Raw genomic sequence first — 47,343 nt, 5'->3', positions numbered from 1 at the left:
CCGCACCTGGCCCTGGGCCGACGCGTTCACCCTCGCCTGGAGGCGCACCACCGAACTTCCTGCCTGTACCTGACGGCCGGTCACCACCCCGACAGCACCGGAGAGGAGAGGACCGCAGCACCCTCGGGCCCGTGGAACCCGACGCCCCGCGGCGTCACGCGACGACCCGTCCCTACACGGCAAGGGACATAACGGGCAGCCAGCCGCACACAGCGACGCCGTCACACCGCTGAAGAATCGAGGCCAATCAGTGAGCTTCCTCCGGATCGGCACGACGTGCCTCACTCAATCCAGCGACGCAGCAGGGGCAGCACGATATCGGGAATGGCGGACTTGACCATGCAGTCGGAAGCTCCCGACTCGATCGCCATCTCCCGATTGCTCTTCATCGCCGTGGCGGTCACCGCGATGATCGCTAGTCCGGCGAACGCAGGCATGTCACGGATCGCTGTGATTGTTGCCAAGCCGTCCGCACCGGGTGTCACGATGTCGATCAGGGCGACCGCCACGTCGTCTTGTTGCTGCAGAACTTCGATGGCCTCGCGACCGTTCTCGGCGTACAGCACGTTCAGTCCGCACTGTTCCAGGACAGCGGTGATCGAAAAGAGGTGGCGAATGTCGTCGTCGACGATCAGCACTTTCTCACCGCCGAATGGGATATCCGAGCGGGGCCTTTTCCCTGCAGGCTGCTCTAGATTGCCCCATCGATCAGGCCCGGAGGCGTCGGGGCCACGTGGCGGGAAGAGTGCGGATACATCGTCGTGAGCCTCTGCCAGGGCGAACGTGCGCGGTGGCAGTTTACTCGGGCGTAGCGGCAGGTAGATGGTGAAGCTGGAACCGCGTCCCGGTTCGCTCTGTGCATGGATCTCACCGCCGAGCAGCCGCACGACCTCCCGTGCGATAGATAGGCCCAGGCCCGTACCGCCGTACGTTCGGCTGATCATGTCGTCCGCCTGCGTGAACGCTTCAAAGATCACCGGCAGTTTGTCGGCCGCGATCCCGATGCCGGTGTCGGTCACGGAGAAGGCGACCAGTTCGCCATCGGGGCGTGAGAGAGAACCGGCCTCCAGTAGCTGTTCCCGTATGGCCATCGGGATATCTGGGCCGGCGGGCAGGACGGCCAGTTCCACCGATCCGGACTCGGTGAACTTCACCGCGTTGAAGAGCAGCTCGCGTACTGCCTGCAGCAGCCGCTGCTCATCGATGAGAAGTGTGTCAGGAAGGACGGACGCGACGCGCACGGTGAAGGCAAGCTTCTTCTCTGTCGTGAGTGGTCGGAACGTGGCCTCAAGGCTGTGGGCGAGCTGTGCAAGCGGCGCGCTTGTGGCCGTAACGTCCATCTTGCCTGATTCGGCCATCGAAAGGTCGAGGACGTCTTTGATCAGCTGAAGGATATCTCTGCCGGTGGAGAGGATCGTCTGGGCGAACTCGAGCTGCTTCTGCGAGAGGTTTCCCTCTGAATCTTCGGTGAGTAACTTAGCCAGAAGCAAGAGGGAGTTGAGGGGGGTCCGTAATTTGTGCGACATATTGGCGATGAACTCGGACTTAAAGCGCATAGAGACAGCTAGCTGCTCGGCGCGCTCCTCCAGGACCTCACGCGCCATCTCGATTTCAGTGTACTTTACCTCGATGTCGCGGTTTCGCTGCGCTAAAATTTCGGCCTGTTCCTCCAGTTTGACATTGGATTCATGTAGGTACCTCTGTCGCACCTCCAGTTCGGCCGATCGTTCACGAAGTTGCTCGGTCAGTTCCTGGGATTCGCTCAGCAGTTGTTGGGTCTTCTGCTGTTCGAGAATGACTACGCTACTGAGCTCGATGAGATCGGCGACGTCGTGAGGGATATCAGGTTGGCGTTCATCCAGCCATCGCTGTGCCTCGGCTACTCGGGTGGCGGACAGCACGTCTCCGTCTCGGGCACGTTCTTCCATCATTGTCAGCCATTGCTGGAAGTCCGCGTCTTCTTCGACCCATGCGGACAGCCTGCTCCACTCGCGGATCAGGGCCTCGTGGGCGATTTCAGCCGTCCCGGGGCCATCGGATCCCAGGATGACCAGACGGCGGTCTGGGTCCGCGAGCAGTTGGGCGATGTACCAGTCATTTCCGAGATAGGAACGGTCTGCTGTAACGCGGACGGCGCTGGAGGATCCGCCACGGGCGCGGATCATGGAAAGGAGTGCGCGTCGGATGCGTGGTTCGTCCAAGCGGAGTTGGTGTCGTAGCCAGTGGTAGGCCTTCTCTGCATGCTGGTTCAGTGCTCCGGATACGCCTCCGAGGCCGTGATAGCTGTCGAAGGTGATCTGGCGTTCCCGCTGCAAGGGCCACAGCTCGGTCAGGGTGAACTCCAGCAGTGGCAGGCTTCCCGCTGCCTTGCTGGCTTCGGAAGCGATCTCTTCGGCCAGCCCTGGGCTGAAGACCACGCCGGCAAGCTGCGCAGGCTCCACGATCACGCGCGTCAGTGCGGCCTCGTCCAGCGGAGAGACGTTCAACTGTCGGTCCTGCAGCCGGGGGCCAATATGGGGCAGTTCCAGCAAATCGGGAAGGAAATCGGCGCGCAGTGTGCAGACCAGACGGACGTTCGCATCCTGCACCGTGTCCGGGGGCGGGAACAGATGCTGCAGGAATCCCAGCGCCTTCTCCGTGTCCGGACTCGCGCTCAACACTTCCTCGAACTGATCCCCGATGAGAGCCAGACGCTTGCCCGTCAGCAGCGCAACCCGCGAAGCCACCGGCCAGAAGCCGTCTTTCCGCAGGACCTGGGCACGGTGGTCCAGCTGCTCAAGAGAATGGTTTGCTCCAGGATGCTCAAGATCCAGCAGGGCACGGGCAACCGACTCGTACGGGGTTACCCCCGGTCGGAAGGAGGCCACGCTCCACCCGTCGGCCGAGAGCGCGGGCTGCAGACCTGCCGCAACAAGGGAGGACTTGCCTACCCCGGAAGGACCCGTGACCACAACGAGTGGCTGCCCCTTGACCATGTCCCGGAGCCGTTTGACCTCACGCTCACGCCCCACGAACACGCCGGCCTGAGCGTCCGCGGCCGTGAACGCCTGAAGTCCTCGGTACGGACAAGGCGGCAGCACCAACCGGCCCAGAGCCTCGGGCCATACCGCCGCCACTTCCGACAGCGGTACCGCATAGGCATCTTGCGCCACGCCTCCCCTGCTGGCGATTGCGAGCATTCCCACTGCTGCGTCGCCCCAGCGATCCGTCGCCACGACCGGCGAGCCGCTGTACCCGGGCTGAGCTCGCAAAGCTGCCTCGGCACGGGCGTCGAGCTGGATCAAGCCACCGCCAACCGATCCCCGAATGGAGCAAGTGGCCCAAGCACCCTTGTCTCTTCGATCGGGGGTGCTCGGATAGCCGAACACCGACACCTGCGCGTCGGGGGCCTGGCCTATGCGCGCGTCGACCAATCGCGCTGCCCCCGCGCCGACCGGCAGCGTGTCTCCGCCGACAACCACCAAACCCGCTACATCACGTCCGGAGGTGCCTGATCCTTCAGGCGGATCCCATGCCGCCACCCGGCAGTTGCGCAGCGGTGCGCCGTCAATGTCGCCGAGAAGCACGAACTCGACCTGAACGCGTGCGCCGTCGTGAGGGCGTTCACGGTGGTGCTTCTCGCGGCCGAGCGCCGCGTTGACGACGTGCGCGCACGTGACAATGTACCGGTCTCCCACAACGAACCCGAGGCCGATAGGAGCCCCCGAGGCTGGTGACCGGATCGCTACGATGAAACCCTCCCGCCGGGCATGCACCTGGATCAGGAGTTCTTCCAAACCACCCGGACGGCGAAGTTCACCTCTGTTGTTCCCTTGGCGATGATCACGCCGCTTTCGCCGCCGATCTTCAGCCCGAACTGGATTTCCATCTCATCCGGCTTGAGTTCTCGGACCGTCTCGGAGACCTGCGACAAAGCTGGCCTCACACGGTCCAGCGCTTCGCGGAGCGACGTTTGGGCGCGTACCACCAGGCCATCGTCCGCTGCAAGTTCCAGATCCGAGCCCCCCAAGCCGGGCTCACTCTCGAAGACGGCAGTGGCTTCGCCATCACCGTCCACCGCCATCATGACGAGCTCCGCCACAGTGCCCCCTAGCGCCCCGTCGGCCCCAAGCCGTGGGGCCGGCAACGATTCTTCTCATCCTGTGCTACCGGACACTGACGTCGCAGGGAAATCCAAGAGAGAACCGGACAGTATCGAGCCACTGTCATGCCAAGAGGCACATAGCTGACGGCGCGGAACCCGCAGCATCTGTGTCCGCGAGTAGGGTCGGCGTGGGAGCCGGGGGTGGCTCCGCCGCCCGCCTCTTGTACCTCCCGCTGTCTCCCCTTGCCCTACTTCATAAAGACTGGGAGCCGGCGGAGTGCGTCCCACTGGGCGCGGGGAGGCCGACGCCCGGTGGGGACCGGAGTTATTCGCTGAGCAGCTGGTGGGGAAGGCGGCGTCGGCCGGGCCGGAACCTCCCACTGCTCGTGTTCGCTGCGCGTCTTCGCCTCCCGGACGGACGTACTGTCTCCTACGGCGGCACTACCTGCGGGGTGCCCGCCCCTGGCGTGGTCTGTGCGGAGACGGCCCGAGTTCGCCGCTCTGCAAAAGCAGGTCCGGGCGGCTTTGGAGAGGAAGCCTCGCAAGGAGCCCGACCTTGCTCGTCGCGACGGGCGATCGCTGTGCAACGGCCGCGCCGCTCCGCACTGAGCCCTCCAACTGCTTCCGATCTTTCCTGAAAGGCATACTGCTGATGATGACGACAACCACCCAGCGACTTCTCGACCTCGCCGCGGCCGCACCGGCCAGCCACAGCGAGGACCTCTTGCTGCTCCTGCGCGAAGCGAGCGAGCTGTACCAGCAGGGTTTCGCCAGCCTGCGCCACGCGGTGGCGGCACGCTTCGCCGGACTGCCCGGCGAAGACCTGGCGGCTGCCGCGACTGCAGCCGGCATGCCGTGCGACGCGTCCCAGGACCGCGACGAGCTGCTCCTGCTGCTCGCCCTGACCGAGTGGGAGATGACCCCGGCGGCCCTGGCCTACACGGAGATGGCCGAGGACGCGGCCCGCCGCGGTGTGTGCCTGATCCCGGAGGTATGACCTCGTAGTTCTTGCGCCGCCCGGGAAAACCTGGGCAGCGTACTGGACCCCCACCCCAAACTCCTGCCATTATGTGAGTTGCGAGCCGGGCAGGCCGGCTCACTTCTGACAGGACGGACATCTCCGCCATGACCTCGCGCCGTGAGCCTCGCCTGGCCGACGCTGCCGAGATCGCGGCTGAGCAGGGCCTGACGCCCGCACGGATCAGCGGCCTCTACAACGAGCGCGCCGAAAACGCGGTCGGCGTGCCATTCCCTGAAATCGCGGACATGCGCGGCCGTGCCCGCCTGTGGGACCACGCGGCGGTCACCGAGTGGTTCGCCAACCGCTCACAGGCGCGGCTTCGCGGGCACACACCGCCTGCCCGTGACCCCGAGGAGCTGCTGAACGGGGCGGAGGCCGCGAGGTTCCTGGGCTACAAGAACCCCAACCAGGTCACCACCTTCGTCCGCGACCACCCCGGGTACTTCCCCGACCCGGACGTCGTCGAAGAGATGGGAACCGCCGACAACCCCTACCGCCGGCAGCTGTGGCGCGTGCAGACCTTGCTGGACTGGATGGCCACCCGGCCCGGCCGCGGCAAGCACGCAGGCGCCAAGCGTGCGGCCCCCACGCTGCCCGACGTACCTGTCGACGGTGACCCTGACGAACTCCTGGGAGCGACGCAGGCAGCCGCACTGCTGAAGTTCAAGAGCATCAACTCCTTCTCCAGCAGCCTCTCCCAGGGCAACCTGCCCTTGCTGGAAACGCCTGATGCGGTCACGGAGAAGGGCGGGCGCCGGCGGTGGACACGCCGGCGGATCCTCGAGCAGGCCGCCCAGCGCAGTTCCGGGAGATAGGAAGCCGGCGGTGGGCATCGCCCACCGCCCCACAGACGCGGCATCCGGTTACGGGTCGTTGGTCCCTTGCGGGCCGGATGTCGCCCGATGGCCGGCATGGCGTGGCTCGCCACCACGCCCCGCAGCAGCCTCGGCTGCTGCGGACCGGCCATCGCCGCGCCTCTCCGCCTGTCTCCACCTGTGTCCTGGCGTGCGGGCGCGGCCCACGGTCGGGGTACGAGGGTCGACCACGGCGCAGACCGCGAGGCCGTTTCGAGTTCGTGACCATGGTCGGGGCCGCGTGGTCGGGGGTCTGGTCGGGGCCCACGGTTTTCCTCAGCAGTACGGAACTTCTGACGGAGACCGTCACGGCCCGCGGAGAGGAACACTGCATGACCAGCGCCGCACGTCCGGCGACGAGATTGGCCCCAAGCCCCGCTGAGCCCCTGGCCCACCAGGTGCTGGCCGCGCTCGCCCAGCACCGCATCGCCACCACCAGCCAGTTGCGCCGCATGCTGCGACCGGACGGCACGCGGCAGGTGATGTCCCGCGTCCTGAACAGACTGCGCTCCGACGGCTTCGTCGACTGCACGGTCCTGCCGGACGCGAACCGTTCACGTACCAACGCCTGGTACCTCACGCAGGAAGGGGCGCGCCTGACCCGGGACCTGCCCGTCCTGCGCGGCCGTCCTCCCTACCCCATCACCTCGACCACCGCCGCATCCCTGAAGACCCCTCACACCCTCGCCGTCGTACGCGCCCATCTGGCTTTCGCCGAAGACGCCCGTCGGCTCGGGCACGAGCACGGCCCCTGGGACTGGACCCCGGAAGTGTCCCACTCGATCGGCGAGGGCGAGCGGGTCGTCGCCGATGCCCTCATGTACTACACCGCCGCCGAGAGCGAACGCCGGCGAAAGCTGCACGCGTTCGTGGAAGTCGATCGCAGCACCATGAGCAGCGGGCGGCTGGCCGCGAAACTGATCGAGTACGCCCGCCTGTTCCAGTACGAGGCCCAGCCCGTCGGTCGACGCAGGCAGGCCGACCAAGGTCCTGCCTGGCTCCGCTGGTATCCGGTCTTTCCCCGCGTGCTCTTCGTACTCACTGGTGCTTCCCGAGCCAGACTCGAGAATCGCGTGAGCGATCTCCAGGCGATGACTGCCCAGCACCCCCTCGTAGCGGCCCTCGCCCGCGAAGTCCGGCTCGCAGCCGCCGTACTGGAAGACCTTGAACAACACGGTCCCACCCAGGCCATGTGGGTGCCTCTCGCCGGCGGAAGGCCACGCCCATGGACGGACCTGTGAGTCCCCCCGTCCTGCCCGCCGAGCGCACCGAAACCGATCCTGATGCGGCCCTCATTCAGCAGGCCATGGATGCTGTTGCCTCTCGTGTCGAGAGCCTGGAGGCCGAGGCCGACCAGTTGCGTCACCGTCTGGCAGAAGAGTCGGAGATCGAAGCGACGCGGCAGCGGGCGTCGAGCATGCCGATGCCGACCGTCGGGCGGCTCTGCGACGCGAGGAAGTGCTCGACATCGTCGCGCGCGCAGAAGCCGGCAGGGAGATTCGAAGGACTCTGAGGCCCTGCGGCAGCTGGCCTCGAACACCGGCTTCCACCCGATGCTGCTCTCGGCGGCAATCGACGTGAACAACATCCAGCAGAGGCGGGCGATCCAAAAGCTCAGAAGCGCTCTCGGAGATCTGGCGGGCCGCCAGATCGTGCTGTTCGGGATGGCGTTCAAGCCGGGCACCGACGACATGCGCGAGGCGCCGTCGACGGTGCTGGCCGCGCGGCTGCTCGCCGAGGGTGCCAGCGTGCGGTGCTGGGACCCGCTGGCCCGGCCCGCCGAGGCGGCACCGTGGCGGTATGCGAGCCCAGAGGAGGCGCTGGACGGTGCGGATGCCGCGGTCGTGGTCACGGAGTGGTCGCAGCTACTGAGCTCGGCATTTCAGGGTGACGATTCGTCGGGTTCTCCGCAGGCCGACCGAGGCTGGCCTCTGCGCCGTCTTGGCTCCTCGTTGGGGTCGGCCTCTCCTTCGGCCCGCCGCGTCGTTCTGCGCGGAGGGGTCAGCCGGACCGAAAGAGTCTGCGCCCGTCGGAGGAGCTCGGCTAACGTGACGTGCATGGAATGCTTCGCCTCCGGGCGCACCCGCCACTGAGGGCTCACTCGCCGCCGACATCCGGCGCGAGCGAGCCCGTCGATGGCTTTCCTCCGGTTATCGACTCCTCAGCGAGAGGCGCATTCTGTGATCATCCGTGCCTGCGAGCCGCGTGACCTTCCGCGGCTGACCGAGCTCACCATCGAGACGTTCGGGCCGTTCTACGAGGACTCCTTCCGGCCCCTGGTCGGCGACGTCATTTTCACGCGGCAGCACGGCCAGTGGCGCGAGGACTACCAAACCCTCCTCGCCACACTGCACGACCCGGAGCACAACAAGCACGTTGCCGTCGCGGACATCGACGGGGTGATCGCTGGCTACGTGGGATGGGAGATCGACCTCTCACGCGAGCACGGGTGCATCAGCATCCTGGCCGTCGACGCGCACCACCGCCGCGACCATCTGGGCACCGAGCTGTGCGAACACACCTTCAGCCATATGCGTGCCCAGGGAGCGGTGTACGTCGAAATCGGAACAGGCGGCGACGAGTTCCACGTCCAGGCCAGAGCGTTGTACGAAAGCCTCGGTTGCATCAAGCTGCCTGCGGCTGTCTACTTCCGCGAGCTGTAGCCCCGAGCATCCAGGGCCACCCACAAGTCCGCCTGGCGATGCAGGGCCCGGCCGTGAGCGATGGCTCGACCAGGGTCATCCGCTCCAGGGGACGCGCGCGAGGACGAGCCCGCGGACCTCGGCGGCTCCGGACGCCCGGAGCCGGAGCGCGACGTGCTGGAGCTGGGACCCGCTGGTGAAGACATCGTCGACCAGCAGGATCGTGGCCCCCTTGATGTCGCCCGTGTCGCCGGTCCACGTCAGCGCGGCTGCGTGCGCGGCCGCGGCCGTGCGCTTGTCGTCCAGGCTCTTGTTGGCCGAGCGGGGCGTCTCGGTCTCCTTGATCAGGCGGTGCGCGTCCGGTGGACTGAGCGGGAGGGCGTGGGTGACGTCCTCGGTGTAGGCGGCATTCATGATCGCCTCGATGTGCTGGATCGGCTGGCGACCGGCAGCGGTCGGGTTGCCGACGACGTGGTCGACGCCCTCCATCTGCTCGGGGTGGCTCTCCATCCAGCCGACCAGCAGCCTGCCGAAGATCATCGCCCAGCCGTGCGCCCCGTCGTACTTGAGTCGGTGGATCTTGTCGCGGAGGGCTCCGGAGTACACGGCCACCGCGTCGACGCGGGAGAACCCCCGCTGGGAGACCGGCAGCGCACAGAGCCGGTTGCCGCACGGTCTGCCGGGCGCGACGGCCTGGGAGCAGACCGAGCAGTGGCTGTCGGAGACGGGCTGCAGGGTGCGCCCAGCGCAGTCGGAGCACAGGCGTGCGGTGCCGGTGACGACGTAAGCGCACACCGGGCACTCGGGAAAGCCTGCCGGTTCGGGCAGACCTGTCGTCACAGGCCGGCCAAGGCGAGCTGCTGTCGCTGCTGGCCGGCGCGCTAAATGTCGGCGGCACGTGCAAGGCGTTCGGTGATGTCGCTGGACTGGGTGACCAGGATCGCCCGGTCCTCGTCGACCATCTTCTTGGCCCAGGGCTGGGCGTCGGCGAGGGACCTGATCAGGAAAACGAGCTTGCCGTGCTCGGCGGCCAGACGTGCCTGCATCTTGGCGCCGGAGGTGCTGGAGGCTTCGATCACGACGCTGCCCAGCGTGGTGCCGGAGGTGACGACGTTGCGGCGCGGGAACGTGTACTTCGCCGGGGGGCTGGTCGGCCAGAACTGGCTCACCAGCGCGCCGCCGGAGGCGAGGATGGCCTTGGCGAGCGGCCGGTTCTCGGCCGGGTAGATGGGCGCAGCAATGCCGGTGCCCATGACGGCGAAGGTGCGGCCCCCGGCAGTGAGGGTGGCTTGGTGGGCGGCGGCGTCGATGCCCTTGGCGAGTCCGCTGGCGATCACGACGTCGTGTTCGACGAGCTCGCGGGCCATCCGGGCGGCCCGCCTCAGTCCGTCCTCGGAGGCCTGGCGGGTGCCGACGACAGCAATGGAGCGGGCGTCGCACGGGTCAAGCTCGCCGCGGTAGAAGAGGAACGGCGGGAGGTTGCCGATCATGCGCAGGTTCGCCGGGTAGTCCGCGTCGAGGACAGTGACCAGACGGGCGCCCGCCTTCCCGGCCGCGGCCAGCTCGTCGTCGACGCGTGCGCGGGCGTCGTCGAGACCGGCGGTCAGGCCCTGCTGCAGCAGGGGCCGGTTCTTGGCGGCGGCGCCGGAGTCCTCGCGCAGCTGCCCGTCCATGAGCACGGCCAGGCCCTCGGGGCTCTGGGCGCTGCGTGCCAGCAGGCTCCAGTCGAGGGTGGAGCTGCCGATGCGCAGCGCGCACAGCGTCAGCAGATCGTGCTGGTCGGCCGTGATATCGAGGTTCATCAGGGTGTCCTTCTACTCGCGGCCCCAGGATGTTCGAAGGATGAAGCGGTGTACTCGGGCCACCCCCATCATGGCGTACACGGGCCGCGTAGGGGCAGGAAGGGGTGCGGGAGGACCGGAAACGCCGGATAAGGCGCTGGCTCAGTCGACGTTCTGCGCGGCGGCAACGAAGTGGGCCACGGTGGTCGTCAAGGAGCCCTCCGGGCCCGGGCCCGCGGTTCCGGCGACGGCTATCTTCGTCGAGAGCTTGTGCGCTAATCCCGCAGAGGTTCAGGGGTGCTGTGCGAGGCATCGCGGGCAGTGGAAGGCCCCGCCCATCCGCCACGGGGGGGGAGCGGACAGACGGGGCCGGTCTCGAGGCCGTCAGAGGGTGACGCGCCAGTCGCCGCGGGCCAGCCGGGTACGTCCGTCCGGCGTGATCAGGACCCGGGCACCGCGCACCGGCAGTTCGCCGTGCTCCAGCCAGTACGACCGGATGCCGTCCAGAACGTCCCAGAGCCGTTGCGGACCGCTCTGATGGACCAGTGGTGCCGCCGTGCCGCGCGCAACCGCCCGCGCCCACGACCCGTCGGGGTGTGCCATCCACGCCGTGCGCGTGCCGTTGGCGTCTTGCGAGTAGCCGGTCTGTACCCCGGGCGCGAGCAGTTCCAGCATGCTCGCCACGTCCCAGGCCTCGCCGACGTCGAGCACAGGGAACTGGCCCTCGGTCACCGCCTCGCCCTCGCCGGTCTTCGCCGCCTCCAGCAGTCCGTCCGGGAGGGGAGCGTAGTCGTCGCCGGTGCGCGTGGGCATGAACCCGGCCCGCTCCCAGGCGATACGCCCGTACGCCGTGCCGTCGAACCGCTTGACCGCTTCGATGATGAGCGAGGTGCCGGCGATGGTTGCCACCAGACGGCCGCCCGTCCGCAGTGCGCCCAGCCAGCTGGGCGGTACCGGCCGTACGCCGACCGTCGCCATGATCCGATCGTACTCGCCGTCGATCGGCCCGGTCGCGTCGACAGCGGCCAGTGTCGGCTTCAGCCCCAGGGATCCGAGGCGATCGCGCGCCGCATCAATCAGGTACGGGTCGACGTCCAGGCTGGTGACCCGGTTCTCGCCGAGGCGCTTGGCCGCGAGAGCAGTGCCGTACCCGGAGCCCGTGCCGACTTCCAGCAGGTCCTGGCCGTCCTGGAGACGGCCGTGCTGGAACATCTGAACGACGAGGCTCGGGAGGGTCGCCGACGACGTCGGCCGGCCTTCCGGATGGTCGTCCGGCCCGGCGTGATCGGCGTGCAGCGGTCCAACGCGTGTGATCAGCGACCGGTCGCGGTAGGCGCCATGGAGCCAGGCCTCATTGTCGGGGCGCGGCGCGCACAGCGTCCACGTACCGTCCTGGCGCTCCCACCAGCGCGGGACGAAGACGTGTCGCGGGGTGTTCGCGACCAGAGGCCGCCAGCGGGAGCCGTCGTCTGTCGCCTCGTCGGCGAGGTGTGCCGCGTGGGTGTTCCAGATCATGCCGTCGTCTCCAGCACGGGAGCAGGTGCGTAGAACGAAGGCTCGCACGCTTCGGTGTTGGCCGGGTCGCAGTCGCCGGAGTCGTCGGGCGGGCAGGCTGCCCGGGGCATCGGGATGGTGCTGGTCAGCTGCTGCCAGCGGTCGCTGCTCAGGATGTCGGCGAGGGGCTGCTCACGGACGTTGGCGGCGACGAGGAAGCGGGACAGGATGCAGCCGGAGACCTGGCCGTTGGGGTCGATGGAGACGCGGTGGCGGAAGCAACGGCCGCACAGCTCGGAAGTGCTCGGGACGGCGGTGTCCGATTCAGCGGCGCGGCCGACCTTGCGGACGCGGTCCACCTGGATGCGGGTCACGCCGAGCTGCCGCAGCTCCTCCTGCGCCTCGGCGACGCGCTGTCCATCAAGGACGTCGACGATGCCGACGCGCAGTGGGATGCCGCGGCGCAGGGCCTCGGTGATGTTGCCGCGGGTGCGCTGGTGACTGCCGGTACCGTTGGTGATCCGCTCGTGCTCCTCGGCCCGGTCGCTGTAGTAGCTGGTGGCCAGGCACACGCCGGGCTTCTCGAACACCCTCCACAGGCCAGGCCGGACGTGGGTGAGGTTGGAGTACACCTCCACCCGGAGGCCGGTGTCCAGGGCGTGGTCGATGTACTGCGGCAGGTACGGCGCCAGCGTGGGCTCGCCACCGATGAACTGCACGGCGGGAATGCCGAGTTCAGCGATGTCACTGATGACTTGGGTCCAGTCGTCGCGCGTCATGGCGCCGGGGCTGGCCTTCGGCCCGGAGGCGGTGCAGCAGTGACTGCACGTCAGCTGGCAGCGGCCAGTGATCTCGAGTTCGACGGAGAGGATCGCGCTGGCGGGTAAGTCCTTCATCTGCGGCTCAGCGGCTGTGACCATGGGCATCTCCTGACTGATGCAACGGGATGGAACCCGCCCCGAGGCTCGACCTGTCCAGGGTTGGGGCCCGGGGGCGGGAGTCGTGTGGACTCCACCCGCCGTGTCTTGCGGAGCACGGCGGGAGAGGCGATCTGGGGCTGCAACCCTGACCCTGCGGTCGCCTGGGGCCTCTCCGAGGCGGGGCTCGTCAGCGTCGCCGGATCGTATTGGCGCAGCTGGCGTGGATGCGGCCAGCCTGCTTCGCCCTACCGGAGGGGCTGATCTGGTCGTACGGCACGGATTCGTCGCCGTCCTGGATCGGCTTGTCGCATGCCAGGCACATCACGACGCCGCACAGGATGTCGTAGTGGTCGCACAGCGCCATGACCGACCGGGCCAGTCGCGTCACCCGCTCCACTTCGCCGCGCAGGCCCGGACGTTCAATCAGGTCGAGCCGCCGGCGGGCCTCCCCGACCCCGGCCAGGGCCGCCATGGCAGGCGCGTCGGTGGCGGCCGTCCGTCCCGTGAGCTGTTCGATCTGCGGGATCAGCTGCCACAGGAAGCGGAAGAACTGCTGCGCATCGCGCTGCACGTATTCGTATCGCGGCAGGGCCACCGACACGTCGCCGAGGAAACGGCTGGCAGCGGCTCTCATACCGGCCGTGTCCAACTGCCTATTGGAGTCCAGGGTATTGCTCACCGTGCTGCCGCCTTTCCGGGCGTGCAGCGCGGGCTCTCGCACCGCGGGTACGCGTTCACCTGAGGCAGGGCCTGGCGGCCGTGGTCGGTGCAGGCAACGGTGCCGCGGTCTTCGCTGATCAGTCCGTACCGATCGACCCGGTACACGCGGATCGTCATCTTGACGCTGGGCTTTCTCGGAGCTGTAGCGTTCGTCATGTCGACGCTCCCTCTGGTGTTTGAGCGTTGACCACTCCCGGGGCCGTTCGGGCGGTCGCCGGGTTTGATCTGTCACGGATCCAGCGTCGTCCCATCGATGCAACTCAGGGATGACCAGTGGGGGTTACCGAGGCGATAATACACTCGTTCTCGGTTCGGTACGGCGCGACGATGCGCATACGATCTCTCCGGAAGTTGGCCCCATGGACGCCACCACCCCCGGCCCGCTCGCCCCCGAGGTTCTCGACAGAGACGATCTGAAGCGAGCCCTGGCAGAGCACGACTTCGCCGCAGCTTTCTCGCTCATCAAGAAGTGGGGCGGCCTGTCCCAGAACCGAATCGCGTCGGCCTGCCAGCTCACTCCCGGCAAGGTCTCGACCATCATCAGCGGCCAGCAGCAGGTCACCAGCTTCGACGTGATCTGCCGCATCGCTGACGGCTTACGCATCCCCGGCCGCATGGTGGGCGTCGCCGACCGGCCCTGGGAGAGACAGCCCGACGCCCCGGACCCTCCGACTCCCCCGGCCGCACGGTCAACCGACGACGCGCCCTGGCGCCCCACAGCGACCGTGCACTTGGCCGCTGACCTCACCAGGAGCGACCTCGTCATGGACCGCCGCATGGCAACCCGTGCCCTGGCCGGCGCCGCACTGTCCGGCGCCGCACTGCTTGACTCCCTCGAGGGCTGGCTCCAGCCGGCCCTGGCAGCAGAACCGAGCCGCCACGGCGGCCGCATCGGACGGCAGGAAGTCGAAGAACTCGCAGCGACGGCACGGGCCTTCCGCGCCTGGGACCACCGGTTCGGCGGCGGCCTGCGTCGCAAAGCCGTCGTCGGCCAGCTCAACGAAGTGGCCGGCCATCTCGAAGAGCATCAGGCGCCGGCCGTCGAGCGGGGCCTGTTCCGGGTGATGGCCTACCTCGGCGGCACCGCGGCGACCATGGCCTGGGACTCGGGCCTCCAGAAGCAGGCACAGTCCTACTACCTCCTGGCGCTGCGCGCCGCGCACGCGGGAGGCGATGCGGCGTTCGGCGTCAACGTGCTTGCTGGCATGGCGCGGCAGATGCTGTACCAGGAGCGGCCGCAAGACGCTCTCGAACTCGTGCACCTCGCGCACAAGGGCGCGAAGAAGGCTGCCGTTCCCCGCGTCCGCGCCATGCTCCACACGCGGGAGGCGTGGTCGTACGCGGCGATGGGCCGGGCCGCGGCGTTCCGGCGGGCTACGGATGAGGCCACCGAGGCCCTCGCCGAAGCAGACAGCGGCGAAGACCCGTACTGGATCACATACTTCGACGAGGCCGAGCTGACAGGAGTCACCGGCGGCCGTCTCCTGGACATGGCCCGCAGCGACCCGCACCAGCATGCCGAGGCAGCAGCCGACAGCATCAGCGACGCGCTGACGACACGCGGCGCCGAGGCCGGCCGCAGCCACGCCCTCGACATGATCGGCCTCGCCGAGTGCCACTTCCTGATGGGCGACATGACCAGTGCGGTCGACCAGACGCACCGCGCGGTCGACGCGGCCGCCCGCACCCAGTCCAGCCGCGTCCGCACACAGCTCGGCCAGTTGTACCCGTACACGGTGGGCCGGTCACCATCGCGTACGGTCGGCGAAGCGCGGGCGAGGATCCGCGAAGTGCTGTCGAGCTGAAGGAGCAATGTGACCACGTTCGCTGTGACCGGGCACATGGACCTGACCGAGCCGAGTGCCGAGCTGGTGCGCGCAGCCCTGCGGAAGCTGCTCGCCGAGCACGCTGACGGGGACCTGGTCGGGGTGTCGTGTATTGCGCGCGGCTCCGACTCTCTGTTTGCCGAGGCGCTGCTCGATGTCGGCGGCCGCCTGGTCGTGGTGCTTCCCTCGCGCGACTACCGGGAGGCGAAGGTCAAGCCGGATCACGCGCCCGTCTTCGACCGGCTCATCGAGGCAGCCTCGGAGGTTGTGGTTCTCGACCACGACCACGCCAACCGGGCGGCCTACGAGGACGCCAACAGCGAGGTGCTGAGGAGAGCGGAGCGGCTCGTAGCTGTCTGGGACGGCTCGCCGCCGAGCCCGAAGGGCGCTGGCACGGCGGACACGGTGCTTGAGGCCCGCGACGCCGGACTGCACGTCGACGTTGTCTGGCCGGAGGGCGCCGCCCGCCAGGGCTGAGGCTGGCGGTCTCTACAGCTGATAGCCGTACACCCGGGCCCGCTCAGCCCCGCGGCCCGGGCACGCAGCCGGGCCCCCGGGCGTTACTCAGATCCACTCGCCCTCATCGACCACATCCTCCACAGCGAGGGGACCCATCCTGAAACCACCGTATTCACAAGCTCGTTGATATCTCGCACACGATGTCAACGAGCCCAGTCACGCTCCGCTACCACCGAATCTGAAACAGGCCGTCAAGTTGACACACCCGCCGATCCGAAGCTCTTGCTCGCCGGCGAGCGAGCCTTCGCGACAGAGCAAGTGCCGAGTTGGGGACGGCTGCTTCATCCGCTGGCGGGTTCCACGGCCGCATCTCGGGTTCGTGTGCTGCCGGTGCGGGTTTTCTGACTCCGGTGGGGCAGGGCGGGGTTGAAGGCGCGGGTGATGTGGCGGGTCCAGGTCGGAGTAGCGGCGATGATGAAGCCGATGCGGTCGGCGAAGCGGGGTCCGGGAACAGGGATTTCGACGCCGGGGTGGCGCAGGTAGCCGCGGGTGACGGCGCGGGCGACGAAGTTGGTGATGGCGTCGGCGCGGTGGGTGCGGGGGCGCAACGAGGCCCAGCCCGTCGGCCGACGCAGCCTGGCTCCGCTGGTATCCGGTCTTTCCCCGCGTGCTCTTCATACTCACCGGTGCTTCCCGAGCCAGACTCGAGAACCGCGTGAGCGATCTCCAGGCGATGACTGCCCAGCACCCCCTCGTAGCGGCCCTCGCCCGCGAAGTCCGGCTCGCAGCCGCCGTACTGGAAGACCTTGAACAACACGGTCCCGCCCAGGCCGTATGGGCACCTCTCGCCGGCGGAAGGCCACGCCCATGGACGGACTTGTGAGTACCCCATCCCCGTGTGTCTGATCATTCTTCCTCGCTCAGACCCCGAACAGCACACCGTCTACTGGACGGTGCCGACTTGCACACTGCCCGGAGAGGTTCGCCACCCTCTGTCCGAGCGTCCTGCCTCCGCTGCGCGACCCGGACGCCGCCGAACTGGATGATGACGACAAAGAGGAGTGACCGTGACCGCAGAACCGGGAAGCTGACGGACACAACGAAAGCCCATGTACTACGGTCAGCTTGACCGCGATTGTGCGACGGGAGCTTCCGGAGCGGGCGATGTACCGAGGCTCGGCGCGAGGACCCGGAAGAAGAGGGTGGAGCATGCTGGAGCAGGCATTGGCCGCACTGGCGACCGCAGGTGGAACTGCCGTGGTCCAGGCAGCGGGAACCGACGCCTGGACCGGCATGCGGCAGGCCGTGGCGCTTTGGTTCGGCCGGGGCGACACCCAGCGTGAGCAGGCAGAACTGGAACGCCTAGACCAAACTGCGGGCGAACTGCAGACCGCGGACGGTGACGCTGCCGAGCGGGCACGCATTCGCCTGGAAGCCGCGTGGCAGGCCCGCATCGAAGCCCTGCTGGAAGGCCTGGACGACACCGAGCGGGCTCCTGCCGCCGAGCAACTGCGCACCCTGGTCGCCCACCACACACCCAGCACAGACGTAACGGCCAGCCAGAGGGGGGTGGCCGTCGGCGGGAACGTGGACATCCGGGCCGACCACGGGTCTGCGGCTGCCTGGAGCATGGGCGATGTGACCCTGGGAAACCCTCCGCAGCCGGGACCGCCCCAGGGCTGAGCGGGCCCGGCACCACCCCAGCCCCGAGCCGCGCTCCCTCCATCGCGGTCACAGCCGCGCAGGGAGGGGTCGCTGCCTACCGCATCGACCAGTTCCACCAGCACTTCGCTGCGAAGCGGGACGGCGCTCGACTCGATCGTCCTCGGCCGGTCGGGTCGTGGACCGCGCAGCAACTCGGCGTCCACCCCGCCATCCACGGCACCGGCCCGAGCGGCAGTCAACGCCCGCAGGTTGCCGACAACTCGTTCGTACTCCCGGACTACCTCGAACGCCCCCACGACTGGCAGCTGAGCAAACACCTGGTCACGGCAGCCGCCACCGAACGGGCCATGCTGGTGCTCGTACGCGGTGGGTCCTGCACAGGCAAGACCCGTACCGCCTTCGAGGCCGTCCGCGCCTGTCTGCCGGACTGGCAACTGGTCTTCCCAAAGAACGCCAGCATGCTCTTGGCCCTGCTCAACGATGACGCCCTCGCCCCACGCACCGTCCTGTGGCTCAACGAAGCGCAGAACTTCCTCACCGGGACCGACGCACAGGAGGCCGCCGCCGCGTTGCACAGCCGCCTGGACGCCCCGGGACCGGTCGTGGTCCTGGGCACGCTGTGGCCCGAATATCACCGCGCCCTGACCGCAACCCCGCTCCCCGGCCCCGACCCGGGCGCGGACACCCATCGCAATGCCCGCGCCCTGCTGAACCAGGCAGTACTGGTCGACGTCCCGGCATCCTTCACCACGCGGGCCCTTAAAGATCCTCGCGCCCAGCACGACCGCTCACTGGCCGACGCCGTGCGCACCAGCACCGGCGGGAGGATCACCCAGACCCTCGCGGCGGGCCCGGAACTAGTCGGCCACTACGAAGAAGCCGTCGGACCCCACGGCTCTTACGGCCATGCCGTCATCACCTCGGCCATGGACGCCCTCCGCCTCGGCCACACCTCCCACCTGCCGGCCGCACTCCTCAAGGCGGCCGCCCCCGGGTACCTGACCGCAGAGCAGCGCGCCGCCGCCGACCCCGACACCTGGTTCGCCCATGCTCTCGAATATGCGAGGACAAAGATCAAGGGCGTGGCCGCCGCCCTGGAACCTGTCGCCAACCCCGACGGCATGGGCGCCCTCCCCGGCGTCTATCGCCTCAACGATTACCTCGACCACCACGCCCGCACCACTCGCCGCTATGCCTTCCCCCCAGAATCCTTCTGGGCCGCCGCCCGGGACCACGCGGCCAGCGCGGCAGATCTGAACGCCCTCGCGGACGCGGCCAAATGGCGGTGCCGTTACCGCATCGCGACAGATCTGTACCGGCGGGCGGCCGACGCCGGAGACGCCTGGGCCCTGATGGAGCTGGCGCGGCTGCGCGAGCAGGCCGGGGATGCCGACGGCGCCCAGCGGCTATACCAACAGGCAGCTGACGTCGGAGAGCCCAGGGTTCTGTGGGAGCTGGCGCAGCTGCGCGAGAAGGCCGGGGATACCGACGGCGCCCAGCGGCTGTATCGGCGGGCGGCCGACGCCGGAGACGACTGGTCCTTGATGGAGCTGGCGCGGCTGCGCGAGCAGGCCGGGGATGCCGACGGCGCCCAGCGGCTATACCAACAGGCCATCGACGCCGGAGACAGCGAGGTCCTGCTGGAGCTGGCGCGGCGACGCAAGCAGGCTGGGGATGCCGACGACGCCCAGCGGCTATACCAACAGGCCATCGACGCCGGAGGGTCCCAGCCCCTGTGGGAACGGGCGCCACGCGGATATGAGCTGGCCGGGCTCCCCTCGCGGCTCACCCGTTCCTTCGATCAGCCGCTCGAAGAAAAGGGCATCCAGACGCTGAAATCCCGGGCGCTGTTATGCGAGCGGTCCGGGGACCTCGACGGTGCCGAGCGCCTGTCCCAGAAGGCCGTCAACGGAAGAAGCCACCAGGCCCTGCGAAATCTGGCGCGACTACGCGAGCGAGCCGGGGACACCGACGGCGCGGAAAGATTGCGGCGATTCGGCCTGGAAGCTGACGGGACGCCATCCCAGCCGTGGTGAGAAAGCGGCATATGGCACTGGTGGGCTGGTACCCGACGGTCTCGAACGCGCGGGAGATCTCGGATTCGGCGGCCCTACCGCCGGGTCCGGACCAGCTTCCAAGCATGGTGCGGGCTTCGGTGACGGCGCGCTGGCACTTACCGGCGCATGTCGAGGGCGTCGAGGTCGGCGCGGCGCTGCTCGGTCAACTTGGCAGTCCGGCGACGGTGTTGTCCAGAAATCCGCCCAGCCGAACCGCACCGCAAACCCGTGTGCCGGTCCTCGGCCGGCTGCTGGCCGAGGACCTTCGTGTGCTTCGTGCCGAACATCACCTGGCATCTGTGGAGTTGATCGGGGGCAGCAGGCCGTCGCCGGGCCACAGGGGAGATCCTGCTTCCGCCCAGGCCAGGTGCTTGCCGGCCTCGACGAGGACCTCGATCCGGTCGGCGGGCCCGTACGCCTGGTGCTTCCCGGTCGTCGGGTCGACGGCGCGGACCTCGCTGCGCGGACCGGCGCACACCAGGGCGCGGGCGATGCCCGGCAGGCCCAGGCTGAGGGCGTCGCAGCCATGGTCGCGGACGAGTTGCAGCAGGTCTTCGGTGACCGCCTCCCAGTCGCCGACCTCCGGCCAGCGCGCGCCGCCGTCCAGTTCGTGGGTGAGCGTGGACAGCGGCACGATCTCGCCCGGCCGGCGGCCGCGGACGAGGCGGTCGTGGATGCGGGCGCCGTCGGGCTGCCGGAGGTGAGGGTGGAGCAGGGAGGCTGCGGCCACCACGGTGGTATTGATCTCCTGGACGGCGGCCGGGTAGTAGGGCTCGTGCGCGAAGAGGAGATAGACGTCCCAAGTGGGGACAGCCAGGCCGTGTTCGGGCTGGGCCATGGGGAGAGTTCCCTTCTGCAGCGGCGGGTTGGGTGCGTGACGAGGTGCCGGAGGGGTCGTCGGCCGGGCGCCCGGCGGGTACGGGCCCAGGGGCCGTCCGGGGTCGCAGTCCTGGTTCGTGCCGACGGTGCCGTCCGTTGTGGTGTGCTTGAGGATCTGGGCGGCCTGGTGGGCGAGTTGGAGCATCAGGCGTTCGCGGGTGATGAGGCCGTCTGAGGCCGCGCGGGTGTCCCGGGTCTGGAGCAGGTCTGCGGCGTCCCACAGCAGGTTGTGGCCGACCTCGGCCGAGCGGCGCAGTTCGTAGCGGTCGCTGACGGCTGCGGCCTGGACGAGGTCGGTGTGCAGGGCGGCGAGGCGCTGGAGGTAGCGGCAGGCGCCGTCGCCTTCGACGATGCGGACGTGTTCACGGGCCCGGGCGTCCAGGCGGTCCGGGAGGTGCTCGGCGAGCAGCGGGGCGAGGAGCATCGCGGGCAGGGCGACGTCGACCCGGACTCCGTGACGCGTGGCGAACAGCCCGGCGAGCAGGCTGACGAGGGCGACGGCGACGGTGGAGAACCGCAGCGAGCCGGGCACGGCGCCGACGGCGATGCGCTGGGCGGGGCGCCGGGTCAGCCAGCGCAGGGCCAGGCGCTGTACACGGGTCGCGGCCGGGGTGAGCACCCCGACCTGGTGGGGAGTCTGGGGCCGGCTGCCGTCGCCGGGAACGGTCCAGGCGAACCAGCCCCACCCAGTGCGCTCGTAGACGAGCACGGGCTCGCAGGCGGACGAGCAGGTGCCGTCTTGGACGTGGCCGGACCGCCGCGCACGGGAGCGTTCCTTCTCCCACTGCCCCGGATCACGGCTGAAGGGGCGCTCATGGTGTGCGGCCGCCGTCGGCGGCGGCGTGTGGAGAGTGTCGTTCACGAGGTACTTCCTTCCGGTTGGTCGGTGAAGGCGGAGGCGCACGTGGTGCAGCGGCCTTCGCCGTCGGGGTGGGCGCGGCGGGGTGTGGGGCCCGGGCAGGTGCGGCAGAGCGGCCAGCCGAGGCAGGCAGGGCAGAGGTCTTCGCCGGGGGCGGTTCCTGGAACGCCGCAGCCGGCGCATTCGACGAGGGCCCGGTGGGTCAGGGCCTCGCTCACCGTCCGTGCGGCGGCGGACGTCGCGGACCGCGGCGGCGGTTCGTCCCACTCGAGCGCGTCGTGGGGGTCGGCCGCGATGGCGGGCGGCGGATAGGCCTGGGCGGCGCGCAGGCGGGAGGCGATGATCGCGCCGACCGTGGTCCGCACCGGGTTCGGCAGCGGCCGGTCGGCGATGACGTGCCACAGCTGCTCGCGGCTCCAGCCGGCCTCCAGCATCACGGTCGCGACGCGGCCCTGATCGGTCAGGACCTGTCCGGTCAGTAGCAGCTCGGGGCGGGCGGCTCCGAGGTCGAGCAGCAGGCGGATCCCGGGGTGCATCTCATCCGCCGCAGGCGCGGGCGGCGGGGGCGCCGGTGTATCCGGCTGATGCGTCCGTCCCTGTGCCGGCGTGGCTTCGCTGCGGCACGGACGGAGGGGTCTGGTGTTCTGCTTGTTGGTCTTCTTTCTGTTGGTGTTCTTAGTGGGGCGATCAGCCAACGTAGGGTCATCCACTGGTGGAAAACCCGACTCTGGTTGCGACCTGGGGTTTTGCAGAGCGGGCAGGTCGGTGATGAAATACGCCGCCGCGCCGAGGGTGCCGTCTGGGCCGCGCTCGCGTTCCCGCACCAGGAAGCCGTGCTTCTCCAGCTCCCTCAGCCCGCTCTTGACGGCTGCCTCACCGTCGCGGCCACGGCGGGCGATGTCGGTGACGGTCATCCGCCAGCCGTCCCGATGCGTGGAGAGCAGTCCGAACAGACCCTTGGCCTTGAAGGACAACTGCGTGTCGCGGAAGAGCCCGTTGGCGATCTGGGTAAACTGATCGGCCGCCATCACGCCCCGGCGGATCCCCGCCGGGAGGCCGTCGGTGTGCCCGGTCTCAGGGGCCGGGACCACCAAGTCGGCTTCGATCAGCACGATGTCCAAGGTGGCCGGGCGGTCCGTAATGCAGTAGACGATCTCGCCGAGGGTGCCGTCCGGGCGGCGCAGACGTTCACGGATCAGGTAGCCGTGCGCCTCGAGCTCCTGCAGGCCGGTACGTACCGCTTCCCGTCCGTCCGGGCCCAGGCGAACGAGGTCGGCGACCGTCACCTGCCAGCCGTTCCTGTGCGTACTGACGTACCCGAAGATCCCCTTCGCTTTGAACGACAGCCGTGCGTCACGGAACAGCGCGTTGGCGATCTGGGTGAACTGATCGGCCGCCATGACGCCGCGGCGGATCCCTGCCCCGAAACGGCTCACCGCCGTGCCTGCGACGCATGCAGCGGGCAGTGGCCACGGCAGCGCACCGGGCCGCCTGCCGAGGTGAGGCGGTCGGCGGGCCCGGGTGCGCGGGCGTGCGTGGGTTCCATGGCGTCAGCTCAGCCGCTGACCCCGACCAGGCTGACGGCCACGAGCCCCGACCATCGGTCACGATCCGGCAACGTAGCCGTCTAGCTGCCGTGGTCGGGCTCATGGTCGGGCCGACCACGCACCTTCAGCCCGGGTGCTCAGCAATTGCGCAGCCCCGGACGGGCGTTGCGCAATCGGGCTGCGCAACCGGTCGAGTTCCTGCGCAGTCAGGTGGCGCGGTGCGGCTGCGCACTCCGTCCCGAGGCAGCTGATCTTCTGTTGTACGGGTCCGGGTTACAGGTCGTCGGGCAAGAGGCGGAATGCCTTGTGTCCGGTCAGGGGCCGGATCATGCGGAAGTGCCGGTCGGCGGTGAACAGGACCTCGGTTCGGTAGGCGGCGGCCAGAGCAACGTTCATTGCGTCGGTTAGTCCGACGCCTTTGCCCTGGTCGGCATCGGCGTAGCCTTCGGCGACTGCGATTGCCGCGCTCAGGTGCGCAGCAAGGGGTGGGATCTCGAAGCGGCGCATGGCCGTGTTGCGTTCGATGAACCGTGCTGCGGTGAGGGCTTTGTGGGCTCCGCCCCGTGTCGAGATCAGGTAGTCCAGTTCGGCCAGGACCATGGGGGAGATGACGAGGTGGCTGACTGCTGCGAGGGCTTCTTTGTGCGCGTCATGGCCAGTGAGCTTCGGATCGAGGAGGCGGTACAGGGCGTTGGTGTCGGCAATTGCGATCATGGTCAGGCGCCCATTCCCTTGAGCGTCTCCTCGATCTCGTCGTCAGTGAGGTCGGGAAGACCGAGGTCGGGAAGGTCGATGGCCCCCATGGGGTCCGTGGGATGCGGGGGGATGTCTTCGTCGTTGATCGGCACCACTCGGGCCACCGCGACGCCGTTCTTGGTGACCGTAACGGTCTCCCCGCGCGCTGCTGCAGCGAGGATCTGCGAGGACTTCTGGTTGAATTCCCGAGCCGTGGTTTCCATGTAGTACATGTTACTACATCATGCTGGGCGAGGGAGTCCCACAACGCAAGGCGGCAGGCCGGTTCATCGGGGTGCAATGGCTTCCGCGGCCCTGGGCACCGACCGGACGGATTTGCGGCCTACCACGAGCAGGCCCTTAAGGAGGGTGCCCCATGACGAGGGCTGCAGCAGGTAAGGCGACCTCAGTCCCTCCTCGCGACGTCCGCTGCGAGGAGGCGAAGCAACCGAACACCGAACACCTGGCCGCAGAGGCAGCGCAGAAAGGGTCAGCACCTGCGGGCGCAGGCTCCCCATTCCTCACGACCCGATCGCACGCCCCGAGACGTGCCGTGCGCAACGGGGCTGCGCAACCACTCGGGATGGTGGCCGTGCGGCATGAAGGCTTCGCAGCCGGCACAGCCCTGACCCCGAACCCCTCGGCACCCGGGGGTGCGTACGAGAATCGGCGCCGCGCACGGGAAGGCCACGAAGAACATGCAGGATCGCAGCCGGACCACCAGTTCTGCAGAATGTAGAAATTTACGCCAGAATGCAGATATGAGTGTCCTTACCATCCGGGACGTGCCCGAAGACCAGATCCGCGTCCTCAAGACTCGTGCTGCCCAGGCCGGGCAGTCCCTCCAGGCGTACATGCAGGAACTGATCGCCAGGGAGGCCACCAAACCAACCATGAGGGAGATGGCTGCACGGCTGGAGCGCGAAGCCGCCGCGGAATACACCACCGATGACGTCCTGGCAGCGATCGACGAGGGGCGGCTGGGCCGTTGATCGTCATCGGCACATCGGCGCTAGTGATCTTCCTGACCCATTACGGCGCCGCCGGCAGCGCCGTCCGCAAGCGCGTCGGCGAAACCGGCACCGTCTACGCCCCCACCCTGATCGATTACGAATTCCAATCGGCGCTGCTGGAGATGCAGCGCAGCGGCAAGCTCACCGAGAAGCAGGTGGCCAAGGCCATGGCCGACTTCACGGCACTGCCCTTGGACAAGCACGACACCCTCGCCCTGTGGGAACGAGTCCGCACCCTCCACGCCAACCTGAGCGCCTACGACGCACAGTACGTCGCGCTCGCCGAATCCCTCGGCGTCCCGTTGATCACCTGCGACGGACGGATCAAACGCAGCGGCGCAGCAAAGTGCGACATCGAGGTCTTCGGCTCGAACTGACCCCAACAACCCACGGGCAAGTGGGAAGCGGCCGGGTCACAGCAACCGCCGACGCGGCCCCGGCACCCAAGGCCTCCCCAGAGGCAACGCCGGTGCGGGCGAGGCCTTCCACGCCCTCAGCTCACCTGGCACCCCGGCCACGCCGCCACCCACAGCCCCCGACCACCGGTCACGCATCCGGCACCATGCGCGCCCGACAGCCACGGTCGGGCTCATGGTCGGGCCGACCACGCCACCTTCAGCCCGGGCGCTCAGCAATTGCGCAGCCCCGGACGGGCGTTGCGCAATCGGGCTGCGCAACCGGCCCGGGGCTCCTGCGCAGTCGAGCTGTGCCGGGGCGGCTGCGCAGTCCGTCCGAGAGTTCCTGATCTTCTCTTGCGCAGGTCTGTCTGGCGCACTGCGCAGGCGTCTGTCGCGGCCCCGTCGGCTTCCGTCTGCACATGGGTGTCCGGGTCCGGTGGCCGAGCAGTACATGATCGCACACCAGTCGTCGGTCCGGGGAACGTGCGCCGGACGCGATGGCCTGTCGCCAGCTCGCGGCTGACCTGTGGTCGGGGTCATGGTCGGCCCGACCATGACCCCGACCACGGCTTTTGTGTCCTCATCGTGACCGTGGTTGGGGGTTCGTGGTCGGGGGTCGGGTCGGGGCCCGCGGGTTTTCTCGAGGTCAGCAACATCCGTTCTGACCTGGGAGTTCGACCATGCCTCCTGGCAAGCAGGCCTCACAGAGCCAGGCCGCTGCTCCGACGGCGGCCGGCGCCCGGCTGGAGGCGATGCGCCGCCGCGTACGCCTCTCATGCGTGGCGGTCTGGACCGTCATCGCCGCCGGCCCCATCGCCCTGTGCGTCGCCGTCGCCTCCACCCCGACCACGGTCGCGGCGGCCCCCGCGGCCAAGCCCACCACCGTGCGCACCGCGGCGGCCGCCGCCGACCCGGGCGGCTATGCGCAGGTGTTCGTCGGCGCGTGGCTGCGCAGCAGCGCGGACGACGCGACGAGTGCGCAGGCGCGGCTTGCGCAGTCGATGGCGCCCGACGTCGATCTGCCCGACCCGGCCGCCGATGCGCAGGCGGCGCCTCAGTCCGTGACGGCGGTGCGCAGTGCGCAGCAAGGGGCCGGCGCGTGGTCGGTGACGGTGGCTGCGCAGTACGCCGACGGGTCGGTGCGGTATTACGCGGTGCCGGTGGCCGCCGACCGTACGGGCGCCTCGTTCACGGTGACCGGGGCGCCCGGCGTGGTCGCCGGTCCGGCCCGGGCCGAGGTGCCGGCGTTGCCGTACGCCGTGACCGTCCCCGAGGGGGATCTGTCGTCTGCCGTCGGGGAGTTCCTTGCCGCCTACCTGACCGGAGCCGGTGAGGTCGACCGCTACCTCGCGCCCGGGGCGAAGCTCGCTGCCGTCTCCCCCGCCCCGTACCAGACGGTCACTGTCCAGCATGTGTCCGCCGTCGAGGACGCTGCGGCCGCTGAGCAGGTCGCGGCCGACGGCACCAAGGTCCGCGTCCGCGTGGCGGTGGAGGCCCGGGATGACGCCGGGCGCTGGCCGTTGGCGTACGAGCTCATGCTCAGGGCGCGCTCCGGCCGGTGGGAAGTCGCCGCGCTGGCCTCCGGCACGGTCCAGGACGGGGGCGGGCGGTGAACACGATGCACCACCTGATCCTCGCTGGGCAGCTCAACGACCTCGGCGACAGCTGGATCACCATGTTCAAGGACTGGGCGACCAAGGGCCTGCAGGCCGGTCTTGTCGTCCTTGTCGTCGTCATCATGATCCAGAAGTTCAGCCTCAAGGCAGGGATCGGCGCCCTGCTGCTCATGGTGATCGCGCTGGGTCTGTACAACGCGCGCAACGACCTGGCGAACATGTTCACCGACGAGGTGAACAACCCGTCCAAGGGCGCGCCCGCCGTCCCCGGCATCGTCCACACCGAACTCCCCGCCTCCGGTGACCACGCGCCGGGCGTCGGAGGGTGGCTGTGACCGCGGCCGCGGCACGGGTGGGCCGCTTCTACACCACCGCCCGCCGCCACCCCTGGGTGCTGGGCAAGGTCGCCGACTGGAAGATCCCCCTCGGCCCGTACACGCCCGCGCAGATCGCGCTCGCCGTCGCCGGCGGCTTCCTCCTGGTCAAGACCATCGGTTGGTGGTCGTGGATGGGGCCGGTCCCCATCATCGGGTGGGTCCTGGTCATCTGGGCGGTGCGCCGGCCGAAGATCCGAGGCCGCGTTCCGATGCAGGCCGCGCTCGGCTGGGTGCTGCTTGGCTGGCAGCCCCGTGGAGGGCGGATCGGCGGGCGGGCCGCCCGCGACCGCGCGCCCCGACCGCTGCTCGGCGGCTTCACCATCGAAGGCGCACCCACGCCGGTCTCCTCTGCGAAAGCCGCACCAGCGCGGCCAGTCCAGGGGCCGCATCCGCGCCGGACCGTCATTCGTTCGTCCGGGCGCCGCACGAACCCGGCTACTCCCGCCGTGCCGGCGGGGCTGGTGTCGGGTGTGCAGCAGTTGCTCGCGCTCGCCCAGCAGAGCGGGGGTGCGCGGTGAGGGTGCCGATCCGTCATATTGCCGGGCACCTGGTGTGGTCGGTGCAGGGCAGCGTGTGGGCCGTCTACCGCCTTCGCCCCGGGCCGGACGCGCAGGGACAACGTGAGGAGACCGTCCAGGGCACCTACGTGCCCGCCGCCGTCCGCGACGAACAGCTCGCCAGGATCACGCACTTGGTGCGGTCGCTGTCCGGGGCTCCGCGGCTGTACGGCATGTGCGCGCAGGTCGACCCGGGTGAGATCGCCCTGCGCATGATCGAGGGCATCGAACCGGCCGAGCAGGCACCGGGCGCAGGCGTGCATCCGTGGGTGGAGAACGTCGAGGCCACCCTGGACCTCCTGGACGAGCAGGAGATGCACCGCCGCACCCTGTGGCTGGCCGTCCCCCTGCAAACAGGTGCCGCGGGCGGACAGGTTGCCGCGTCGCTGGGAGCAATGTGGGCCGAGGTCGCGCCACTGCTCGGCATGCGCCCGGCGCCGGTGGCCCGGCGCGAGGTGAGCGCGTATCGCGAGCAGGCCTCGCGGGTGGAGGCAGCGCTCGCCGGCGGCATCGCCTTCCGCCCGGCCCGCCCGGCGGAGATCGTGTGGATGATCCAGCACGCCCTCCACCGCGGCCTCGCCGAGCCGCTGCTGGCCGAAGCCGAGAGCAGCGAGCTGTATGGCGGGCAGATCCGTGACGGCGTGCTGCGCTCCCCCAGCTACGCCGACCTCGGCCAGGTCCGCCTGCAGGAAGGCGGCATCGACCCCGACCTCGACGACGTCAGCGAACTCAAGAGCGCGGGCCGGATCACGCGGTCGGGCCGCACGGCCTGGTGGCGAGTGAACACCGGCTCGCCGCTCGGGCGGCGCTGGCTGCAGGTCGAGTCCAACAACGGCGTGGGCTACCAAGCACAGTTGGCGCTGGCCGAATGCCCGCCCGCCGTCAGCCAGGACGCCGCCGACCTGTTCGCCCAGCTGGAGATGCTCGACTTCCCCGTCGACTACACCGTCGACCTCACGCTGGTGCCCGCGGAGAAGGCGCGGGATCAGGTGCGGCGCAAGAAGAACGAACTGATCGACCAGGCCGACCAGTACGACGCCCGCCCCACCGGCATGCCCGCCTCACTCACGGAGGCTGCCCGCGACCTGGGCGAGCTCGACGCCCGCCTGTCGCGCACCAGCGTGGAGGTCGAGGTGCAGTCGGTCACCGTGCTGACGGTGTGGGGGCCGACCGCCGCCGTGTGCGACGCCCGGGCGCGTGCCCTGGCCGCGCTGCTCGGCGGCGCCGACTACCGCGCCGTGCGCCCGGCTGGCCTGCAGGAGGCCCTGTTCACCCTCGGGCTGCCCGGCACCGTACAGCCTGGCGTCGTACGGGAGTTCACCCAGCATCAGATCAGCGAGGACTGGGCGCTGGGCGGGGCCTTCACCGCCGCGGAGGTCGGCGACCCCAACGGCATGGTCCTCGGCATCGACCTCGACAGCGGCACCACCCGCCCCGTCATGATCAACGTCGCCGATGCGCCCAAGATCGACGCCTCGGCCTCCATGGGCATCGTCGGCGATCTCGGCGCCGGCAAGAGCGTGCTGCAGAAGCTGATCGCGGAGGCGGTGTGGGCGCGCGGCGGCTGCGCGATCTGCATCGACCGCACCCCCGTGCGCGAATGGGCCAGCTTCGCCCGCACCGCCGCCAAGGGCCGCTGCCAGATCGTCGACGCCGCCCAGGCCGAGGTGTCCATCGACCCGCTGCGCATGTTCGACGGCCCCGAAGGCCGCCACTACGCCCTGTCCTACCTCACCCTGCAGCTCGGCATCGGCCCGATGAGCACCAACGGCGAAGTCCTCCACCACGCCGTCGAGCAAGCCGCCACCAGTGCGCAGCCGTCCATGCACCGCGTTCTAGAGGTCCTCGAGGAAATGGCCACGAGCGAGGCGGGCAAGCGGCAGGACGCGGCCGCCACCCTCGCCGGCCTCATCCGCGTGGTCGCCACCAACTCCCTGGCGGCGATGGTGTTCGACCCGACACTGCCCCCGGTGCGGCTGGACGCCTCCAGCACCTCCGACATGATCGTGATCACCACGACCGGCCTGAAGCTGCCCCCGAAGGCCGCGTTCGCCAACCCCGAGATCCTGCACCAGCAGCCGCTGGAGGCGCTGATCGGCCGCGCGGTGCTCTACCTGATCGCCGCGATCGCCCGGCAGACCGCCTTCGAGGACCCCGAGCGGTTCACCGCCGTCGTCCTGGACGAGCTGTACTGGCTCACCTCGTCCGCCGAGGGCACTGCCCTGGTCCACGAGATCCTCCACGACGGCCGCAAGCACGGCGCCGGCCTCCTGGCGGGCTCACACGACGCCGAGGAACTCGGCCCGGACCGCGGGCTGATGGCCTACCGCGCACTCGCCCGCACCACCGACCGCGAACGCGCCCGCCGCGGCCTGGAGTTCGTCAGCCTCGACCCGAACGACGACGCACTGCTGCGGCTGGTGACCACCGGCCTGTCCCCCGTCGGCCAGAAGGGCCGGGAGGGCGAGTTCCTGCTGACCTGCCCCCGGCAGAACACCGGCCGCATCAAGGTCACCATCCCCCGCATCGCGCGGATCGCCACGTCCGTCACCACTACCCCGGGACGGCGCACCAGCGCTACCTCGCCCTCCGTGCCCAAGCCGCCCGCGGGCGAGGCCGTCGAGACCCGTCCGAAGGAACACGCCTGATGACCACTTCATCCTGGGACCGCTCCCGGCGCGTTGCCGCAGCCGCGAGCGTCCTCACCGTGATCGCCGTCGTCGCCGGCGCGATCACCCTCACCCTCGGAGTGAGCCTGCCGGAGGCATGGTGGCCGCACACCGGACAGGCCTTCGCCGCCGACACCCGCACCGCGCACCACGATCCCTGCGCCACGATCGCCGGCCCCGCCAAGGCGTACTGCGGGCGCGGCACCACGACCACTGGTGCCGCCCAGCAGGACGTGGCCGGTGCAGCGTGGAGGCTGGTGCCCGCCGGTGCCGGGGTGGCCGCCCTGGTGATCTGGCGGCGCCCTAACACCGCCACCGGGCAAGGGCGGCGTTGACGTGTTCCGTCCAGACCGCGCGACCCTGCGTTCGGCCGGGTTCGTCGTCCTGCTCACCGGCGTGTTCCTCCTGGTCAACAGCCAGGTCGTGTACGCGGCGGGCAGCAACAGCGAGACCGGAGACCTGCTCGCCCCCTTGAACATCACCTCCTCCGAGGGGGTGCCGATCGACGGCTACGACCTGAACGCCGAGGGCGGCTCCATCGTCGACTTCAAGGGCCAGGCCCTGGCCTTCGCCCTCTCCGGTCTGTTCACCCTGATCCGGCTGCTCGTCGGTCTGGCCGGGTGGGCGATCGAGGTCGCCTTCCGCTTCCCGCTGCTGAAGATCCTCACCCGCCCCGCACAGAAGGTCGCCGACACCTACACCCACATCGTCGTCGACACCCTCGGGCTGAAAGGCCTGCTGCTGGCCTGGGCGTTCGTCTTCGCCGCCTTCATGATCGTGCGTGGCCGGGTCGGCCGCGGTCTGGGCGAAATCTTCCTCACCCTGCTCATCGGGGCGATCGCCGCCTCCGCCCTCATCCGCCCCGACACCCTCCTCGGCCCGGGCGGCCCGCTGGGGCAATCCCAGCAGGTGGCCGCCGAGGTCGCCCACCAAAGCGTCGACTCCTACGACTGGGGCGGCAAAATCGCCAGCCGCGGCCCGTGCGACGGCATGGCCGGCAACGCCGAGATCAAGTGCGAGGAGCGCGAAGCGGAACAGCCCATCTCCGCACAGGACGTGGCCCGCCCCCTGCAGGACTCGATCACCAACGCGCTGATCGTCAAGCCGTACATGCTGCTCGAGTACGGGCGCATCCTCGACCCCGCCAAGGCGTCCAATCGCAAGGCCTATGCCGTCCATCTGATGTGGGTGTCCGGCAACTACAAGGCCTCTGCCAGCGGCAGCGACGGGAGCGGGAAGGCCGACTGCGGTGCGCTCGCCAAACCGGCGCAGAAGGACTGCGAAGAGGAGAACAAGAAGAAGGACCCCTGCAGCCTGGTCAAAGGACCGGCCAAGAAGTGGTGCCGGAAGGGCACCAGCGACACCCCCACCCGTGACGACCTGCCCAGCCTCACCCTGGGCGGTCAGCTGCTGGACACGGCCAGCCCTGTCGTCAGCGAGGAGGACCAGGAGTTCGCCGCGTTCCTCGCCGACATGAAGCAGGCCGGCGACGTCGGCAAGGCATGCGCCGCCTACGCGGAAAAACCCACCTGGTGGCGGGTCGGCGGCGCCCTCCTGCTGCTGATCGCCGCGCTGTTCATCTGCGGCATGCTGCTGTCCAGCGCGATCATCCTGCTCGGCACCCAAGGCGTGTGCGCCGCGGCCGCCGCCGTGGGCGGCGTCACCTTCATCGCGGGCATGCTGCCCGGGCCCGCCCGCCAGTCGGTGTGGAAATGGCTGTCCCTGTGGGGCATCGCGATCCTGGCCGTGGTCGGGATCTGCGCGTTCGTACCGTTCTTCGGCATCGCCGTCGACGCCACCATCACCAACGGCCCCGACCTGATGGTCGAGCGGATCCTGCTCATCGACGTCCTCGCCATCGCCGGCGCCGCCGGGCACCGCCGCCTGCTGACCTCGATCACGTCCTTCGGCCATCGCATGGCCATGCGGATGCGCTACGCCAAGGTCGGCGGCACCCACCTGCCCGGCGACACCTCCGAGCTCGGCGCCGCGCTCGCCATGAACTCCCCCGCCGGACTGGGCGGTTACGGCGGCGGACTGCGCGCCTTCACCGGCTCAGGCGGCGGCAGGTTCGGGATGCTCGGCACCCGTCAGAGGCTGATGGGCGCGCTCACCTCCCTGACCGACGGGGCGGGCATGCCGGTGAACACCGGCGGCCTCCTCGCCGATGCCACCACCGAAGCCGGACGCGGTCTGGCCCCGCTCACCGCAGCCGCGGCCGTGGGCGGGCTGGGAGCACGGCTCGGGGGGAAGGGCGCGTACGGGCTGCTGATCGGCCGGCGGCCGGACAGGGAACAGTTGGCCAAGTGGCGCAAGCCGACCGCCGACGGCGACCCGGGATCGAGCGGGCCGTCGGACGGCGGAGACAGCGACCTAGACGGCACAGGGCCGCGGCGGCCCGCAGGCCCGCCCGACCGGTACCGCAACGAGCAGGGACAGGTCGTCGACCGGAACACCGGCCAGGTGCTGCACGACCAGAACAGCGACCGCACGCTGCTGTCGACGCGCGCGCACAACCGGCTGGTCCGCTTCCGCGGGTACCGCATCCTGCACCGCACCGGCCGCACCGCGTACGGGGCGACGGCCGGTCTGCCGGCCAACGTACGCCGAGCCCGGTCCGGGGGCTCGCGCTATGCCCAGGACGCCCGCCAGCAGGTGCGGGTATGGGGCAACACCGTCCGCGAGGACAGCCGCGCGTGGGCCGACACAAGCCGTCACGTAGCGAGGGCCGTGCGGGACCACACCGACGACAGCGGCGGGACGGGCCCCTTCGCCAGTCGCCGTCTGCCGACTCGCCCGGCACCAGCCCCGCGTCCGACCACTTCCTCCCAGCCCCCGGCCCGCACCGGGACGGAGTCTGCTGCCGAACCCAGTGCCCGGCCGACCGCCCCGCCGGCGTCTCCGACCCGGATCGGAGGCGGTGCGCCCCGGCGTCCGGCTGGCCCGGGACCGGATAGGTCCGGGCCGGTCTTCCCCGGCGGCGGTGGCGCCCGCAGCAGCACCCGTGACGAGGCGCGCGCCCGGTTCCAAGAGCTGATGCGCAGGACGGCGCCCGACGCCGAGCGCCTGCGCCAGGAGCGGAACCGGCAGTCGGAGGACGGTGAGGACGAGTGAGGGCGCGCCGGCGCCGCCTGGCGCGGTGGGGGTGTGTGGTGGTGCTGTTGCTGTTCGCCGCGGTGTGCTGTGCCGCACCGGTAGGCAATGCGATCAGCGCGTACGTCGCGCTGAAGACGGGCGCGCAGGACGACGGCGGGATCGCCGAGGGCGGCAGCGCAGCGGACATCCCACCCCGGATGCTGACCGCGTACAAGAAGGCCGTCCAAAAGGTCGGCACGTACATGCCGAAATGCCAGGGCATGCGCTGGCCAATCCTCGCCGGAATCGCCAAAGTCGAGTCCAACCACGCCATCGGCCGCACCATCACCGACAACGGCGACATCCGCCCCAAGATCTACGGAGTGCTCCTCAACGGCTCCGGCCAGGGCGGCAACACCACCGCCTTCCCCGACACCGACAACGGCCGCTGGGACAGCACCGCAAACGGGGAGCGCGCAGTCGGCCCGTTCCAGTTCCTGCCCTCCACGTGGCAGTTGATCGGCAAGGACGCAGGCGGCGACAAGATAGCCGACCCGCACAACGCCGACGACGCCGCGCTCGGAGTTGCCATCTACCTGTGCGGCAACGGACGGGACCTGACCAAGCGCGCCCAGCTCCAAGCCGCGATCCAGCAGTACAACCACTCGAACGAGTACGTCGCCAATGTGCTGGGCTGGATCGACCAATACACGGCGGCCGCCAAGGACCCGGACTTGAAGAACCTCTCCGGGAAGGTCCGCACCGTCATCGCGGCGGCGCTCTCCCAGCGCGGTGTGCCGTACTCGTGGGGCGGCGGCAACGCGAGCGGCCCGTCGTACGGGATCTGCTGCACCCGCAGCGGCAAGAGCGGCGCCCGCATCAAGGGCTTCGACTGCTCGGGCCTGACAACCTACGCCTACGCCAAGGCCGGCGTCCGGCTGCCGCGCACCGCGGCCGCGCAAGCCGGTGTCGGCCAGCGCATCCCCGCCAGCCTCGGCACCAACGCGCTCAAGCCGGGTGACCTCGTCTTCTACGCCTACGCCTCCGGCCGGGACTCGACGATCTATCACGTCGGCATCTACGTCGGGGGTGGCCAGATGATCAATGCCGCCCGGCCGGGGACCGTGGTCCGGCTGGACGCGGTTAGCGCCATGTCGGGCTTCGCGGGAGGTGCCCGGCTGCTATGACAGCGTCCTCGGCGCGCCCGCCGCGCCTGCTGCTGACCGCCACCCTGCTCCTGGCCGTGGTGGGGGTGGTCCTGTTGGCCATGCCGGACAAGCCCAGCGCATCCGCTCCCCCGCTGTCCGAAGCCGCTCCGCCGGACCGCTCTTCATCTCCTTCTCCTCATGCGCGTCCTACGGCCGAGGCCGGCATCCCCGGGGCAGTCACCACCACCGCGGCGACCACCCAGTCGGCCCTCCCGTCGCCGCTGCCTCCCCACGGCGAGGGAGTGGCCGGCGATCGGGTCATCCAACAGGCCCTGGAAACCGCCTGGCTGTCGGACCTTGACCCACGAGACGAGCGGCAGCTGCTCGCTGCCGCCCGTGCGCTGCTCCGGGCGGACGCCACGGGAATCGGCCGCGCCAGATGGCCCGCGTACTTCGGCGACGCGGATCAGGCGATCGCTCCGGCGTTCGCTGCCGCCCGATTCCGTGTCCAGGCAGCCATCGCCCGCCGCGACGGCAGTTCCGATCGGGCCGTGGTGCACCTGGTGTGGGCGGGCACCGACCGCGGCGGCACATACACCGACGGCCGTATCACCGACCTGCACTTCACCCGCACGATCTCAACGAAGAAAGGGGGCTCCCCGTGGGCTCCGCAGCCCCGCACGTGACCGGACGGGCCTATGAGACGGCGGCCGGTCACGCACTCGGCCTGCTCACCAACCTGCTGGACGCCGCCGACTGGTTCTACGACCACTGGTACCTGCTCGCCACGGCCATCGCCGCGTGCTGGGGCGTGGGCGAGATGGTCATACGCCGGCTCGCGGCCAAGGCTTCAGCCGAGCGGATGGCCCTGGAGCTCGTGGCCACCCGGCACTTCGACCCAAGCCTCGAGCAGATCTTCCGCCGTGGTGTCCAGCTCGCCCGCGCGTCCACGGCCATGCCCTGGTGGGCACCCCGCCGGGCAAAGGCCGTACAGATCCGGCTGCGCGCGGACGGCAGCACGCCGCTGCGCTACCGCATCGAGGGCCCGGCGGGCGGTGAACGGCTCCTGTCCATCACACCGTTCGGCCCGGACGTCACCGTCAACCGGGCCAGGCCAATCGTCGACCCGCCGAGGAAACACACCGTGCGCGCCGAGTTCATCCTGCGCGGCAAACCCACTGCCCCGCTGCGCGAGGTGCCCCTCACCCCCGACCCGCTTCAGCCGCTCGTCGACGCCGTGGCCGACCTGCGCGCCGAACTCGGCGACCTCGCCGAGATCCGGCTCGACATCCAACGCGCCCCGAAATGGGCACTGCGAGCACGGCGGATGCAGCTCATGGGCGCCGCACGCCGCTCCGAACGCCGCGAAGCCCAGCGAGCCACGCGCTGGCTGCGGCAGGACGCCCACGGCATCGAGGACTCCCTGGGCTGGCAGCTGCAACAACTGCTCACCGACAAGCCCGCATCCGGTGCCGGGCGGCGGCTGGTCATGCCGCCAGTGCCCCGCCGGGTAGAACCGGCCGAGGCGCTGGGCAAGCTCGCCGAGGACGACCACCTGGTCCGCGTCCAGCTGCTGGTGATGTGCGCCTCGAACACCGAAGGCCGCGCCCAAGCAAGGCTCGCCCAACTCCAGGCCGCCTTCGACGTGTTCGGCGGGCGCTCGCGGTGGGCCATGCGCGGCTGGCGGCTCGGGCCGTGGCGGATCGGCGCCGACCACTGGCCCACCCGGCGCGGCTTCGAGCGCCGCTGGAGCCTGGGTCACTGCCAGCCCCCGCGCGCGAACTGGGTGAGGCTGGAGGAACTGACGGGCCTGCTCAAGCCCCCCACCGTGCACTGCCGTCTGCCCGTACTCGCCGGTGAGCTGCCGACCTTCGCCTTCGGCGAACCCGAGTTGCTGCTGCAGGGCATCTACCGTGGCCCGGACGGCCGCGAGCGGCTGGTCGCCACCCACGCCGAGGAGACCCTGTTCGAGGTCGGGGTCGGCAAGGCGGGCGGCGGCAAGACCGAGCGGGCCCTGGCACAGGCGATCGGCTGGGCACACGCCGGCGGCGGGCTGGTCTTCGTCGACCCGCACCGCGACTCCTGGCCGCGCGCCCTGCCGTTCCTGGCTCACGACCATCTGATGCCGCGGATCGCGCTGGTCGACCTCAACGGGCTCGGGCCCAACCCGCGGGTGAGTTCGTGGAATCCGCTGGGGATGCACCACGGGCAGGCAGCGCATGAGGTCGTCGAGGCGATCGCCGACGCCTACGCCTCCGCACTGGCCTGGGACGACGCGACCGCCCCGCGTGCGCTCACCATCCTCACCGCCGCGCTCACCGTCCTCGTCGCCGTCAACGAGGCGGCCTGCCAGGCCGGCCGGCCCGAGGACCAGGCCACGATCTTCCACGTGCGGGCCCTGCTCACCGACACCGCCTTCCGCAAGACGGCGCTCACCGCGGTGGCGAACCAGCTGGATGAGGAGACCCGCGCCTGGTGGAAGTCGGTGTTCCCGACCCTGCCGCCCGACGCCTTCGCCGTCGTCCTCAACCCCATCGCCCGGCTCGCCGCCAACCCCATCACCCGGGCGTTCCTCGGCCAGCCGGTAGGCATCTACAACATCCGTGCGGCGATGGACTCGCGGATGATCGTGTGGGTGTGCCCGGGCGGTAACGGGCCGACCGATCGCCTGGTGACCGCACTGCTCGCCCACGATCTGCTGCGGGCTGCGCGCTCGAGGCGCGATACCCCGGAAGAGCAGCGGGTGCCGTTCCGCCCGTACTTCGACGAGCTGATCACGCTCACCGGGGCGGCCCCGGAGACCATCGCCGCAATGTTCGAGGATCTCCGCAAGTACAAGTGCCACATCCACGGCATGACCCAGCTGCTGTCCCGACTCCCCACCCCGGTGCGACTGTCCCTCGTGCAGAACGCGTCCACACTGGCCACCACCGCCGGCTCCAAGTCCGCAATCGCACCCATCACCGCCGAGTGGGGCGACAACCCCAGCCCCGACCGGGTCGCCACCATGGAACGGTTCGAGCACTACATCTCCATGAACGTCCACGGCCGCCGCATCGGCCCCATCCACCTGCGCGGACCCCACCTCGACGACACCTTCGCCGCCCAGGCCCGCCCACAACAGGCCAGTGCGTTGGAGAGAGCCGCCCAGACGAACGCCCAAGCACTCCCGCTGGCCCAACTCACCGACCGCGCCACCAGGCAACTCGGCCGCGTCACCGCCTTCCTCGCCGAGCACTCCCCTGCTGACACAACCGTTCAGCCCTCGAACGAAAAGGAGAAGGAGTTCGGATGACCGCCGCCCAGCCGAAAAGCCCTAGGACGGCAGGCTTCACGCCCAGCCCCGTCGAAGCTCTCGCCCATCAACTCCCCGCCACACTCGCCCAGCACCGCATAGCCTCCACCAACCAACTGCACGTCCTGCTGCGCCCCGACCGCTCCCGCCAGTCAGTCTCCGAGCGGCTGAACAACCTCCTCGGCAAGCGCCTGGCCGACGTCGTCGTGCTGCCCAGTCCCACCACACCCGGGTCTGGTACCTCACACCGAAGGGACCCACCTCACTCGGGACTGACCCGCACTGCGAGGTCGTCCGCCGTATCCGATCACCTCAGCAACGGCCGCCTCATTCAAGACCCCGCACACCCTCACAACCATGCGGACGCACCTGACGTTCGTCGCCGATGCCCGCCACCGCGGCGACGAACACGGCACCTCGACTGGACCCCCGAGGTCTCCCACCCGCTCAGCGACGGCGAGGATCATCACGGACGCGGTGATGCACTTCGAACTCCGCGCGGAAGACGTGACAGAGGAACTCGGCCATTCCGCCCGGGCATTCGGACCAGCGCCCGCCGCCCCGGCTCCACACCACCACGGGCCACTTGTCAGGCTCTTCGCCGTCGGCCCACCAGCACAGCATGTCCGCGCTGGAGTCCAGGCCCCAGGTGACGAGTCGTGGCTTGGGGAGCTCGCCACGTCTCCTCCGCGTTCCGTAACTCCTCGGCCATCCCCATGTACGCGGGACCGCCGTCGAAGCCACCCCGGGGTTCGGCGAGCAGCACGCTCAGGTGGCCGTCGATCGTGCCCGCGCCGTACTCGGCCATGAACTTCTTGAAGTCGCCGGGGAAGGGGGTGCCGATTCGCTTCCACGGCACCCCAGTCCACCGTGTCGCCCGCCCCCAGGTGGGAGGGCAGGACACTCCTCAGCTCATCGAACCAGGTCAAGACCTCACCGCCTCTCGGGTCGGGCATTGCGGTGGCAAGCTGGTCGGTTCCGGAAGGCCGGTGCGGCTGTCGGTGACCGTGCGAGGTTCTTCCAGCCCTTGCCAGGAGCAGACAAGCCGCTGGTCGGCATGTGCGACTCGGCCCGCTGCCCGCAAGCCATCCACCATATTGGGCACCGGCCGGTGTGGGCCTCCAGCGCACAGAACAAGAAGGTGATTATCGGCAGGATCGGACTCGGGCATAAGGACGGCGTCGTACTTCACGTACTCCCCGCCAACAGTGCCGTGGTCGGTGGACGCTGCGGTGTTGCCCAGTGCGTCGAAGGCGGTGGTCGTCTTACGATTCGTCGCGTCGGTGATCTCGGACCGGTGCTCTACACCCCGCGCCAGCTCTCGAACCCATGGCGCTCCCCTGCTGAGAGTCGTTCACTGAACGGGTCCGCTTCGCCGGTCAGGGCCGCGACGAAGAATGACGCCATGTCGCCGTCGAACACGGTCCAACGGCTCACCCCGTGGGGTGTCTGCCTCCGGAAGACAGCGACCTGCCAGTCATCGGGAGCGCCCTCGCGCAGCCAGAAGGCGACATCGCTACTGGCCGTGTCCGCGAAGGGCAGCAGGGGCGGCAGAGCGCCTCCGGGCAGGAGGGCGCCCAGTTCTTCGCGGTCGCGGTCCGAGAGGGCGGGGTCAACTCGGTCCAGAAGATCCCCGTACGCCGAGCCGGGGACCGGGGGCGTGCTGACCGACAGGTACTCGTCGATCTCGCCGCCGCCGTACGACTCCACGAACTCCCGGTAGTCGGCCGGCAGCACCAGTCCCGTCGTCCGTTCGATCTCATCCCAGTCCACCGCGTCGCCGCTGGAGACTGGCGGCGAGAGCAGCTCGCGCAGGCGGGCGACAGCAGGGTGGAGCATGCGGAGGGTTCCCTTCGGGTGTGGGGCGGAGGGTCGAGCTCATCGTTGCCCTGGCATGGGAACGTCAGCGCCGGTGCGGCTGTCGATCGCGGTCATCCCGAGGTGGATCAGCCTCGGAACCTGGCGAAGTCGGTGAGCGGCAGCCCACGTGTGTTCAGCTTCCCGGGCGGCGGAGCCGTCGTCTCGACCGGGTCACCCGGCTGCCAGGCGTCCGAGCTCCACTCCGGTGTGGGGGACGGGCGCGGTGGCGCGGGCGGTGCTGTCGAGCGCGGGCTTCTCTATGCCGGAGGGGATGTCACCAGGCGTGTGGCAGTGGGGTCGACGTCGGGGGCGCATGTGAGGGTCGGAAGCTCGTGGTGCGGCAGACCGTTCATTTCGATGTTGACCCGGCTGAGGAGGTGCGCGGACTGGACGGACTGGCCATCGGCGATCGCAGCGTAGAACCGGGCGGCGTAGGTGATGGCGTCGTCGTCGCCGATGGAGTCGGACATGCCAATGGCGAAAGGAACGGTGTCGACCAGGTTCTTGGTCTGGGCAGCGGAGTGACAGGAGTTGAACTGGAGGAACTAGCACAAGACACGCTGCCCGACCTGGACAACATCGGTGGAGGCATCAACGTGCGGCCAGGACAGTTCGGGGATGACGATGAACTCGACGCCGGGCAGGGTGGGATGGCCAGGCCCGTCGTCCAGGGCCACGAAGACCCCAAACCGTTCGATCGCCGCGACGGTGCCAGACAGGATGTCGCCGCGGTGCAGTGACTCCAGGAACGCCCAGAGTTCCGGGCTCTCAGACTGCCAATCCATGCCCGCCACCCTGGCACACGAGGTCGTGCGCCAGCCATGCCCTCAAGCTGAAGCCACCGTCCGCCGTCCCGCTGTTCCTCAACCGTCGGCACCTTGATCGCCCGGACAAGTCCTAGCCGCAAAGTGATGGCCACACGTGAAGCAGACGGGCTGCAACGCCTGACTTCTACGCTCGCCCGGAGCCCGGCCACTAGGGTCGCGGCATGACTGACTATGTGCAGGTGTCGACGGCCACACCCGCCCGTGAGCAGGCCGTGAAGCTCGCGAAGGGCGCGGTTCACGGTCGGCTTGCGGCAGGCTCCCAGATCATCGGCCCGGTCTCCTCGGTATTCTGGCACCTGGGGGAGTTCGGCGAGGGCGAGGAGTGGCGGCTGCTGCTGACGACGACGCGCGACCGCTACCCGGATCTGGAGAAGTACCTCCTGGAGAACCACCCCTGGGACAACCCGGAGGTCATCGCCGTGCCCATCGAGCACGGCGCGCAGCGCTGCCTTGAGTGGATCGCGAACAGCGTCACGCCGTAGCGGGCCTACGCCACATCGGCTTTCTGGAGCACGTCCCGGACCGCGGTCACGTCCTGGTGCTGGCGGAGCTGGTCCAGCACGGGGGTAAGGCGCTGCCGGGGGCGAACCGATGCGATGCCGGTTGCCAGGTCGAGGGCACGGCCCGTCACGGTGGCGGCCTCCTCGACCTCGCCGGCGCTGAGGTAGGCGTCCGCGAGCCACGACAGGTAGAGGGCCTTGTCGCGGGCGTTGTGGTCGCTGTAGGCATCCAGGGCCTTGGTGAGAATCGGGACGGCCCGGAGCGGCCGGCGCAACTCCGTCCAGCAGCGGCCAGTCATGATGTGCAGCTCCGTCGAGTCGACCCACACCGCCCAGTCCGGCTGCGGCTCGCCGTCCGGCTGCTCGTCAAGCGCGGCCCGCGCCGCCTCGAGGGCCCGCTCCGTACGGTCCGCCTGGCCTGCGACCGCACAGGCCCACGCCATCCGCTCATGTAGGAGGGCTTGAACTGCCGCGGGTGTGGCGGCGGTGATGGTCGCGCAGCTTGCCGCGGCGATCTCCACGGCCTTGCGGTGGTCAGCGGTCTGATAGGCAAGGAACGCAAAGCCGTTGCCGAGGAGGTCTGCGTCGCCGGCCTCGCGCGCCGCTGTCTTGCTCTCCTCGTACAGACTCGCCGCTTCGGCGTGGCGGCCGCCGTCGAATGCCGCCCATCCGGCCTGCTGGGCCTGCTCCGCGAGGAGGGACTGAAGGCGTTGGCGGGACTCCCCGGTGAAGGAGGCCGTGCGCAGGAGTCTCTTGGTGTCCTGGTACTCGCCGATATACACGCGGTAGGTGTCACCGCCGCCGAGAAATTCATCCAGGCGCCGCAACCGGACCGTGCGCTCGCGTAGCCGCTGGACGTACCCGTTGGTGATCCGCCGGGGCTCGGGCGGCCGGTGGAGGGCTGGCAGGGCGGCGGCCAGGCCTGTGCGGGTAGCGGCCTGGAGGATGGTACGGCGGCGCACGCTGGTGGGTCCGATCTCTGAGTCGTACGGGTGCACAGGAAGCCCGTCCATCTCCCAAGGGCGGGGAGCCAGCCCCACCATGCTGCCGGGGACGCGTAATGCGTCCGCGATCTGCACGACCTTGTCGAAGGTCGTGATCCGTCCGACGCCGCGTGCGAGCGTGCCGACTCGTTCCGGCTTGATGTCGCATTCGGCGGCTACCCGGGAGTAGCTGATCCCCGCCCGGTCGCGCGCCACCCGGAAAACAGTCCCGAAGTCATGTTCAGCCAAGGCGCGTTGGACTTCCTCATCGTCGAGGAGTTCCCGGGGCAGGGCGGTGGGCGGCTGATAGGTCATGGCACTTCCTGCTCGCCTGAGTCTGAGGGACGACCAATCCAGGTGTGTACCCATCATGGGTATACCCGGCGCCGGGACGCGCATGGTTCGACGGAAATCCAACCTGTACGCGAACGCGAAAGTGCCCCTTGGCCGGTGTGGGTCGGCCGCGGGGCATGACGACTGCAAGGGAGTCGCCGTGCATGAGCGTAGCCAACCGAGGCGTAGAGCACGAGGGTTGACGGAAGCCGCATCCCCGGATCCATCGTGCCGTGAGCCGGCCGTGACGCGGGGAGCCGAGCGCGCGCTCTCCGTCGAACACTGGCTGCTGTCGGCGGCCGAGACCCCGGGCCGGGCTCGTGCGGAGTGGGAGGAGTCCGGCCGCGCACTGCTGCGGTGCGGGGGCATCTTCTCGGCCGTACGCCTGAGCGCGCGGCTCGTGTATGCGGTGACGCAGACGACGTGCCTCGCCGACATCGACAACTACCTGGCGCGCGCCCTGCACGGCGGACCCGTCTTCCTCGACCAGCTCACCCACCGCTACTACGTCCTGGTGGGGGCGAGCACACGGTACCGGTCCGAGTGGGACCAGCCCCGCTGCGAAGACGCCGAGTTCATCGGCCGTGGCCACTTCCTGGGCGTGCCGCCGGTGCAGGCGACGACACCGGAGGCGGGCCCCTCCTACTGGTGCGTCCCGATGGACAGCCTCGGTGACCTGACGCGCCCGGATGCGGTCACACAACTGCTGTCCGTCGGCCGCTTCCAGCTGACTTCCCGCGGCGAGAGGGCGACCGGTGAGTGACGTCGAGAGCGGGACGCGAGTGTCCCCGGCCGCCCGGCCGTCAGCGGTGGCATACGGCCCCACGGTCAAGTGCCGCCGCATGTACGCCGAGGACGGCTCGGAGGTCCGCTGCCGGATGCTGCCGCGCGAGACGGCATCGGTGCCGGTGGCCCGCCAGTTCGTACGCGAGGCCGTCACGGACTGGGAGCTGGCCGGGCTGGCGGCGGACGTAGCACTCGTCGTGACCGAGCTGACCGCCAACGCGGCCGTGCACGCCTGCGCCGAGGCGATCCAGGTGACCGTGCGCCTCCTCACCGCCGGACGGGTGCGGGTGGCCGTGACGGACCGCAGCCGTCAAATGCCCGCGTTGAAGGCCGTGGGCGCCGATGCCGTCGACGGTCGCGGCCTCACCCTCGTCGACTCCGTCTGCCTCGACTGGGGCGTCGACCGGTTCCCGTGGGGGAAACGGGTCTGGGCCGAACTGGAGGTGCCACGTGTCGCCTGACCCCAGCCTGAACCGGCACGACAGCAGCGAGGTCCCGATGTTCGCCACCTGCACCGGGCAGGCGGTCTGCCTCGCCGTCGTGCTCTCCCTCGCTGCCACACTCGCCTTCGCGATAGCAGCCGGATAGCCGTGTTAGTCGAGTGGATCAAAGGCGGCTGATGTTCCGCCTCGTTCCGTCCAGTTCGCACGCCCCGGAGTCCGCGAAGCACACCGCGTCCGTGGCGCGCTTTCCCCGCCTACTGGAGCCCTCCATGTCTTCCACCACTTATCGGTACGTACCCCGATGGGAACCGCCGCTGCCTGCGGAGAAGCTGCGGGTCGTACTCGCGAAGGTGCGCGGCTGGGACCCCTTACACCTGCCGTCGATCTACGACGACCTGAACGCGGTGCTGGGTGAGCACACGCCGGCCGTCGACGAGGTCGACGAGCTCGGAGAGCGGCTGCGCGGCGCCCTCGCGCAACTCGGCTGCATAGCCGTGGCTGACCCCCACGACGAGCCGGACACCGCGACGCTCGCGCTTGTCGAGCGCAGCCGAGCACTGCGCGCCGAGGAGACATCCGGCGGATACCGGCAGGGCCTCGGACTCATACGGCGGATGGCGTGGACGACGGCTGACCTCATCGACCAAATGGTTCAGACACGGCAGATCAGCGACGTCGACTGACAGATCGCGCCCCCAATGACTCCCGCGCGGTCAAGACCAGGCAAGACGGGCCGCGCGGGCCGGGCCGGTCCCTTTACGTCCCCCTGCGAGGGACCGGCCCACTCACCCACCCTGCAACTGCCACACAGGAGAGATGCGATGTTCGTCCACTCCGACCGTCTGCCCACAAGCACGGCGGTCCCGCAGGGCACCACGACCCCGAGGCCGTGGGGCATCAGCCGCATGGCGCCGTACCCGACGATGACCCCCGGCTACTCCCGGGCCGAGCTGAACCCGAACACGCAGACCGCCGTGTTCTTCGACGGCTTCGGCCAGGTGATGGAGATGCCCGGCCACGGCACCAGTACCGGCACCTCCCCGTCCACGGGAACCAGCCCCGACGGCAACGGCTCCACCCAGGACAGCGACACGGGGAGCGACAGCGACCAGTGAGTGATCCGCGTCCGGTGTTGGTCGTCACCAGCCTGCACGACCCCACCGCCGACGTGGTGATCAGCGAGCTGCACGGCCGGGGCATCCCGGTCGTGCGGTTCGACTCGGGGGACTTCCCCTCATCACTGTCGGTGGAGGCAGAGATCACCCAGGACGGCATCCGGGGAAGCATCAACACCCCCTCCCGCACCGCCGACCTGGCCAACGTCCGCGCGCTCTACTACCGCCGCCCGACCGGCTTCGCCTTCCCGCACCTCGACGAGCAAGACGCACAGTTCGCCATCACCCAGGCCCGGTACGGCCTCGGAGGCGTGATCGCGTCGCTTCCCGACTGCCTGTATGTGAACCACCCGCACTACATCGGAGACGCGGACTTCTCTGGGGGTCTGAGCCGTGAGGAGGTTCTGGAGACTGCGTTTCTGCAGTTCACAGGCTGCTGAGTGGAAGCTATCGATTGCAACAGGTGTGGTGCAAGGTGGTGGGGCCGAGTTCACCCTTGCGAGGCTGTGGCGTGGGTGCTGTTGTCCGTTCGGGTTCGACAAGGTAGGGGGAGCACAGGCGAAAACCGGTGGACACTGCTGCTCCGTGCGTCCTAGCCTCGCCGAGGTTCGAAGATCCGCACGTCCGGATGAGGTGCATTTGATGACGGTCCAGGCAACGACGGCCAGCTCCAACAGGCCGTCCCCCGCGCACGTCATGACCTCATCGGACGTAAGGACTCCCAACAGTGGATCTTCCACGTAGCTTCACCATCCGCGAGAGCAGCCACCGCGTTCACAACCCGTTCACCAGCGAGAAGCTGGCTGCCCTGGGGCAGGCGCTGCACTTGGCCCCCGGGACGCGCGCGCTCGACCTCGCCAGCGGATCGGGCGAGATGCTGTGCACCTGGGCGCACGCCCACCGCATCGTCGGCACCGGAGTGGACATCAGCACCGAGTTCACGGCCAGGGCCCAAGCCCGGGCATCCGAGCTCGGTGTTGCCGGTCAGGTGGTCTTCATCCACGGCGATGCGTCTGGCCATGTCGCGGACGAACCCGTCGACCTCGCCGCGTGCATCGGCGCAACCTGGATCGGCAACGGAGTCGCTGGCACGATTGAGCTGTTGCGTCGCAGCCTCCGCCCCGATGGCATGCTGCTGATCGGCGAGCCGTACTGGCGTCAGGACCCCCCGGACCAGCACACCGTCGAAGCGTGCCACGCCAGCAGCAAAGACGACTTCCGACTGCTGCCTGAGCTGATCGAGCAGTTCGGTGAACTGGGTTACGACGTAGTCGAAATGATGCTCGCCGACCAGGACAGCTGGGATCGGTATCGGGCTGCGCAGTGGTTCAACATCCGACGCTGGCTCGACTCGAATCCCGATGACGAGTTGGCCGCCGAGTTGAGAGCCGAACTCTCCCGAGAACCAGCCCGCTATGCCAGGTACGAGCGTGAGTACCTCGGTTGGGGGGTCTTCGCTCTCATGGGCCGCTGACATTCACGTCGAGGCCGGGTCCGGCGGCATGCTGCCGGACCCGGTTGCCCGTGTGGTTCATGACGCGCGGGCAGGACGAGCCTGGCGGGTCAGCGGTTCAGCCGGGTCATCAGGTCGCGGTTGGCGGCGCGCGCGGCCTGCAGTTCCTCGGTGCGTTCCTCCAACTGCAGCTGCAGATCAACGGCTTGTTGCTCCAGAGCTGTGATACGGAGCTTGAGTCGTTCGATGTCGTCCGGGGCTCCGAGCCCGGACTCGCGCCAGGCTTGCTCGCCAAGGAGCTGGGAGAGCTTCTTCTCCAGTTGCTTCACCCGGGCATCCAGCCGGGCGGAGCGTTGCTGGCTGTTGGCGAGGTCGGCCAGCAGGGAGGCCCGGCTGGCGGCCGGTCCGCTGCCGGGCCCGGCAGCGGGCTGGGCTGCGGCGGTGTGGAGCTGGGCGAGCAGGTCGCGGTGGCGGTAGAGGAAGGTGCGGTCCACCCCGGCCCGGCGGGCGATGGCCGAGACACTGATCTCCTCGCCTGTGGCCTGGGCGTCGTGGAGCGCGGTGAGGACGCGCTGGCGGCGGCGGGCTGAGTCGGCGCGTCGGCCTTCGGCCAGGTGGGAGGTGCTGTCGGTGTTCATGCGGGACGCTCCGGTCGGATGTCGGGCAGGGGCTGGCGGATGCGGGGCATGCCCAGGTGGACGGCACGGTTCTTGCGGACGGCGGTGACGGCCTGGTCGATCTGGTCGCGTTCCTCGGGGCTGAGGCCGTCGAGGTCTTCCTTGACGCGGCGGATGAGCCGCCTCACCCGAGTGATCTCCTCGTCCGAGGGCATGGCCTCGGCCTTGGCCCAGGCGTCGGCCTCGGTCATGGCAGCGAGCCGTTCCCGGTTGCGGAGCAGGTCGTCGAGGTATGCCTGGAGTTCGGGCAGGTAGGAGACGTCGGTGCGGAAGTGGTCACAGCCCACGCAGCGGAAGCGGATGGGGCAGTGGTCGCCGCCGGCCTGCACGTTGCTGGGCTCGTTGCAGGTGCCGAAGGGGACGGCGACCTCGCCGATCGCGCGGCGGGTGTGCTCGGTGTCCAGCAGTGCCTTGGCCTGCCGCCAGGCCTGGTTGCCGTGGCGGTCGAACTGCATGGCGGCGACCTTGTCCACCGCGTTGCGGCGGCGTTGTTCGCCGACCCGGTAGTAGCCCTTGGTGACGTCCATGCTCTGGTGGTCCATCAAATCGGGTCTTCATAGTTGAGCGGTGCGGAGGTGCCCGCGGGCTCGGCGGGTGGTGACGCAGCGTGTCCGAAGTCGTTGATTGGTCGCGTTCCTGAACCCGAACGCGTTGCGGGCGGTCAGCTTGATCACG

46 protein-coding genes and 4 pseudogenes are annotated in these 47,343 nt (G+C 69.5%); 30 read left to right on the top strand and 20 right to left on the bottom strand.

Annotated features, from left to right (window positions below; translation table 11 throughout):
* Nucleotides 1-281: 281 nt before the first annotated feature.
* The 3 genes and pseudogenes from IEZ19_RS51565 to IEZ19_RS39255 all read right to left on the bottom strand — a co-directional run.
* Nucleotides 282-1,910 (bottom strand): annotated as a pseudogene (locus tag IEZ19_RS51565) (ATP-binding response regulator); the annotation flags it as partial.
* A gap of 60 nt (nt 1,911-1,970) precedes the next feature.
* Nucleotides 1,971-3,755: pseudogene (locus IEZ19_RS53815) on the bottom strand (serine protease); the annotation flags it as partial.
* Nucleotides 3,756-3,760: 5 nt separating this feature from the next.
* The gene (locus IEZ19_RS39255; RefSeq protein WP_189316175.1) at nt 3,761-4,081 is read right to left on the bottom strand and encodes a CU044_2847 family protein; all 321 of its coding nucleotides are present in this window, start codon (nt 4,079-4,081) and stop codon (nt 3,761-3,763) included.
* 658 nt (nt 4,082-4,739) lie between these two features.
* Between IEZ19_RS39255 and IEZ19_RS39250 the strand changes: the two genes are divergently transcribed.
* From IEZ19_RS39250 to IEZ19_RS39230, 6 genes are all read left to right on the top strand, one after another.
* Nucleotides 4,740-5,081: a hypothetical protein gene (locus tag IEZ19_RS39250; protein ID WP_229841324.1), complete on the top strand. Its 342-nt coding sequence runs from the start codon at nt 4,740-4,742 to the stop codon at nt 5,079-5,081.
* A gap of 128 nt (nt 5,082-5,209) precedes the next feature.
* The gene (locus IEZ19_RS39245; RefSeq protein ID WP_189316173.1) at nt 5,210-5,920 is read left to right on the top strand and encodes a hypothetical protein; all 711 of its coding nucleotides are present in this window, start codon (nt 5,210-5,212) and stop codon (nt 5,918-5,920) included.
* Nucleotides 5,921-6,291: 371 nt separating this feature from the next.
* Complete coding sequence (locus IEZ19_RS39240; RefSeq protein ID WP_189316172.1) at nt 6,292-7,200, top strand: replication-relaxation family protein; 909 nt, start codon at nt 6,292-6,294, stop codon at nt 7,198-7,200.
* Nucleotides 7,197-7,472: a hypothetical protein gene (locus IEZ19_RS51555; RefSeq protein WP_229841323.1), complete on the top strand. Its 276-nt coding sequence runs from the start codon at nt 7,197-7,199 to the stop codon at nt 7,470-7,472. Before IEZ19_RS39240 ends, IEZ19_RS51555 begins: the two co-directional genes overlap by 4 nt.
* Before the next feature lie 40 nt (nt 7,473-7,512).
* Nucleotides 7,513-8,052 carry a UDP binding domain-containing protein gene (locus IEZ19_RS39235; protein ID WP_229841321.1) on the top strand — a complete coding sequence of 180 codons (540 nt, stop codon included), beginning with the start codon at nt 7,513-7,515 and terminating at the stop codon, nt 8,050-8,052.
* Between the two features lie 87 nt (nt 8,053-8,139).
* Complete coding sequence (locus IEZ19_RS39230) at nt 8,140-8,622, top strand: GNAT family N-acetyltransferase (protein ID WP_229841320.1); 483 nt, start codon at nt 8,140-8,142, stop codon at nt 8,620-8,622.
* A 75-nt stretch (nt 8,623-8,697) separates the two neighbouring features.
* Here IEZ19_RS39230 and IEZ19_RS51550 read toward each other — a convergent pair whose 3' ends face one another.
* The 5 genes from IEZ19_RS51550 to IEZ19_RS39205 form a co-directional block, all read right to left on the bottom strand.
* Nucleotides 8,698-9,396, bottom strand: coding sequence for a ComF family protein (locus tag IEZ19_RS51550; protein ID WP_229841318.1), 699 nt, complete (start codon nt 9,394-9,396; stop codon nt 8,698-8,700).
* A gap of 86 nt (nt 9,397-9,482) precedes the next feature.
* Nucleotides 9,483-10,403 (bottom strand): DNA-processing protein DprA, encoded by a 921-nt coding sequence (locus IEZ19_RS39220; protein WP_189316169.1) that lies wholly within the window; start codon nt 10,401-10,403, stop codon nt 9,483-9,485.
* 363 nt (nt 10,404-10,766) lie between these two features.
* Nucleotides 10,767-11,897: a methyltransferase domain-containing protein gene (locus IEZ19_RS39215; protein ID WP_189316168.1), complete on the bottom strand. Its 1,131-nt coding sequence runs from the start codon at nt 11,895-11,897 to the stop codon at nt 10,767-10,769.
* Entirely contained in the window at nt 11,894-12,796 is a 903-nt protein-coding gene (locus IEZ19_RS39210; protein ID WP_189316167.1) for a radical SAM/SPASM domain-containing protein, read from the bottom strand. The genes IEZ19_RS39215 and IEZ19_RS39210 overlap by 4 nt, the downstream gene beginning before the upstream one ends.
* Nucleotides 12,797-12,983: 187 nt before the next feature.
* The gene (locus IEZ19_RS39205) at nt 12,984-13,475 is read right to left on the bottom strand and encodes a DUF6415 family natural product biosynthesis protein (RefSeq protein WP_189316166.1); all 492 of its coding nucleotides are present in this window, start codon (nt 13,473-13,475) and stop codon (nt 12,984-12,986) included.
* A gap of 400 nt (nt 13,476-13,875) precedes the next feature.
* Here IEZ19_RS39205 and IEZ19_RS39200 point away from each other — a divergent pair, with 400 nt between their 5' ends.
* On the top strand, nt 13,876-15,321 hold the full coding sequence (locus tag IEZ19_RS39200) for an NsdA family TPR-like regulatory protein (protein ID WP_189316165.1): 1,446 nt from the start codon (nt 13,876-13,878) through the stop codon (nt 15,319-15,321).
* A gap of 9 nt (nt 15,322-15,330) precedes the next feature.
* The gene (locus IEZ19_RS39195) at nt 15,331-15,819 is read left to right on the top strand and encodes a hypothetical protein (RefSeq protein WP_189316164.1); all 489 of its coding nucleotides are present in this window, start codon (nt 15,331-15,333) and stop codon (nt 15,817-15,819) included.
* Nucleotides 15,820-16,142: 323 nt separating this feature from the next.
* Here the strand turns inward: IEZ19_RS39195 and IEZ19_RS39190 are convergent, their stop codons facing one another.
* A complete protein-coding gene (locus IEZ19_RS39190) occupies nt 16,143-16,409 on the bottom strand; it encodes a hypothetical protein (protein WP_189316163.1) in 267 nt (88 codons plus the stop codon).
* A gap of 20 nt (nt 16,410-16,429) precedes the next feature.
* Here IEZ19_RS39190 and IEZ19_RS51545 point away from each other — a divergent pair.
* The 3 genes and pseudogenes from IEZ19_RS51545 to IEZ19_RS39180 all read left to right on the top strand — a co-directional run.
* Nucleotides 16,430-16,684: pseudogene (locus IEZ19_RS51545) on the top strand (replication-relaxation family protein); the annotation flags it as partial.
* A gap of 326 nt (nt 16,685-17,010) precedes the next feature.
* On the top strand, nt 17,011-17,484 hold the full coding sequence (locus tag IEZ19_RS39185; protein WP_189316162.1) for a hypothetical protein: 474 nt from the start codon (nt 17,011-17,013) through the stop codon (nt 17,482-17,484).
* A gap of 329 nt (nt 17,485-17,813) precedes the next feature.
* Nucleotides 17,814-19,502, top strand: coding sequence for a tetratricopeptide repeat protein (locus IEZ19_RS39180; RefSeq protein ID WP_229841317.1), 1,689 nt, complete (start codon nt 17,814-17,816; stop codon nt 19,500-19,502).
* 307 nt (nt 19,503-19,809) lie between these two features.
* Here the strand turns inward: IEZ19_RS39180 and IEZ19_RS51540 are convergent, their stop codons facing one another.
* The 4 genes from IEZ19_RS51540 to IEZ19_RS39160 all read right to left on the bottom strand — a co-directional run bounded on the left by IEZ19_RS51540 (nt 19,810) and on the right by IEZ19_RS39160 (nt 23,767).
* On the bottom strand, nt 19,810-21,264 hold the full coding sequence (locus IEZ19_RS51540) for a hypothetical protein (protein ID WP_229841316.1): 1,455 nt from the start codon (nt 21,262-21,264) through the stop codon (nt 19,810-19,812).
* Nucleotides 21,261-22,697: a hypothetical protein gene (locus IEZ19_RS39170; protein ID WP_189316161.1), complete on the bottom strand. Its 1,437-nt coding sequence runs from the start codon at nt 22,695-22,697 to the stop codon at nt 21,261-21,263. Before IEZ19_RS39170 ends, IEZ19_RS51540 begins: the two co-directional genes overlap by 4 nt.
* A gap of 384 nt (nt 22,698-23,081) precedes the next feature.
* On the bottom strand, nt 23,082-23,528 hold the full coding sequence (locus IEZ19_RS39165; RefSeq protein ID WP_189316179.1) for a PIN domain-containing protein: 447 nt from the start codon (nt 23,526-23,528) through the stop codon (nt 23,082-23,084).
* Complete coding sequence (locus IEZ19_RS39160) at nt 23,525-23,767, bottom strand: type II toxin-antitoxin system Phd/YefM family antitoxin (RefSeq protein ID WP_189316160.1); 243 nt, start codon at nt 23,765-23,767, stop codon at nt 23,525-23,527. Before IEZ19_RS39160 ends, IEZ19_RS39165 begins: the two co-directional genes overlap by 4 nt.
* 537 nt (nt 23,768-24,304) lie before the next feature.
* On the opposite strand from IEZ19_RS39160, the gene IEZ19_RS39155 reads away from it, so the two are divergent.
* From IEZ19_RS39155 to IEZ19_RS39105, 11 genes are all read left to right on the top strand, one after another.
* Nucleotides 24,305-24,535, top strand: a complete 231-nt coding sequence (locus tag IEZ19_RS39155) for a FitA-like ribbon-helix-helix domain-containing protein (protein ID WP_189316159.1) — start codon at nt 24,305-24,307, stop codon at nt 24,533-24,535.
* On the top strand, nt 24,532-24,933 hold the full coding sequence (locus IEZ19_RS39150) for a type II toxin-antitoxin system VapC family toxin (RefSeq protein WP_189316158.1): 402 nt from the start codon (nt 24,532-24,534) through the stop codon (nt 24,931-24,933). Before IEZ19_RS39155 ends, IEZ19_RS39150 begins: the two co-directional genes overlap by 4 nt.
* Nucleotides 24,934-25,634: 701 nt before the next feature.
* Nucleotides 25,635-26,567: a conjugal transfer protein gene (locus IEZ19_RS39145; RefSeq protein ID WP_189316157.1), complete on the top strand. Its 933-nt coding sequence runs from the start codon at nt 25,635-25,637 to the stop codon at nt 26,565-26,567.
* A complete protein-coding gene (locus IEZ19_RS39140; RefSeq protein ID WP_189316156.1) occupies nt 26,564-26,905 on the top strand; it encodes a hypothetical protein in 342 nt (113 codons plus the stop codon). The genes IEZ19_RS39145 and IEZ19_RS39140 overlap by 4 nt, the downstream gene beginning before the upstream one ends.
* The gene (locus tag IEZ19_RS39135; protein WP_189316155.1) at nt 26,902-27,465 is read left to right on the top strand and encodes a hypothetical protein; all 564 of its coding nucleotides are present in this window, start codon (nt 26,902-26,904) and stop codon (nt 27,463-27,465) included. The genes IEZ19_RS39140 and IEZ19_RS39135 overlap by 4 nt, the downstream gene beginning before the upstream one ends.
* Nucleotides 27,462-30,152 carry an ATP-binding protein gene (locus IEZ19_RS39130; RefSeq protein WP_189316154.1) on the top strand — a complete coding sequence of 897 codons (2,691 nt, stop codon included), beginning with the start codon at nt 27,462-27,464 and terminating at the stop codon, nt 30,150-30,152. The genes IEZ19_RS39135 and IEZ19_RS39130 overlap by 4 nt, the downstream gene beginning before the upstream one ends.
* Nucleotides 30,152-30,508, top strand: coding sequence for a BufA1 family periplasmic bufferin-type metallophore (bufA1, locus tag IEZ19_RS39125; RefSeq protein ID WP_189316153.1), 357 nt, complete (start codon nt 30,152-30,154; stop codon nt 30,506-30,508). Before IEZ19_RS39130 ends, bufA1 begins: the two co-directional genes overlap by 1 nt.
* A gap of 1 nt (nt 30,509) precedes the next feature.
* Nucleotides 30,510-33,287 carry a hypothetical protein gene (locus IEZ19_RS39120; RefSeq protein ID WP_189316152.1) on the top strand — a complete coding sequence of 926 codons (2,778 nt, stop codon included), beginning with the start codon at nt 30,510-30,512 and terminating at the stop codon, nt 33,285-33,287.
* 35 nt (nt 33,288-33,322) lie between these two features.
* The gene (locus IEZ19_RS39115) at nt 33,323-34,435 is read left to right on the top strand and encodes a C40 family peptidase (RefSeq protein ID WP_229841314.1); all 1,113 of its coding nucleotides are present in this window, start codon (nt 33,323-33,325) and stop codon (nt 34,433-34,435) included.
* A complete protein-coding gene (locus IEZ19_RS39110) occupies nt 34,432-35,082 on the top strand; it encodes a hypothetical protein (RefSeq protein WP_189316150.1) in 651 nt (216 codons plus the stop codon). The genes IEZ19_RS39115 and IEZ19_RS39110 overlap by 4 nt, the downstream gene beginning before the upstream one ends.
* On the top strand, nt 35,058-37,691 hold the full coding sequence (locus IEZ19_RS39105) for an ATP/GTP-binding protein (RefSeq protein ID WP_189316149.1): 2,634 nt from the start codon (nt 35,058-35,060) through the stop codon (nt 37,689-37,691). The genes IEZ19_RS39110 and IEZ19_RS39105 overlap by 25 nt, the downstream gene beginning before the upstream one ends.
* 589 nt (nt 37,692-38,280) lie before the next feature.
* Here IEZ19_RS39105 and IEZ19_RS39100 read toward each other — a convergent pair.
* From IEZ19_RS39100 to IEZ19_RS39085, 4 genes are all read right to left on the bottom strand, one after another.
* Nucleotides 38,281-38,550: a hypothetical protein gene (locus IEZ19_RS39100; RefSeq protein WP_189316148.1), complete on the bottom strand. Its 270-nt coding sequence runs from the start codon at nt 38,548-38,550 to the stop codon at nt 38,281-38,283.
* A gap of 443 nt (nt 38,551-38,993) precedes the next feature.
* Nucleotides 38,994-39,530, bottom strand: a complete 537-nt coding sequence (locus tag IEZ19_RS39095) for an SMI1/KNR4 family protein (RefSeq protein WP_189316147.1) — start codon at nt 39,528-39,530, stop codon at nt 38,994-38,996.
* Nucleotides 39,531-39,808: 278 nt separating this feature from the next.
* On the bottom strand, nt 39,809-40,021 hold the full coding sequence (locus tag IEZ19_RS39090; protein WP_189316146.1) for a hypothetical protein: 213 nt from the start codon (nt 40,019-40,021) through the stop codon (nt 39,809-39,811).
* 75 nt (nt 40,022-40,096) lie between these two features.
* Nucleotides 40,097-40,336 carry a S1 RNA-binding domain-containing protein gene (locus tag IEZ19_RS39085; RefSeq protein WP_373297123.1) on the bottom strand — a complete coding sequence of 80 codons (240 nt, stop codon included), beginning with the start codon at nt 40,334-40,336 and terminating at the stop codon, nt 40,097-40,099.
* Nucleotides 40,337-40,539: 203 nt separating this feature from the next.
* Here IEZ19_RS39085 and cutA point away from each other — a divergent pair, with 203 nt between their 5' ends.
* Nucleotides 40,540-40,860, top strand: coding sequence for a divalent-cation tolerance protein CutA (gene cutA / locus IEZ19_RS39080; protein ID WP_189316145.1), 321 nt, complete (start codon nt 40,540-40,542; stop codon nt 40,858-40,860).
* A 5-nt stretch (nt 40,861-40,865) separates the two neighbouring features.
* Here the strand turns inward: cutA and IEZ19_RS39075 are convergent, their stop codons facing one another.
* A complete protein-coding gene (locus tag IEZ19_RS39075) occupies nt 40,866-42,176 on the bottom strand; it encodes an NsdA family TPR-like regulatory protein (protein ID WP_189316144.1) in 1,311 nt (436 codons plus the stop codon).
* A gap of 262 nt (nt 42,177-42,438) precedes the next feature.
* Here IEZ19_RS39075 and IEZ19_RS39070 point away from each other — a divergent pair, with 262 nt between their 5' ends.
* The 7 genes and pseudogenes from IEZ19_RS39070 (at nt 42,439) to IEZ19_RS39040 (ending at nt 46,012) form a co-directional block, all read left to right on the top strand.
* Nucleotides 42,439-42,957: a hypothetical protein gene (locus IEZ19_RS39070; RefSeq protein WP_189316143.1), complete on the top strand. Its 519-nt coding sequence runs from the start codon at nt 42,439-42,441 to the stop codon at nt 42,955-42,957.
* Nucleotides 42,950-43,441 carry an ATP-binding protein gene (locus IEZ19_RS39065; protein WP_229841313.1) on the top strand — a complete coding sequence of 164 codons (492 nt, stop codon included), beginning with the start codon at nt 42,950-42,952 and terminating at the stop codon, nt 43,439-43,441. The genes IEZ19_RS39070 and IEZ19_RS39065 overlap by 8 nt, the downstream gene beginning before the upstream one ends.
* Nucleotides 43,431-43,568, top strand: a complete 138-nt coding sequence (locus IEZ19_RS39060) for a hypothetical protein (protein WP_189316142.1) — start codon at nt 43,431-43,433, stop codon at nt 43,566-43,568. Before IEZ19_RS39065 ends, IEZ19_RS39060 begins: the two co-directional genes overlap by 11 nt.
* A gap of 124 nt (nt 43,569-43,692) precedes the next feature.
* Nucleotides 43,693-44,106, top strand: a complete 414-nt coding sequence (locus IEZ19_RS39055; RefSeq protein WP_189316141.1) for a DUF6415 family natural product biosynthesis protein — start codon at nt 43,693-43,695, stop codon at nt 44,104-44,106.
* A gap of 138 nt (nt 44,107-44,244) precedes the next feature.
* Nucleotides 44,245-44,538 (top strand): putative ATP-grasp-modified RiPP, encoded by a 294-nt coding sequence (gene tgmA / locus IEZ19_RS39050; RefSeq protein ID WP_189316140.1) that lies wholly within the window; start codon nt 44,245-44,247, stop codon nt 44,536-44,538.
* Nucleotides 44,535-44,915: pseudogene (locus tag IEZ19_RS39045) on the top strand (MvdC/MvdD family ATP grasp protein); the annotation flags it as partial. The gene tgmA and the pseudogene IEZ19_RS39045, both read left to right, overlap by 4 nt.
* A gap of 350 nt (nt 44,916-45,265) precedes the next feature.
* Nucleotides 45,266-46,012 (top strand): SAM-dependent methyltransferase, encoded by a 747-nt coding sequence (locus tag IEZ19_RS39040; RefSeq protein ID WP_189316139.1) that lies wholly within the window; start codon nt 45,266-45,268, stop codon nt 46,010-46,012.
* Between the two features lie 89 nt (nt 46,013-46,101).
* Here the strand turns inward: IEZ19_RS39040 and IEZ19_RS39035 are convergent, their stop codons facing one another.
* Nucleotides 46,102-46,629, bottom strand: a complete 528-nt coding sequence (locus tag IEZ19_RS39035; protein ID WP_189316138.1) for a DUF6262 family protein — start codon at nt 46,627-46,629, stop codon at nt 46,102-46,104.
* Entirely contained in the window at nt 46,626-47,210 is a 585-nt protein-coding gene (locus IEZ19_RS39030; protein ID WP_229841312.1) for a hypothetical protein, read from the bottom strand. Before IEZ19_RS39030 ends, IEZ19_RS39035 begins: the two co-directional genes overlap by 4 nt.
* Nucleotides 47,211-47,343: the final 133 nt, after the last annotated feature.

Origin of the sequence: Streptomyces brasiliensis (assembly GCF_014647875.1) — a bacterium.
GTDB lineage: Bacteria > Actinomycetota > Actinomycetes > Streptomycetales > Streptomycetaceae > Streptomyces > Streptomyces brasiliensis.
This window is presented reverse-complemented; position numbering and strand designations above follow the sequence as displayed.

What these genes read in the sequence shown, in the direction of transcription:
- IEZ19_RS39085 (WP_373297123.1), bottom strand. Translation starts at nt 40,336, where the DNA reads ATGGATTGGCAGTCTGAGAGCCCGGAACTCTGGGCGTTCCTGGAGTCA.
- IEZ19_RS39240 (WP_189316172.1), top strand. Translation starts at nt 6,292, where the DNA reads ATGACCAGCGCCGCACGTCCGGCGACGAGATTGGCCCCAAGCCCCGCT.
- IEZ19_RS39110 (WP_189316150.1), top strand. Translation starts at nt 34,432, where the DNA reads ATGACAGCGTCCTCGGCGCGCCCGCCGCGCCTGCTGCTGACCGCCACC.
- IEZ19_RS39145 (WP_189316157.1), top strand. Translation starts at nt 25,635, where the DNA reads ATGCCTCCTGGCAAGCAGGCCTCACAGAGCCAGGCCGCTGCTCCGACG.
- IEZ19_RS39185 (WP_189316162.1), top strand. Translation starts at nt 17,011, where the DNA reads ATGCTGGAGCAGGCATTGGCCGCACTGGCGACCGCAGGTGGAACTGCC.
- IEZ19_RS39030 (WP_229841312.1), bottom strand. Translation starts at nt 47,210, where the DNA reads ATGGACCACCAGAGCATGGACGTCACCAAGGGCTACTACCGGGTCGGC.
- IEZ19_RS39055 (WP_189316141.1), top strand. Translation starts at nt 43,693, where the DNA reads ATGTCTTCCACCACTTATCGGTACGTACCCCGATGGGAACCGCCGCTG.
- tgmA (WP_189316140.1), top strand. Translation starts at nt 44,245, where the DNA reads ATGTTCGTCCACTCCGACCGTCTGCCCACAAGCACGGCGGTCCCGCAG.
- IEZ19_RS39035 (WP_189316138.1), bottom strand. Translation starts at nt 46,629, where the DNA reads ATGAACACCGACAGCACCTCCCACCTGGCCGAAGGCCGACGCGCCGAC.
- IEZ19_RS39200 (WP_189316165.1), top strand. Translation starts at nt 13,876, where the DNA reads ATGGACGCCACCACCCCCGGCCCGCTCGCCCCCGAGGTTCTCGACAGA.
- IEZ19_RS39210 (WP_189316167.1), bottom strand. Translation starts at nt 12,796, where the DNA reads ATGGTCACAGCCGCTGAGCCGCAGATGAAGGACTTACCCGCCAGCGCG.
- IEZ19_RS39095 (WP_189316147.1), bottom strand. Translation starts at nt 39,530, where the DNA reads ATGCTCCACCCTGCTGTCGCCCGCCTGCGCGAGCTGCTCTCGCCGCCA.
- IEZ19_RS39090 (WP_189316146.1), bottom strand. Translation starts at nt 40,021, where the DNA reads ATGTCCGACTCCATCGGCGACGACGACGCCATCACCTACGCCGCCCGG.
- IEZ19_RS39235 (WP_229841321.1), top strand. Translation starts at nt 7,513, where the DNA reads ATGCTGCTCTCGGCGGCAATCGACGTGAACAACATCCAGCAGAGGCGG.
- IEZ19_RS39245 (WP_189316173.1), top strand. Translation starts at nt 5,210, where the DNA reads ATGACCTCGCGCCGTGAGCCTCGCCTGGCCGACGCTGCCGAGATCGCG.
- IEZ19_RS39075 (WP_189316144.1), bottom strand. Translation starts at nt 42,176, where the DNA reads ATGACCTATCAGCCGCCCACCGCCCTGCCCCGGGAACTCCTCGACGAT.
- cutA (WP_189316145.1), top strand. Translation starts at nt 40,540, where the DNA reads ATGACTGACTATGTGCAGGTGTCGACGGCCACACCCGCCCGTGAGCAG.
- IEZ19_RS39220 (WP_189316169.1), bottom strand. Translation starts at nt 10,403, where the DNA reads ATGAACCTCGATATCACGGCCGACCAGCACGATCTGCTGACGCTGTGC.
- IEZ19_RS39215 (WP_189316168.1), bottom strand. Translation starts at nt 11,897, where the DNA reads ATGATCTGGAACACCCACGCGGCACACCTCGCCGACGAGGCGACAGAC.
- bufA1 (WP_189316153.1), top strand. Translation starts at nt 30,152, where the DNA reads ATGACCACTTCATCCTGGGACCGCTCCCGGCGCGTTGCCGCAGCCGCG.
- IEZ19_RS39250 (WP_229841324.1), top strand. Translation starts at nt 4,740, where the DNA reads ATGACGACAACCACCCAGCGACTTCTCGACCTCGCCGCGGCCGCACCG.
- IEZ19_RS39155 (WP_189316159.1), top strand. Translation starts at nt 24,305, where the DNA reads ATGAGTGTCCTTACCATCCGGGACGTGCCCGAAGACCAGATCCGCGTC.
- IEZ19_RS39180 (WP_229841317.1), top strand. Translation starts at nt 17,814, where the DNA reads ATGCTGGTGCTCGTACGCGGTGGGTCCTGCACAGGCAAGACCCGTACC.
- IEZ19_RS39160 (WP_189316160.1), bottom strand. Translation starts at nt 23,767, where the DNA reads ATGGAAACCACGGCTCGGGAATTCAACCAGAAGTCCTCGCAGATCCTC.